We start from the raw sequence: 45,264 nt of genomic DNA on the forward strand, positions 1-45,264 counted from the left end.
TGAACGTCTCGGCTGCACCGGCGTCGACTGTGACGTCCTCGGTCGTGACCGTGGGGGCGGAGTGCAGCGAGTGGGTGGGTGCTTCGCCCGCGGCGACCCGGCGGACGTCATCGGCCATGGCGCGGGCGCTTGGGTAGCGTCCGGCGGGATCCTTGCTGAGGGCGCGGGCTACGACGGCGTCGACGGCCGATGGCAGCGACGGGTTGATCGAGGACGGCACCGGCGGCGGCTGCTGGACGTGCTGGTAGAGCACGCTCATCGTCGACTCGCCGTCGAACGGCGTTGTCCCGGTGGCCAGTTCGAAAAGCATGCAGCCGACCGAGTAGAGGTCGGAGCGGGCGTCGGCGGGCTTGCCCTGCGCCTGCTCGGGCGAGAGGTACTGGGGCGTGCCGAGCACGGTGCCGGTCCGGGTCATCGCGGTGGCGTCCGACTGCAGCGCACGGGCGATGCCGAAGTCCATCACCTTGACCGCGCCGTCGTCCGTCGTCATCACGTTGGCGGGCTTGATGTCCCGGTGGATCAGCCCCTGCCGGTGGCTGCACTCCAGGGCGTCCAGCACGGCCGAGGTCACAGCCAGCGCGCGGTCCAGCGGGACCGTGCCACCGGCAGGGTCCGCGGCCCGTTCCCGGATGAACTCGCGCACCGATCGGCCCTGTACGTACTCCATGACGATGTACAGCACGACGCCGTCGGGCCCGGTGTCCTCGCCGCTGTCGTGCACGGCCACGATATTGGTGTGGTTGAGCGCCGCGACCGCCTGGGCCTCACGGCGGAAGCGCTCGCGGAAGGAGGGGTCACGGGCCAGGTCCGCGTGCAGTGTCTTCACCGCGACGGTGCGTCCCAGCACCGTGTCGTGGGCGCGGTACACGGACGCCATGCCGCCCTCGCCGAGAGGTGCCTGCAGGATGTAACGGCCTTGCCCGACCGAGCGGATCGGCCCCACCGCGTGCAAGTTCTCGGTCTCCTCGACGTCCATCGTCCCCGCCTTTTCCCCCAGCTGCCGCCTCGGCGCAAGGCCCCCACCGTGTGAACGTCGACTTCGGTGGCGCCCCGCCGGCCGAGTGTGGCGATCGCAGCCCCTGGTGACGAGCCTTCACCGATCGTCACCCGTGCTGTCCCAGCCGCGCGGCGAGCATCGTGTGCATGACAGGTGACCGTACCGCGACGGTGTAGCCGAGTCGAATCCGTCTACCCTCTGCCGACGTTCGCGTGCGTGTCCCACGGCCGGTCGCCCGGTACGTCATCAGGTGAAGCCTGAAGCCTGAAGCCCATGCATGGCGACGTCGACGTTTCGGGCTCAGTGGTTCTCCCCTGCCGAGCCCGGAACACGGGCCGTCGCCACATTGCGGAGGCGTAAGGCTTCACGCTGGTGCGCCATGTGACGCCCGGTGGACTGCTGCGTCGCCTGGGTGGGCGGACGGAGGAGGCGCGCACCGGAATCAACGCGGTCTCCGAGGCCGCCTTCGACCTCCTGCGGCGCTCCGGCAGTCGGCGGCAGCTGGTCGCGATGACCTCCGTCGGCGCATGGACACTGATGGTCGAGCCCAACGGACACGGCGGGGTCACCGACGCCACGGCTCTCAAGGTGTCCGCGGGCACACGCAGTGGGTCTCCCACTACTCGGACGTCCAAGGCGGCGCCGGCCTCGTCTGGGCGGACGACGGCACCACGCGGCTCTGGTTCGACCCGGCTCTCCCCGAAGAGCGCTCCGGAACCCACCCGGACGAGCTGCTTCCGGTCATGCACGCCATCGGGTTCAGCCTCGGAACGGAGCCCACCGGCCTCGACCTCTCGATGGAGGCCGCCTTCGCCCTGGCCGAGTACCTGACCGGCGTACGGCTGCACCCGGACCTCCTCCGGAACACGACCTTCACCTGCGGCAGCATCGATATCCCCGTCGGCGGACTGTACGCATGGCCGGGCTGCGCCGCGTCCTTGCGCTCCGTCCGGTCAGAGCCCTTTTTCTCTTTGCCGGATGGGGAGGGTTTCGGGGTGCCGGCAACAAGTCCCCGTCCCGGGCGCCGCCGGGCAGGCTTCCATCAAGTGCGTGAACCGACCCACCCGCACGCCCCGCTGCAACCGCCCGCCCCCTGTGGTCGTCTTGTGCGCTGACTGTGTACGAAGTAGGGATGTGGGGGGACGTTGTGACGCGGAACGTGACAAAGGCCGGTCTCGTGGTGGTGGCCATGGCGACGGTGCTCGGGGCCTCGGCCTGCGGCGGGGAAGCCGGCGCGGCGGCCGCAGGGAGCGGCGGGAAGCTCCCCGCGCACGGGAAGGGGGTGTCCGTGGCGCCCTCCGGGGACGGGGCGTCGTCCGGCTCGGCGTCGACGTCTGGCGGCACTGTGGCGAATTTCTCCGGGACCGCACAGACCGCGGCGTCGTCCATCACCCGGCACGTGCCGTGGAACCTGGACATTCTTGACCAGCGGTCGCGGCCGCTGAATGGGACGTTCACCACCACCGCCACAGGCAAAGGCGTTCACGTCTACGTGATCGACACCGGGATGGACATCGCCCACAAGGAGTTCGGCGGACGCGCCCACCTCGGCGCCGACTTCGTGGGCCCGAAGGACTCCGGTGACTGCTTCAGCGAGGAGGGGCTCGGTCACGGCACGTTCGTCGCGGGCATCATCGGCGGGGCGAGGTACGGGGTGGCGCCCAAGGCGGAGCTCGTCAGGGTCCAAGGCATCCTGTGCGAGAGCGAGGGCGGTGGCTCCCCGGCGGCGGCCGAGGCGGCCTTGGTGAAGTCGGTCAAGTGGGTCACCGCGCACGCGCAGAAGCCTGCGGTGGTGAACATGTCGCTCAATTTCGACCACCGGTCGGCGGCCCTGGAGTCCGCCGTGAAGAAGATGGTCGACGCGGGGATTCCGACGGTGGTGTCGGCCGGCAACTTCCATGACGACGCCTGCAAGCATTCCCCGGCCGGCGTCCCCGGCACGATCGTCGTGGCGGCCTCCACCTCGAACGACCGGCCGTGGAGCGACGGCGGCTCCTACGGATCGGACTACGGACGGTGCGTGGACCTGTACGCCCCGGGCCAGAAGGTGACCGCCGCCCTCGCCGGCGGCGGTACGACCACGGAGGACGACGGCGCGACGTCCTGGGCTGCGCCGCATGCGACCGGCGTGATCGCGCTGTATCTGTCGGCACACCCCCACGCCACCGCCAACGAGGTCCACGTCTGGCTCGACCACACGGCCACCCCCGGTGTCGTGCACGGCGTCCGCTCCGACACTCCCAACCGGCTGCTCAACACCGGCGGTCTGTGACCTGCTCCCGCCGCCCCGGTCGCATGGTCACCCAAGCGCCGCACCTCACCGCAATGGCGGGCGCAAGTCGCGCGGCCACCGTGCCCACACCCTGCTGACCCGGTCGTCGCCGGGACGGCCGCCGCCCAGGCTCTGGACGCGTTCGCCGCCTCTGAACTGGGCGGGCCGCTACCGGCGATCGTGCGGACCTGGCAGGCAGCCTGGAGCGAGTTCTCCGCCCCGAACCCGGTGGCGGCCGCGTTCACGGAGCGGTTGCCCTCCGGGGCGACCGAGGATCGTATCGATGTGCTGTATGGAGCCGCGGTCGGCCCGCGAGGCGGCTTGGGCGGCAAGGTGGTGGCGACGCCGTACTTCACCGCCCTGCCGCTTACAGATGAGGCTGGCATGGACCGAACGCGGGAGTGAGTTCCGCTGCAACGTGTAGCGGGTGACGTGCCGCTCGCTCACGGCTTCGCGGCCCTGCGCGGAAACAAACCCGCACCTGCCCGACGTTGTCGATCTCCGAGCCGGAGACAGGACGGCAGGTGTCCTGGACGGGGCGGCGTGCGAGTGACCATGCGGCCTCGATGGGGGTGCGGTGGATGGCGGTGCGTTCGGCCGTAGCGAGTGTGCGCCGGCCATGCGGGAGACGTGGTCGCCGACCCGGAGGAAAAAGCCGCCGTGCTCTTGGGGCAGAGCCGTGTCCCACCTCTTCCGCCTCACGGACCACGTCCCGCATTCTTCCTGCGCGACGGGTGTATGTCAGGCGCGGCCAGGTGTCGAAGGCCCACCGGTATGCCTGTGTCAGGTCGTGCTGCCAACTGTCCGACGACGCGCTCGCCCGCGGGGCGAGTGCGCCGCGCTGGGCAAGGTGCAGGACACGTGACCAGGTGGCGGCATCCGTGGAGAGAAAGCCGAGCCACGCCTGGAGGGAGGGAGCCCACAGGGCGCCGACGTGTGGTGGAGGACTTCTCCAGGAACTGCCGGGGCCAGCCGTGAAGGGAGAGCCGGTCAGGAGAAGCGCGGAGGTGCCCGTGTCGGCGTTCTCCGCACGGCGGGTGGCATGCACTGCTGCGCTGTGCATCCGTCCGTTCGTCACGTCGTGGTGGGCCGCCAGCGGAGCAGAGCCTCCGAGGTGGAGGCGACGGGCATCGACGATCCGGGACCCGTTGGACGCGTCGTCATGTACGTGTGATGGTCGATCTGTTTCCTATGACCTCGCACGTGGAGTGCGTGGCCATCCAAGAGGCCGCGGGCCGCCGGACGGTCAACTCCTCGCGGACCGCCCGCTCGCGGCGCTCGTCGGGATATTCGCGTCGGGACGGCAAAGGTCGAGCAGCATCCCGTTTCGTAGCGTCCCTGAAGCCAAGACAGCGGCCGCTGTGCAAGAGTGTTGACACGCGGACCATCCGATGGCGGTTTGCCGCGACCGCATGGTTGGGCAGGGTGGCAAGTAGAGACTGATCCCGATGCTCTTGGCCAGGGTGATGGACAGGCCGGCGAGTTCGGGGCTGCACAGGCTGACGGCTCCCGCGCGGGCCAAGTCGGACACGACGGGGGCTCGTTGGTGGGGAGTTGGCGCAAGCAGAAGCCGAAGGTCACGTCGACCAGCGTCAGTGGCGTTGGATCGCTTGGCCGGAGCGGGCCTGGAAGTCGGCCCGGCCCAGTTCGCGCTTGACGTGTTTGCAATCTTGCTCGGTCCGGCCGCGCAGCCCGTACGGTGTGCGGACTTCCCCCCCCGTCTCGGTCGTGAGCGGGGAGTTCGGCTCGACCGCCACCACGCAGGGTGGGAGGCGGCTGGTGGGGCACGGTGTGCGGCGACGCCCCGCCGTCGTGGGGCGGGGTCGCCGGCGCGGGCATCGGCAGGTCGATCCGCCGGTCGTTGACCGGCTCGTGGTCCCACGGGGACCGGGACACAATGCATTGCTGCGCATGGCAGACAAGAAGATCACCGAAAGCAGGACGGCCAGTCTTCAAGAGGGCCTGGAGCAGAGAACAGGAAGCCGCTGATTCATGGTTGCCCACCGGTCGGCTGAAGGGCCGCACCCTCACCCTGTCTCAAGGAGCCAAGATTCGGAACACCATCTACCGATCAGGGCAAACGACCGCAGGTCGACCGGACGCGGTGGGCGTGTGACCGGCCGGCGGGCGCCCGCGGTGCTGCCCCCGTCGCTGCGCGTGCGGCTCGGGCTGATTGCGGCTCTCGCCGCGCTGGTGGTCGTCGTGCTCGGGGTTCTGTACGCCGGCCACGACAAGCCCGGCAGGGTGGACAGGTGGATCATCCCGCCGACGGCGGACAGTGTTCGGCCGCCGTGGCGGCACGTCGCTCTGGCCTTGGACTTCTTGGGGGAGCCCGCCGGATCGACGATGCTGGTGGTGGCCATCGTGACGGGCTGCCTGCTGCTTCGGCGTCCTCGCGCGGCGGCGCTCTTCGTCGCCGGCGTCGCCATGGCCGTGGGGACGGCGACACTGCTCAAGCATCTGGTGGGACGCACCATCCACGGCGCCGGCAACCTGTCCTATCCGAGCGGGCACACCGCCTTCTTCACCGCACTCGCCCTCATCGTGGCGCTGCTCGCGACCGGCCGGCTCGGCCTCGGCAGGACGGCCGGCACGTCACTCGTGCTCGCCGCGGCGCTCGTGGCCGGCGCCGCGATGGGATGGGCGCAGGTCGCCCTGGGCGCGCACTATCCGACCGACGTCCTCGGCGGCTGGTGCACCGCGCTGGCGGTGATACCGGCGACCGCGTGGCTGGTCGACCGGATGGCTGACCAGCTGGCCGATCGGACGGCCGACGCCGGTCGGCGGGAGCATCGCTGACGTCACGTCACGTCATGCCAAGCGGCGGAATACGGGCTTCACCGGTCGTCCGCCCAGCCAGGGCGTGGGGTCGGCGGCGTCCAGCGCCTTCCGGTACACCGCACATGCCTGGGCCACCACGTCGACGGTGTGATCGATGTCGGCGTCGCTGAGCGCGCTGCTCACCACGAACGACGGGGCCAGCACCCCGCCCGCGAGGAGCCGGCGCAGGAACAGGGTGCGGTACTGCTGTGACGGCTGCCCGTTCTCGTCGAGGGTGGCGAAGACCAGGTTGCTGGCCCGGCCCCGGACGACGATGTGCTCGGCGACGCCCATGCCGGCCGCGGCGTCGCGGACACCGGCGGCCAACCGCTCGCCGAGGGCGTGGAGCCGCGCGGTGACGCCCTCTTCGGCGTAGATGGTCTGCACGGCCATCGCGGCGGCCAGCGAGTGCGTTTCGGCACCGTGCGTGGTGGACAGCAGGAACACCCGCTCGCCGGAGTGACGCAGCCCGCCCTGCTCCATCAGCTCGCGGCGCCCGGCCAGCGCGGAGACGGCGAATCCGTTGCCCAGCGCCTTGCCGAACGTGGAGAGGTCGGGGACGACGCCGTACAGGCCCTGGGCGCCCGCCTCGGACCAGCGGAAGCCGGTGATCATCTCATCGAAGATCAGTACGCAGCCGTGCCGGTCGGCCAGCTCGCGCAGGCCGGCGAGGTATCCGGGCGGCGGCTCGGTGTGGGTGGCGGGTTCGAGGATCAGGCAGGCGACCTCGTCCTGGTACCGGGTGAGCAGCTCCTCCGTGGCACCCAGGTCCCCGTAAGGGAACGCCACGGTGAGCTCGTTGGTCGCCGCCGGAACACCGGCGGACATGGGCGTGGTGCCGATGAACCAGTCGTCGACGGAGAAGAACGGATGGTCGGCGCAGAGGGCCACCCGCGGGCGCCCGGTGGCGGCGCGGGCGAGGCGTACCGCGGCGGTGGTGGCGTCGGAGCCGTTCTTCGCGAACTTCACCATCTCGGCGGTCGGCACCGTGGCCAGGAAGCGTTCCGCGGCGTCGACCTCCACGACGGACGGCCGGACGAAGTTGCTGCCGCGGTCGATTTCCCGCCGCACCGCCTCGGTCACGCGTGGGTGGGCGTGGCCGAGACTGACCGACCGCAGGCCGGAGCCGTACTCGACGTAGCGGTTGCCGTCGACGTCCCACACGTGGGCGCCGCGGCCGTGGCTGATGACCGGGGCCAGGTTCTCGGGGTACTGGTCGTCGCCCTTGGCGTAGGTGTGCGCGCCACCGGGGATCATCGAGTGCAGCTGCTCGTTCGCCGCCTGCGACCTGGGCAGGAGGAACTCCGCGGTCTCTTCGGTGTGTTCGGTGTGTTCGGTGGTCAACCGACTTCACCCTTCCTTGTGCTTCAGGGCCTCGGCGAGGCTCGGCGCCTCACGGTCCCGCTGGGACATCGATGTGACCGGCAGCGGCCAGGGAATGGCCAGCTCCGGGTCGTCGAAGGCGATCGTCACGTCCTCGGCCGGATCGTGCGGGCGGTCGATCCGGTACGAGGTGTCGGCGGTTTCGGTCAGCGCCTGGAAGCCGTGCGCGCACCCCGCCGGGATGTACAGGGTCGTCTGCGTCTCGCCGGACAGCTCGAAGGAGGCCCGGTTGCGGTAGGTCGGCGAGTCCGGCCGCAGGTCCACGACGACGTCGAAGATCCTCCCGTACGAGCACCGCACCAGCTTGGCCTCGCCGGCGCCGGAGCGCAGGTGCAGGCCGCGCAGCACGCCCCGGACCGAGCGGGACACGCTGTCCTGGACGAAGGCGTGCGGGTCGAGGCCCACCGAGCGGACCACGTCGGCGTCGAAGGTGCGGCAGAAGAAGCCGCGTTCGTCGGCGTACGGTGTCGACTCGAACAGGTAGGCGCCGGCGATCTCCGGGACTTCGGTCGCTTTCATGGGGCCTTCCGCGGGGGGTGGGCGTGGTCGTTCGCCGGGAACAGGGTCGTGGTCAAGGCGGTGAACTGATGGGCGAGTTGCTGCGCGGCGAACCGGTTTCGCTCGGTGAGGGTCTGCCGTAGCTCCGGCGCGTGCTTCTCCAGGTCCTGGAACTGTTCGAGCAGCCGGTCGGCGTCGACCTCACGTGCCGAGTGGCAGTACGCGCCGAGGCCCATCCGGTCCATGAGTGCGTCGCTCTTCGCCGCGTAGCAGAGGGCGAGCACGGGCGTTCCGGTCTTCAGTGCGCAGATCAGGTTGTGGTAGCGGACGGCCACCACGGTGTCGGCGGCCGCCATCTCGTTCATCAGGTCGGCCAGTGAGGCCGGTTCGGCCGCGGTGACCAGCGGTGAGTCGACCGCGTCGAGGATCGCGGCGACCACCGACTCGTCGCACGTGTCGCCGGTGAGCAGCCGGACCGGCCTCCCCTCCTCGACCAGCGTACGGACGAACCGGATCGTCCCGTCGAGGTAGCGCCGGTGGATCTCCTCGGCCCGGGTGCGGTCGTCGTTGCCGCCGTGGAAGTCCATGACACCGAGGCAGACCAGGCCCGGCGAGCCCGAGGGCGCGCTCGCCCGCGGCGTCGGCAGGGCGAACGCGAGGTCCGGGTAGACCTCGTCGCGCGCGGTGTCCACGCCCATCGCCCGCATCGCGTCGCGGGACGGGGCGTCCCGGTACGACCGGTACGCGGCCAGCCGCGCCGACCAGCGCACCAGGGCCCGGGTCGGCCGGTTGCCGATCTCGGCGGCGCCGACGCTGACCAGCGCGACCCGGGTGCGCAGCAGCCGGCCACTCGCGCAGAGCAGGAACAGCGAGTAGGGGAAGCCCCACGGCCGCAGCGGCAGCGTGGCCTCCAGGACGCCCATGCCGGGCACGATCACCACGTCGTGGCGGCGCACCCAGGCAGCGGTTCGGTAGACGTCGACGAGTTTGCCCAGACCCTTGGCCGCGACCGCGCCCGCCCGCGACGCGGTCCGGTACTCCCCGCGGTACCAGTGCAGCCGCGTCGCGGGGATCCCGAACCGGGTCGTCACTGCCTCGGGTCCGCCGCACAGCGCGTCCACGACGGCCTCCGGGTGCTCGGAGCGGAGGTAGCCGAGGACGGCCTCAAGTGATCCGTCGTTGCCGAGGTTGCCGGAGCCGAGCAGGCCGAACACCCCTACGCGCACCGGAGTTTCGTCCGCTGACGTCATGTCTGCCTCCCTTCACGGCCGGCGACGAGGGCGTCGACGGAGACGGTCAGCTTGGCCGGGTCGACCGGGGCGCGGTCCTCGACCCGCTCACCGGCGCCCGGCCGTACCCGGCTGGTCATCCATGCGGCCAGGTGGCGGTAGCACGCGCGCCGGTCGGCCCCGGACAACGGGGCCCGCCGGATCGCCGAGGCGAAGCCCCAGACGTACTCGGTGAGCAGCCGGGGCGTCGGGTGCAGCAGGCCCGCCCGGCGCGGGTCCAGGTTGACGCAGCGGGAGCGCTTGCTCGGGTTCGCCCGCTCGGCGCGGGTGGGGTGGTCGCGGCGGAAGTACAGGAGTTCCGACACCTGGTGGAAGCGCCCGTGCAGGGCGATCTCGGCGACGAAGGTGCGGTCCGCGTGGTGGTAGCTGTCCATCGGCTTCACCCGGCGCAGCGCGTCGGCCCGGATCACCCCGTAGAAGTCGTCACCGCCGGGCTCGAACAGCATGCTGCGGAATCGCTCCGGCGCGTGCGGTGAGTCGGTCGCAAGGGTGTACTCGTAGGGGACCTTCACCTGGCCGTCGCCGTCGATGACCGCCTGGTCGGCGTGCGCGAGGATCACGTCCGGCCGCTCGTCCAGCGCCTGGACGCAGTGCCGCAGCAGATCGCGGGCGTAAAGGTCGTCGTGCGAGGCCCACTTGAACAGTTCGCCGCGGCACTGGGTGAACACGTAGTTGTGGTTCGGCGTGGCGCCGACGTTCCGGAGCAGCCGGACGTACCGGACCCGCGAGTCCTGCGCGGCGTACTTGCGGCAGATGTCCTCGGTCCCGTCGGTCGAGGCGTTGTCGGAGATGACCAGCTCGAAGTCCTCGTAGGTCTGGCCGAGCAGGGCGTCGAGCGACTCGGCCAGGTATTCCTCGCCGTTGTACACGGGCAGGCCGATGCTCAGCCTGGGTTGGGCGGTCATGAGGTCCTCACTTCGCGGATGGAGTCTTGGTGTTGCTCGCGCAGGGCGGACCGCAGCTGCAGCCACCACACGGCCGAGCCGCTGACGGTCGCGGTGGCGACGCCCCAGGCCGAGCCGACCGTGCCGGCGACGGCCGCCCCGCCGAGCCCGCCGCCGACGTAACAGGCGGAGGCGAACAACTGGCAACGCAGGCTGCGCCGGGCCGCACCGAGTGCGCGCAGCCCGGCCGCCGCGCCGGTGCCGAGACCTGCGCCCGCGACGCCGAGGGTGACCGGCACGATGAGCTGTGCGGCAGAGCGCCAGACACCGCCGAGCACGAACTCGCCGAGCCGGTCCGGCATCAGCAGCAGCGCCCCGCCCCAGAGCAGCGCGCCGACGGCCTGCCCGCCACCCAACAGGAGGCAGAACGTGCCGAGGCGGTGCGGGGCCTGCCGCAGCACCCGTGCCGCCTCCGGGACGGTGACCAGCGAAAGGCCCATCAGCACGGCGAGGAACGGGCCGAGCAGGAGCTCGGCGCCCCGCACCGCACCCACGGCGCCGAGCCCGACGATCGCGCCGAGCCCGTACGCGCGCAGCTGGCTCGCACCGCTGAGGCAGGTGTTCTCGACCAGGTACCGGTAGCCGAGATCGCGCTGTTCGCGAAGCCACCCGCGCGCCTTGGTCATCCGGGGCCGGATGCCGGACTGGATGTAGCCGTACCCTGCCGCCACCGTGGCGGACGCGCCCCAGGCGAGCACGAAAGCGGCCACGCTGCCCACGCGGGCCGCCACGATCATGGCCGGGACGAGTGCGACGCCCCACACGACGTCGTTGACGAACGCCTTCCGCCCGGTGCCGGCGGCGAAGAACGAGAACCGCCAGGCGTCCTGCAGCAGCAGCCCCGGCAGCATGACGCCGAGGCAGACGAACGCGGGCCCCACGCGGCCGCCGAGGGTCGGCCCGACCACCAGACACGCCGCGCCGATGGCCGTACCCACGCCGAGTGCGGTACCCGACGACCGGGCCACCGCCCCGCGCCAGGACGCGTCCGACACGCCGCTGAAGCGCACCACGAGCGGATCGGTGGCCAGCCCGCGGGAGACATTGAGCACCACGCCGTAGGTCACCCAGGCGAGGCTGAACACGCCGAACGCGGTCACCCCGAGCGAGCGGGCCACGTAGATGCCCACCGCGAAGTTGGACATGCTGGAGGCCGCCTGGTCGGCCAGTCCCCAGGACAGTCGGCCGACGAGGGCCCGCTTGGCGGATCCGGCCGGTGGCGCCACTGTCTGCGGATTCTCTCCCTCGACGGGCATCGACGTCATGTCTTGATCAGCCCGGCCTCGTGCAGGGCGCCGGCCGCGTCGGCGACGGTGTCGAACGGCAGCCCGGACCGCTCGGCAACGTCCAGCAGACTGTGCTCGCCGTCGGAGAGGTTGAGCACCCAGAGCATGGCCATCTGGGCCTGCTTGGTGTCGCTGCGCCCGCCGAGCGCGTCGTACAACCCGCGTCGGCCCAGCTGTGGTTCGCCGTACGGGCTGAGGTTGACGTACTGACGGTTGCGATCGAGGACGTCGAATGCCTCGCGGCAGACGGCAAGGGTGTCCGCCATCGCCTCCGGGGAGACGAAGTCCAGGTTGTCCGCCGAGGTGTGGTACTCGGGATAGCCCGCGTACGGGGTCCGGGTGAGCGAGCCTACCCCGAGATTGAACCCGGGCGAGCAGTACTGCCGCTCGTCGTAGCCGTACGGAGTGAACTCGTTGACCTGGTGCGGGCGTTCGGAGGCGGCCAGTACGTGCCGCATCACCCGGTCGATCTCCGCGTCGCCACGCCTGCTCTGCTTGTACGTCAACGAGCCCGGGTCGCCGGCGCAGGCCAGCACAAGCCCGTGCTTGACCCGTTCCACCCGCTCCGCGTTGCGGGCCAGCCAGGTGATCGCCCCGATGGTGCCGGGCGCGAAGATGAACCGGTAGGTGTAGTACGGCGTTTCCTCGGCCAGCGCCCGGGCCAGGTACGTCGCCACCGCGACGCCGGCCATGTTGTCGTTGGCCAGCGACGGGTGGCAGACGTGGCAGGAGACGATGACCTCGTCGGCGACCTGCCCGGGGACGACGTGCTCGGCGTAGGTGAGGTGGCCGTCGGCGAGTGTGGAGTCGATGCGTACCTCGTACTCGCCGTCCGGCATCGCGTCCAAGGTGTCCTGGGCCAGGCAGAAGCCCCATTCCGGCTTGTAGTAGCTGGTGCGGTACGGCACCCAGGACGGGTGGTCCGGCAGGGTGTGCAGGTGTTCACGCAGCTCGGACAGGGGCATGGTCGCCGACACCGGCACGCTGTAGCCGAGCACGTGCAGACTGGACGCGGCGAAGTCGACGACCCGGTTGCCGGCGCTGTCGGCGATGTACGCGTCCCGGATGTTCCACTCCTGCGGCACGGTCCAGTCGAGCACCTGCGTCCCGGTCGGCACCTCGTGCACCTGCAGCGGGATGTACTCGCCGACGATGTCCAAGGTGGCGCGCACACCGTCGCCGGTGATGCTCCGGCAGAGCGGATACAGCCGCTCCACCAGGGCGTACATCTCATCGCCGTGCGCGGTCACCGGCGCCACCGCAGGGTGTCGTCGACGGTGCCGGCCTCGGACGCCGCGCGCAGCACGGCGAGCCGGGTGAAGCGTCGGTCGAAGTCCTCCCGGGTCAGGTCGAACTTCCGGTAGGCGTCGGCGAGTTCGAGCGCACCCTGCTTCACCGTCCACTCGCAGTCGAAGTCAGGGATCGCGGCGCGCAGCCGGGAGAAGTCCACCCGGTACGACCGCGGGTCGGCACCGTTCTCCCCGGTGATCCTCACCTTCGCGCCGGACACCGCCTCGGCGACCTGCTCGGCGATCTCGGCGACGGTGACGTTGTTGATCTCACTGCCGATGTTGAACGCCTGGTCGTGCACCGCTTCCCGCGGCGCGCTCAGCGCGGCCGTGAAGGCCCGTGCGATGTCGACGGCGTGCACCAGCGGGCGCCAGGGGGTGCCGTCGGAGAGCACCAGCACTTCGCCGGACAGCAGCGCGTGGCCCACCAGGTTGTTCAGCACGATGTCGGCGCGCAGCCGGGGCGAGTAGCCGAAGGCGGTGGCGTTGCGCATGAACACGGGGGTGAAGTCGCCGTCGGCCAGCTCGTGCAGGTCGTCCTCGACGCGCACCTTGGACTCCGCGTACGGCGTCACCGGGCGCAGCGGGGCGTCCTCGGCCACCAGGTCGTCGCCGCCGGCGGCGCCGTAGACCGAGCAGGTGGACGCGTACAGGAAGCGCTGCACCCCGGCGTCGCGGGCCAGTTGGGCGAGCCGTACGGACGCGTGGTGGTTGATGTCGTACGTGAGCTCCGGCGCCAGCGATCCCAGCGGGTCGTTGGAGAGTGCGGCCAGGTGGATCACGGCGTCGACCCCGGCCACGTGTTCGGCCGTGACGTCGCGCAGGTCCACCCGGTGCCCCGGCGGGTCCGCGGGCGTCGGGCCCAGTACACAGTCGGCGAACAGGCCGGCGTCGAGGCCGACGACCTCGTGCCCGGCGGCGGCAAGGACCGGGGCCATGACGGTTCCCAGATAGCCCTGGTGTCCGGTCAGCAGTACGCGCATGGTTCAACCCCCCAGGTTGAGCGTGAGTTTGGTGACGGCGAACGCTTCGGCGTATCGCTCGTGGCATTCGATGCCGCGGATCCGAGCGAGGCCGAGGAAGGCCTCCCGGTCGTACCAGGGCCGGTGCCGCTGCGAGGGGTAGTGCTCCTGCAGCAGCCGCACCTTCTCTTCGGCGATCTCCGGCGACAGCGGCTGGTACGCCGCCATACGGCCGAGGTCGCCGTCCCACTTGACGATCTCGTAGCCGAGCACGAGGTGGTCGCGGAAGGCGGTGGGTATCAGCTGCGCCAGGCCGCGGTGGTCCTGGTGCGCGTCATCGGTGCGCGGCGCCAGCACGAGATCCGGGTCGGTCTGCGCGCGCAGTTCCTCGACGGCGGCCTTGGCCTCTTCCCAGTGCGCGGGCAGCCGGCCGTCGGGCAGCTTGTGCACGGTCAGCCGCAGGTCGGCGTCCGGGCAGAAGGCGGCGAGCGCGGCCTGCTCCTCCTGCTCCCGCTCGCTGCCGCCGCCGGAGAGCACCAGCGCGTCGACCCGGAGACCGGGCCGCGCGAGGCACATGGCGAGCAGCGTGCCGCCCGCGCCGATGGCGATGTCGTCGCAGTGCGCGCCCACCGCGACGATCCGGTCCGGGCGCCCGGCCCCGAGCCGGATCACGCGCTCACCCCTGCGTTGTCGTGTTCCCACACGGCCCACGGGCGCTCGCCCCGCGCGTAGGAGGCGTCGAGCGCGGCCCGCTCCTTCACGGTGTCGGTCGGCTTCCAGAAGCCGCGGTGCTGGTGCGCCACCAGCCGGCCGCGCTTGGCCAGTTGGGCGCATCCGTCGGCGACCAGGTCCCCGTTCTCCGGTATGTGGTCGAAGACCTCCTGGCGGAGCACGAAGTAGCCGCCGTTCTCCCACAGCGGCAGTTCGCTCACCGCGGTGATGCCGCCCACCAGGCCGTCCTCGCCCAACTCCACGCAGTGGAACGACGACTGCGGCGGCACCACCATCATCGACGCACCCGCGTCACGCGCGGCGAACCGGTCGATCATCTCCGGCAGCGGGGCGTCGGTGAGGACGTCGGCGTAGTTGGCGAGGAACATCTCGTCACCGTCCAGGTGGTGGCGCACGCGGCGCAGCCGCTCCCCGATCGGTGACTCGATGCCGGTCTGCGCGAACGTGATCGTCCAGTCCGAGATGTCGGTGGACAGCAGCTCGGTCCGCCCGCCGCGCAGCACGAAGTCGTTGGAGGTCGTCTCCTCGTAGTTGAGGAAGAAGTCCTTGATGTGGTGGGCCCCGTACCCGAGGCACAGGATGAACTCCGTGTGCCCGAAGTGCGCGTAGTAGCGCATGACGTGCCAGATCAGCGGCCTGGGGCCGACCATCGCCATCGGCTTGGGCACGTCGTCGGAGGTTCCGTTGCGCATCCGCATCCCGTAACCGCCGCAGAACAGAACGACCTTCATGACTTGACCTCGACAATGCTCAGTTCCGGGATGGGAAAGACCAGCCGGCCGCCCCAGTCGTGCACGAAGGACAGCTGCTCGACCAGCTCGGCCCGCAGGTTCCACGGGAGGACGAGCACGTAGCCCGGCTTGTCGGCGGCTATCTGCTCGGGCGGCAGGATCGGGATGCGGGTGCCCGGGGTGAACCTGCCGTGCTTGTAGGGGTTGCGGTCGACCGTGTACGGGAGCAGGTCGGGCCGGATGCCACAGTGGTTGAGCAGGGTGTTGCCCTTGCCCGGGGCGCCGTAGCCGACGACCGTCTCGCCGCGCTCGGCCGCCTCGATGAGGAACCGCAGCAGATCCCGGCGCACCTTGGCCACCCGGGCGGAGAACTCGGTGTACCCGGACAGCTCCTGCAGCCCGGCGGCCTTCTCCCGGGCCAGTACGTCGGCCACCCGTCGGGTCGGCTCGCCTGCCACCTCGGTCGGCCGGGCCCACAGCCGGATGGAGCCGCCGTGCGTGGGCAGCAACTCGACGTCCACGAGGGTGAGTCCGCCGCTCGCAAGGGCTCGGATCGCGGACGCGACCGTGTAGTACTGGAAGTGCTCGTGGTAGATCGTGTCGTACTGGTTCTCCTCGATCAGGGTCAGCAGGTGCTGCACCTCGATGGAGACCCAGCCGTCGTCGGCGACCAGGGCGCGCAGTCCCTGGGTGAACCCGACCACGTCGGGGATGTGCGCGTACACGTTGTTGGCCACGACCAGGTCCGCCGGGCCGTGCTCGGCGCGGACGGCCGCGCCGGTGTCCGGGCTCAGGAACTCCGTGAGCGTGGGCACACCCGCGTCCCGCGCCGCGGCGCCGACGTTCACCGACGGCTCGATGCCGAGGCAGCGGATCCCCCGGTCCACCACGTGCCGCAGCAGGTACCCGTCGTTGCTCGCGACCTCGACCACGAAGGCGTCGGTGCCGAGCCCCAGCCGCGCTGCGGCGTCGGCGACGAACGTGCGCGCGTGCTCCACCCAGGAGGTCGAGAACGAGGAGAAGTACGCGTACTCGCTGAACGTCTCCTCCGGCGTGATCAGCGGAGGGATCTGCGCGAGCCAGCAGTCGGTGCAGACCCGCAGGTGCAGCGGGTACGCGGGCTCCGGCTGGTCCAGTTGGTCCGCGGCGAGAAAGCTCTCACATGGTGGCGTCGCCCCGAGGTCGACGACGCTCGCCATCGCCTCCGAGCCGCAGAGTCGGCATCGTGTCATTTAGTGTCCCCATCCCCCCTGCTCGCGCGGGTGTCCCCGCCACGAGTCAGTGCTGACCGACCCGCGATCGCGGTGCGGTACTCATCCACCAGGCGCTCCAGCCCGACGGCCGGGCTGAAGCCCTGTTCGTAACGGAGCCGGGCCGCCTGGCCCATCTCCTGGTTGCGGGCCGGCTCGGCCGCGATCCGGCGTATGCCGGACGCGAGCGAGGCCGGCTCGCCCGGCCGGTGCAGCAGCCCGGTCACCCCGTCCTCGACGAGTTCGACGAAGGCACCGTGACCGGCGGCGACGACCGGGACCCCGGCCGCCATCGCCTCCACGACCACCAGGCCGAATGCCTCCAGCCACGTCGAGGGAGCCACCACGGCGACCGACCGCGCGATGGCCTTCTGGCACTCCGCCGTGTCGTACAGGCCCACGTATTGCACGTCGTCCCGGCCCGCCGCCCAGGCGGTGACCTCTGCCTCCAGTGGCCCCGCGCCGGCGATCACGAGCGGTACGCCCACACCGCCGCTCGCTGCGATCTCGTCCCACGCGGCCATGAGCAGCCGTACGCCCTTGGCCTCCGCGAGCCGGCCGAGATAGAGCAGATGTTCGCCGGCGCCTGATCGGCGGGCATCCGGGTCGGGCACGAAGTTGTGCTTCACCGCCAGCCGCTCGGCCGGCATGCCGGCCCGCACCAGGACGTCGCGCTGCGCCGCGGAGATGCAGAAGAACCGCTCCACGCCGGACCACCACCGCCGCCGGTTGACCGACAGGCTGACCGCGAGCGGCACCGTCGCAAGGCGGGAGTTCCGGTAGCAGCCGTGCCGGACGGCGGGCAGTGGCGTCGACCCGACGCACTCGGTGCACGGCCTGCCGTCCCGCTGCAGCGTGCCGGGAGGGCAGACCTGGGTGTAGTTGTGCAGCGTGGCGACGGCGGGCACGTCGGCGTCTGCGCAGGCGGCAAGCACCGCGGGCGACAGGAGCGGGAAGACGTTGTGCACGTGCACCACGTCCGGCCGCTCGGCGCGGAGCCGGGTGGCGAGTTCCGTGCGGACCGCCGGGTTCCACGGCACGAGCAGCGGCACCGCGACCTTGCCGGGCAGGGACCGGCCGGCGATGTCGTCGCTGCGCCGCTCGAACACCTCGACCCGGTGGCCGGCCGCGCGCAGCAGCCCTACCTCCTGGTCGACGACCGTGTTCTCCCCGCTCGGCTGTGCCGAGGCGTAGCGGTTGTGCACCACGAGGATGTGCATGCTCACCTCACCTCCGGTCTCTGGGCCCAGCGCGGGACATGTCGTCGGGGGACGTCGGGCGTCGCGAGGGGTGTGGCCTCGGCAGGTGCCGCCAACAGCGAGGCGGCCAGGGCCAGATGCAGCAGATACGGCGAGGCGTCGCCGAGACCGGCCTCGGTGTACGACGCGATCGCGCAGTAGCTGATCAGGAAGATCGCGCAGGCCCTCGGCAGCGACGGAGGCCGCAGCAACGCGACGCCGCCCAGCACGATGATGATCGCCGCGACCAGGGTGACGCCGATCAGACCCTGCTCGTTGTAGACGGCCAGCCAGCTGTTGTCGATCGGCAGCCCGCCGAACGACTTGTCGCCCAGGCCCACGCCGAACAACTTCTCCCCGGTCGTCCGGGGCGCAGCCAGCAGGGCGTCCCAGACCTTGGCCCGACCGGTGAGGCTGGAGAAGTTCGCCTTGCTCTGTCCGCGCAGGAACCACGCCTGGAGCACGGAGGCGAACCCCACCGCGGCCACCGTGGCGCACAGCACCGTCCAGGTGAAGAAGCGGCGGGCGGCGGCGCTGGTGAGGAGGAGCGAGCCGATCGCCAACACCAGCCCGAGGAGCAGGCCGAGCGTGGCCGTCCGGGTATGGGTCAGCGCGAGCAGGACGAGTGAGGGCACGATGACCACCACCGCGCTGGCCCTGTCGGTCCGGCGGCCGAGTACGAGCAGCACGGTGAGCCCGATGATCACCGCGGCGTACTGTCCGATCTGCGGCGGGGTGAGCGGCCACAACGCGCCGACCAGGCGTCCGCCGTAGAGGTCGGGCAGGGCCGCGCCCGGTGAGACGACCAAGCCGGCGGCCACCGACCCGAGCACCGCGAAGTACATCCGGATGTGGTGCCGGGCGAACGTCAGGCTGCCGTCCCACCAGCGGCTGAGCAGCCACAGCGTGGCCACGAAGAGAGTCAGCCGGAAGCAGCGGAACAGTGCGCCGAACCCGGACTCCAGGTGCGCGCTGGAGATCACGCTCGTCACCAGGAGCAAGGTGAGCAGGAACACGTACGCACTGGCTCGGATGCGCAGCCGGAGATTGACCGCGAGCGCCAGCGCGAACGCGGTGACCAGCGCGCCCATGGTGACCATCTGGATGAGGGAACGGGGCAGCGGGACGATGGTCTTCGCCCCGGCGGAGCCGAGCGTGTTGAGGACCAGCAGCCCCCAGACGATCCCGACGATCCTCGGTGTGCCGGCAGGGCGCGGGTCGGCACCGGGCTGCGTGCTCGCCGTACCCGGTCGGCCCGGTGTCCCACCGTGCGTCAGGTCCCCGCCCACCTCAACCACCGGCCCGTGGGTCGAGGTCGAGGGTGCTGCCCGCGTCCTGCTGGTACGGCGTGCTCTGCCACTGACCGATGTCGAGGATCCGGCTCGGGTCGTGGGCGACGAATTTCCACGGTCCGAGGTAGACGTTGTCGTGCCAGCGGTTGTGCTGCTTGCGGGTGATCGCCTCGGCCACCCCTTCGCCCTGGTACGGCGACCAGTCCGGATAGGTGCCGTAGTTGGCCAGCACCGCCATGCGGTCGCACTTCTCCGTGCACCTGACGACGGACTCGTCCAGCACGAAGCGGTTGTCGTGGATGTCCACCCGCTGGGTCTTCCACCGGCAGTCGGCGTAGAGCGGTGGCTTGGCGATCGCCGGTTTCGCGCAGCGGCCGGTGTCCCGGACCAGCAAGGTGCAGTCACCTGACGAGGTGTTGGCCGGGCTGTTGCAGAACCGGTCGGCGTTCTCCCACAGGGTGATCCCGGACCAGTTGTTCTCCAGCACGTTCCGGTAGATCTCGATCTTGCCGGTGCGGGCTTTGATCCGTGGTTCGCCGCCTGACTCGGACAGGTAGACGGTCGCGTACGGGAAGGTGTCGCCACGGTCGGCTGCCCTGCGGCCCTCGACCCAGTTGTTCCGCCGGATCGTGTTGTTCCGGATGACCGCGTTGTAGCTGGTCTCGTAGATCAGCGCGGCACCGTCGTTGGCCTCGATCACGTTGTTCTCGATGCGGAAGTCGTTGTTGTTGGTGTCCGCCCACAACCCTGTTCCGCGGTTGTCGTGCACCCAGTTGCCGCGTACGTCGGCGCCGTTGACGGCCCAGAACTTCACGCCTCCGCTGCAGCCGCAGCCCTTCCGCCGCCGCTCCCAGTCGCCGGTGTTGTTCCCCACGATCTCGTTGCCCTCGACCACCAGGCCGCTGATACGGCCTTTGGTCTTGTACGCGTTCATGCCGTACTGTCCGTTGCCGCGCAGGCAGCTGGCGCGGACCCGCTGGCGGGCACCGGCCATCAGCCCGGCGCCGGAGTTGTTCTGGATCGTCGCGTGCTCGATCACCCACCCGTCGGCCGAGTCATGGTTGACCACGCCCTCGTTCTGCGGCGCGACGAAACCCTGCACGGTCAGGTAGCGGATGGTGACATTGCCGGCGGTACCGCCGAACGCGTACTGGTTGATCTTCTGGCCGTCGAGCACCGCGCCCGGCGCGCCGAGGTAGCGGTCCCCCTTCTTGGGGATGACCTGGGAGTAGCGGTCCCGCTCGAGCCTGTGCCTGCCCGGTCGAAGCCAGAACGTGGTGTTCGCAGGGCTGCTCTTGGTCTTCGCTGCCAAGTCACCGACGACCGCGGGGTCGACCGTCACCGCACCCGCCGGCGCATTCGCCGGCCCGGCCGCGGGCTTGGCGCACACGCGGGCCACGGACGTGGAGGACGCCCCGGACATGGATGGCGCAGCGGTCGACCCCGCCCGGGCGCCCGGCGTGCTCTCACAGCTGGACACCGTCAGCAGGGCCAGCGCCAGCGGTGCCGCCGCCAACGCCCAGTGCCGCCTCTTGTTCCCCACGCGCCCCCCTAGCCGCGGAACCTGAGCACGGTGGTGAACCCCGCCGCGCCGTCGGCGAAGCCGGTGCCGACCAGCGTGATGGTGGGTTCCTTGCGTCCGAAGCCGACGGAGTACCAGCCCAGCGGCGGGCCGGTCTCGCCGCGATGCGCCCGCCATGACAGCTCCCCGGGCAGGTCGAGCACCGCGGAGCGCCCCTCGCCGTCCCGGATCCAGGTGAGCACTGCCCGGTTCCCCACCAGGTCCGCGGCGATCGCCGGGCCGAGGTGGAACGCCAGCTGCACGGACCGGCGCGGGCCGCGTACCTCGTCAACCACCCTCAGTTCCCGGCTCGCGGCCGTCAGCTCCACCAGGCGGCGGTGCACGGAGCGCTGGTAACCGTCGTGCTCGGCACACCAGCGGGCCACACCCTCGTCGGTTGTGTCCGCGGCCAGGACGCGACTGTGGGCATGCCGGGTCCAGAGGAACGGGCCACCGGAGACGGACTGGTCACCGCCGTCCACCTGCAGGGTGTTGTGGCCGAGGGTCGACCGGAAGTACTGCCGCCACTCGGGTTGGCCGTGGTAACAGAACGTCCCCGGGTCGGCGAGCACGTCGACCCCGTCGTGCCGGACCTCCACGGACAGCGCGTCCGCGTGGGCATGCGCGGCGATGGACAGGAATCCGTGCGGACCACCGTCGCAGCGGCACCAGATCTCCTCCGGACCGCGCAGGATGGTCATGCCCGCGTCGGCGAAGTGCCCTGGTCGGCTTGCCGGGCGGGTCACGGCCGGTGCGGTTCCCTTGTCCGCGTACGGCCGGATGAGCGCGGCCAGCAGCGGGGTGCGTACATCGGTGCCGGCCACCTCCGGCCACCAGGCGAGCCGGCCGAACACGGCGTCCCCGGTGGCCAGCAGCGAGGCCCAGCGGTCGGTGCCCGCGCCGTCCACGACCAGACCGTGCCCGTCGTCCGCGTCCCCCTGGCGCGGCGGACGTAACCGGCTGTCCACGATGGCCGCGAGCGCGTCGGTCATCCGCAGCAGCACCAGCCGGACGGACGCCGGGACCGGCACGCCGGCGGCATCCGCCTCGGCCACCGCGGCCAGGCCGAGCTCCAGCACCAGTCCGTGATACTCGGTGGCCAGCTCGCGGTTGAGGCCGGAGCCGAAGGTGTTGCTTCGCAGATGCCGCTCCAGCGACCGCAGCGCGCCGGCTCGCCAACGCGCCGAGGAGGGGAACCACCCGAACGCGCAGGCTGCGGCGAACTGCCCGGCGGCCTCGGCGATGACGTGGTTGTTCGCCGAAGACCCGCGGCTGGGGAAGGCGGCCAGCCAGCGCTGGTGGTGCCAGATCTGGCTCAGTGCCACCGGGTTGTCCTCGAACAACCCGGCCGCGCCCGGCCAGCCGTCGAGCAGCCGACGGATCCACACCCAGGACAGCAGCCGGATCCCCAGCTCGATGCCGCTGATCCAGTGCACGCCGCGCAGCGGTGGGTTGGCCGCCCACCACAACCGCAGGTGCTCGGCCACTCGCTCGGCGTACCGCTCGTTCCCGGTGATCGCGTAGGCGGCGGCGAGCACGGTGAGGTACTGATGCCGGGACAGCTCCCAGATCTGCTTGATGTCCCCGACCGCGTCCTCGTTCCGGTACGGCACGTCGAAGGCGTAACCCCACGGGGCCCGGCGCCCGGTCTTCGGGTCGCACCACCAGTCCGGGTCGGCCATGTCGTCGCGGACCACCCCGAAAAACTCGGCGTGCCCGTACATCAGCCGGTCCGCCTCGGCGATGAGACGCTTCGCGGCGTCCGGGGGTACGGCGGCGATCGTCCCGTCGGGCAGTACCGCGGTGAACCGGGCGCCGGTCACCCTCGGGCAGTCCGGCCGCGCCGACCGCCACCGCCGCCTGCGCACCGCGTCGCCCACCCGGCCGCCGACCTCCCGCGGTCCCATCCGGGACAGGCGCCGCAGGTACCAGCCCGCACTCCCCGAGATCACAGTCATCGCGCCCTCGCCAACGTCACCTGCGCACCGCTGGCCAGGCTTGCCTGCACGGCGAGGGTGGCCGCCGTGGTGGCGACCAGCGACTCCAGCGGCACCGGCATCGGCCCGCCGGTCCGCACGGCCTTGACGAACGCGGCCAGCTCGGCGTTCTGGCCCTTGTCCCGGGCCTTGGGCAGCCGGGAACTGACCCACCGTTTGCGGCCGTACACCGAGGCACGGACGAAGTCATCGAGCCGCAGCGCACGGCCGTCCGCGACCAGGTCCAGCGTCTCCTTGGGGAAGCCGGCCGGGCCGGTGGTGACGTAGCTGATGGTGGCGGTGGACCCGTCCGGGTAGCGCAGCACGACCTGCAGGTCCTCGTTGCCGGACGTGGCGGTCGCGTACACCGAGACCGGGTCGGCCTCGAGCAGCCAGCTCGCCGTGTCGATGAAGTGTCCGCCCTCGCCGGCGAACCGCGAGCCCTCGGTGCCTTGTCGGAGGTACCAGCTGCCGTGCTGCAGCCGGCCCGCGTTGACCAGGTAGCGGAGGTGCGCCGGACCGCTCCGGGCGCCGAACCGCTTGCTGGCCTCCTGCAGCAGCGGCGCGAACCGGCGGTTGAAGCCCACCTGCAGCCGGTCGTTGCCGGACTCCTCCACCGCCGCGAGCACGCCGGCCAGCTCGTCCTCGGTGAGCGCCAACGGCTTCTCCACGAACACGGTCTTGCCGGCCAGCAGTGCCTGCCGGGTCAGTTCGGCGTGCGAGCTGTGCCGGGTGACGACGAACACCGCGTCGATGGACTTGTCGCCGAGCACGGCGTCGAGATCGGTGGTCGCCTCGTCGAAACCGAACTTCCGCTGCGCGTTGGCCGCGGACAACGCCGTCGTGGTGACGACCGTCGACAACTTCACGCCTTCGCGCTGTGCCAGGTGCGGCAGCAGCATCGACGTCGCGTAGTTCCCCGCGCCGACGAATGCGAGACGCACCGGCGAACTGGCGGCCCGGGCGGGACTCCGCTTCACGTCCACCGCGGGCACGGCCACCGCCGTGGTCTCCAACTCGGCCTTTTCGGCCTCCTGTTCGGGGTACCGGAACAGCACGGCCACGGCCTTCAGGTCGCCGTCCTTCAGACGTTGGTACGTCTCGACGGCGTCATCGAAGTCGGCGACGTGGGAGACCAGGGGTTCCACGTCGACGCTGCCGCGGGCGAGCAGATCGAGGAAGCACGCCAGGTTGCGGCGCTCGGTCCAGCGCACGTAGCCGATCGGGTAGTCGCGCCCCTCGAGCTCGTACTCCGGGTCGTAGCGCCCGGGGCCGTAACTGCGGGAGAACCGGACGTCGAGTTCCTTCTCGTAGTACGCGTTCCACGGCAGGTCCAGGCGGCACTTGCCGATGTCCACGACCCGGCCGCGGTCCCGGCAGAGCCGGGCGGCCAGCTCGACGGGCTGGTTGCTGCCGCCGCCGGCGGCCAGGTACACCTGGTCCACGCCGTGACCGCCGGTGAGTTCGGCGACGGAAGCCTCCACTGTCGCGGACGCGGGATCGCCGCAGGCCGCGGCGCCCAGGCGCTCGGCGAGCTCGCAGCGCACCGGGTCGGGGTCGACCCCGACGACGCGGACTCCCGAGACGGTGAGGAGCTGCACCACCAGCTGCCCGATCAGCCCGAGGCCGATGACCAGCGCCACTTCGCCGAGCTGCGGCTCGCCCTGGCGGACGCCCTGCAGCGCGATCGACCCGACGGTGCCGAAGGCCGCGTGCCGCGGCGCGAGGCCGTCCGGCACCGGGGTGTAGAGGTTCTTCGGCACCCAGTTCAGTTCGGCGTGCAAGGCGTGCTCGTTGCCGGCGCAGGCCACGAGGTCGCCGACCTTCACATCGTCGATCCCGGCGCCGACCTGCTCGACCACCCCGCACAGCGAGTAGCCCAGCGGTGTGTAGGAGTCCAGCTTGCCCATCACCTTGCGGTAGGTGGCGGGCACCCCGTTGGTGGCCACGCTCTGCATGACCTTGGCCACCTGGTCGGGCCGGGAGCGGGCCTTGCCCAGCATCGACATGCCGGCCTCGGACACCTTCATGAGCTCGGTCCCGGTGGAGATCAGCGAGTAGGCGGTGCGGACCAGCACCCCGCCCGGCTTGCACCCCGGCACCGGCACGTCGAGCACCGCCAGCTCGCCGCTCTTGTAGTTCTGTACAACCTGCTTCACCCGAACTCCTCTGATTCCTAAGCCGTTAACCGAGTGCTCTGGCCGGACCCAGAGGTCGCGTCGCGATACCAGTACTCGAGGGTCAGCACATGCCACAGATGCTTGGAGAAGTCCCGCTGCCCGGCGGCGTCCTCGGCGACCATCCGCGCCAGCGCGTCGCGGCGCAGGAACCCGGAGCGGACGAGCTCGCCGTCGTTGACCACCTCGCGCACCAGCGGTGCCAGGTCCCGGCTCATCCAGGCGCGCAGCGGGGCGCTGAACAGGCCCTTGGGCCGGTACACGATCTCCCGGGGCAGGATCGAGGTGGCCGCCTCCTTGAGGACGGCCTTGCCCTGCCGTCCGACGATCTTGCGATCGCCGGGCACGGCGAACGCCGCCTTGACCACCTCGACGTCCACGTACGGCACCCGCACCTCGGTCGACGCGGCCATGCTCGACCGGTCCGTGTACGTGAGGTTCAGGCCCGGCAGGAACATCCGGGCGTCGCCCAGGCACATGCGGTTGACGAAGTCGTCGAGGTCGTTGTCCTGGTAGATGTCCGCGTGTTCCGTCAGCACGTCCTCGACGGTCCCGGCCAGGTCCGGATCGACCAGGGCGAGCAGCTCGTCCTGGTCGTACATGGTGTAGCTGCGCCGGAACGCGGTCTCCTCCGGCAGATCGGCGAAGGAGAGGAACCGCTTCGCGAAGCGCACCGACCGGTACCCCCGGCGGGACGTGGCGACCGGCAGCCGGTCCACGGCCGCGGACACCCCGCGCCGCAGGGGCCGCGGGACGCGCTGGTAGCGCAGCGCAAGCAGGTTGGCCAGGTGCTTGCGGTACCCGGCGAACAGCTCGTCGGCGCCCATCCCCGAGAGCATCACCTTGACCCCGGCCTCCCGGGCGGCCGAGCAGATCAGGAAGGTGTTGATCGCGGCGGGGTCGCCGATCGGCTCGTCCAGGTGGTACGTCATCTGCGGCAGCAGGTCGAGGACATCCGGAGCGATCTCGATCTCGTGCAGGTCGACGCCGAACCGCTCGGCCACCTGCCGGGCGTAGCGCAGGTCGTCCGGCATCGCCTCGAACTTGGCGTCCTCGGCGCGGAATCCGATCGTGTAGGCGGAGATCCCGGGTTGGCCGCGGGCCGCCAGCGCGGTCAGGTAGCTGGAGTCGAGGCCGCCGGAGAGGAAGGTCGCCACGGGTACGTCGGAGAGCAGATGCTGCCGGGTCGACTCCTCGATGACGGCAGCAAGGTCCGGCTGCTCGCCGGCCCGCGCTCGCTCCCGGCCCTCGGCGGCGACGTCCTTCAGGTTCCAGAACCGGCCGCGCTCCACCCGGCCGTCGGGCCGGCACCGCAGCCAGGTCCCCGGCGGCAACTTCTCCGCTTCGCGGAACGCGCACCGCGAGTCCGGCACCCAGTAATACAGCAGCGAGGCCACCAGCGCCGCATGGTCCACCTCCAGCTTGCCGCCGGTCGCGAGGGCGAGGGCCTTCAGCTCGGAGGCGAACACCAGGCCCGCGCCGCGCCGGAGCAGGAACAGCGGCTTGATGCCCAACTGGTCGCGAGCCAGCACCAGTTCACCGGTGCGCTCGTCGAAGATCCCGAACGCGAACATGCCGCGCAGCCGGGGCAGGCAGTCCGTGCCCCAGCGCCGCCAGGCCTCCAGGAGCACCTCCGTGTCGGAGGTCCCGCGGAAGCGCACCCCGGCTGCCTCCAACTCGGCTCGCAGTTCGGGCGCGTTGTACAGCTCGCCGTTGTACGTCAGGGCGAGGCCGCCCGAGACCATCGGCTGGGCGCCGGTCTCGGACAGGTCGATGATGGCCAGCCGGCGGTGCCCGAGGTGCACTTCGCCGTCACCGGCGGGGTGGCTGTACCGGCCCGCCCCGTCCGGGCCGCGGTGGGCGAGGGTATCGGTGAGCCGGTCGGTCACGACCTTCCCGTCCGGCCATCGGTACGTGCCTGCGATGCCACACATGTCCTACCGCGCCTCCTGGTCGTTGTCCGGGACCCGTGTGGCCCACATGGGCAGCCGCTCCGTCCGCCGCCGGCCCGTCCCCTTCTGCCGGGCCGACCGCTCGCTGTGGCCCCGCAGCGCGATGTGCAGCCCGTCCCACAGCGTGCCGTCGGTCCGGTCGCGCGGATCGGGGTCGATCAGCACCACACCGATCACCGGAATGCGCTGGTCCGCGAGCTGCCGCGCCACGGTGTGCAGCCATGCGGCGCTGCCGTGCCCGGCACGCACGACGAGCACGGTCTGGGTGCCGAGGTACTGGAGGTCGGTCCACGCCGTGCCGGGCGCGACCGAGCCGACGCCGAGCCGGCGCCCCTGATCCGGCACGGCCGCGGCACGCTCGCCGCTGACCACGGTCGGGTCTCCTGGTTTCGGACGGCGGCCTGCGAGCTGCGGGCCGGGCAGACCGTCGATGACGACCACGGGCTCCTCCACCGCCAGCGCCCTGGCGACGTTCAGGGCGATCTCGCTCGTGCTGCGCGCACAGCCCAGTTCCAGCAGCGACACCGGTTCCGCGGAGTCGCGCACGGTGCGGGCCAGGGACGCGGTGAGCCGTTCGCGTGCCACCCGGGTCCGTCGGCGCTGCCACAGCCTGCCCGACCGGCGGGGCAGCTCCGCGATGACCGAGGCGCCCAGGTTCGCCGCGATGTCCCGGCGCAACACGGGGCGGTCCGCCACCACCGTGCCGACCGCGGCCAGCGCGAGCCCGATGACGAGCCCGAGGACGAGCCCGATCGCGGCGTTGGTGACCGCGGCCATGGGCAGGGACTGCCGCACCGCGCGCGGGGCGTCCACGATCTGCGTGCCGGAGATGACCCTGGGCGTGCCGGTGCGCGCCTCCGCGGCGCGCTGGTCGAAATCGGCGATCCGCGAGACGAGCTCGGCCCGGCGGGCGAAGAGCGACTCGGTGCTCGCCGACGCCTTCGGGTCGGTCCCCGGCGATCGGTCTCCGATCGCCTTGTTGACCTGGGCGAGCTCGTCCCGCATGCGGTCACGCTGGTCGAGCAGGGCCTTGGCCTCGGCCGTCGCGGCGTCCCGCATCCGCCTCACATGGTCCGCGACGAACGCGTCGGCCAGCGCCTTGGCCCGGGCCACCGCTTCCGCGTCGCTGCCACCTGTCACAGTGATCTGCAGCAGGTTGTTGGTCAAGCCGGTACCCCGGTAGTCCGGCATGAAGTCTTCCGGTTTTTCCGGGGACTTGAGGGATTGCAGGGCCTTTTCGGCGATCCGCGTGGTCCCCAGCAGCTCGACGTCGGTGCGGATCAGCGTTCCGGTGTCGTTCGGCTGGTCCTCCTGATGCGCGACCAGCACCTTGGTCACCGCGGTCGGCGGCGGCGGCATCAGGACCGCCACCGCCGCGCCGGCCAGCAGTCCCAGCAGCGCCATCGCACACCAGAGGCGGCGGCGCCTGCGCACCGCCACCACCAGCGCCTGCAGGTCAAGGAGGGGAGTGGCGGCCGACGACTCCGCAGTCTTGCCCGTCGTCACACCGAACCTCCCGTCGCAGGGCCGCGCACCGCGAGAGCCAGAGTGGCCTCGTCCGGAGGACGTTCGGCCGTTCGCGTCGGACGGGCCCGGACCGTGCCGGCGACGACGATGCCGACGACCTCATGCCTGCCGTCCGCACACGCCTCGGCGATGCCGGCGAGCTCCTCCGCGGTCCAGCTGCCCGCGCTGAGGACGACCAGGGCACCGGACTCGGTGTCGCGGTCCGGCACCATCGGCCGGTCCGCCGAAACCTCCACCACCCGCAGCAGTGGATCGCCCTTGGCCTCGGTGACGAGCTGCCCGGCGGCCCGGCGGGCGATCTCGTCGCCGTCCGGTACGACAACCAGCAGCCGCCGTGGGGCCGGCAGCTGGTCCCGGAGGCGAGCGCACACCCGCCGGTAGCGGATCCGTCTGCCGGCCTCGTCGCCGGACCTCTGCGGGGTCGGTACGTCCCACCGGGTGTCGACGCCGAGGAGCCGGCGGATCCAGGCCCGTGGGCCACTGCCTTCCGGCCGGTGTGCGCGCCCTTCATCAGGCACGTCGACGGTGCCAAGGAGCACCGAGTCCAGCGCCGCGGCGATCTCCGGTTCGGTGCGCAGTCGGCGATTCATCCGTGCGGCGACGAGATGGCCGATGACCGCGAGCAGGAAGAACAGCAGCGCCCCGGCGAGGATGAGCTGCATCCTCGTCGGCGGCGCCGCGCCGGTCGGCCGGGCTGCCGGCCCCATGACGACCATGCCGGCCTTGTTGGTCGCCGGGTCGGCCTCGTCCAGCTTCTTCATGGCCTCCTGCAGCGACGTACGCAGCTTCTCGAGCTCGGTGCGGGCCTGCACGCCCTCCACGGTCTGCCCCGGATCGGCCGCATGGGCCAGGTCGGTGATACGGCGGTTGGTCTCCGCCACCTTCTGCCGCAGCGCCTCGGACCCCGTAGCCGCTCCGTCGTCGGTGCCGCTGCCCGTGATCTGCGCGGCGAATTGCACGAATTGCTGGGCCACCCGGTCGGAGAGCTGCTGCGCGCGCTCCGGGGTGTCGGCCGTACCCGAAATCGTGATGATGTTCCCGTCGGCGGCCTTGGCGCTCACGTGGTCCCGCAGCTCGGTGCCGCTGACGCCGGACCAGTGGAGAGCGGCTGCCGCACGGTCGACCACCGCCGAACTGGTCGCGATGTCGACCTGGGTCAGCAGCTCGCGCTCCTCCCACTGCCCCGGCAGCAGGACCGATGCAGACGCCGTGTACCGCGGCGGAATCAGCACCGAGGTGCCGTAGCCGACGAGCGCGCCCAGCACGGCGACGATGGCGAGAAGCCGCCACCGCCGACGGAGAATCCGTCCGATCGTGACCAGGCGGATCGTGTCATCGCTCAACGGTGCGGCCTCTTCCCTGTGCGGACGGGGTCGCCCGCCGACACCGGAGTGTGGTCACGGCACGCAGCGGCGTAGGCGGCGAGCAGCGACGCTTGCGAGTTCCGCCAGGAAAGGTGCCCGCTGATCCGCTCCTGACCGATCTTGCCCATCCGGGCCCGTTTCTCCGGATCGTCCAGCAACACCGCGATGAGCTTGGCGAATTGGGCCTCGTCGTTGGCGGGCGCGTAGACGGCGGCGTCACCGGCGGAGACGCGCGCCTCCTTCAGGTCGAACGAGACGATCGGCCGGCCCATCGCCATGTACTCCAGGACCTTGTTCATGGTCGACACGTCGTTGAGCGGATTGCGAGGGTCGGGCGAGAGGCACACGTCCGCGGTGGACAGGTAGCGCACCAGGTCGGCGTCCGGAATGCGCCCGGTGAACTGCACCTGCTCCGTGAGCCCGAGCCGCCGGGACAGCTCCACCATCGCGTCGAAGGCGTCGCCGGAGCCGACGAACACCGCATGCCAGTCGGTCCGCCCGAGCTCCTCGCGCAGCTTCGCAAGGGCGCGCAGGGCGTAGTCGACCCCGTCCTGCGGGCCCATGACGCCCAGATAGCACAGCAGATGAGGCTTGCCGCGCTTCAACTCCGGCTCGGGCGGCACCGGTTGGAACCGGTCGATCTGGGGTGCACTGCGCACCACGAAAACGTCCTCAGGGCGCCGACCGCCACGGCGCATCGCGACGTCCCGGTAGCTCTCGTTCGTGGCGAGCACGATGTCCGCGGCCCGGTAGGTCCGCCGTTCCAGCGCGCACACGGCGCGGTAGAGCAGATCCTTGCCGCGGTCGAACCGGGAGAGGTACAGCTCGGGCACCAGGTCGTGCTGGTCGAAGACGAACCGCGCGCCGCGCCGCTTCAGCCACAGCGCGGGCAGGAACAGCAGGTCCGGCGGGTTGCACGCGTGGACCACGTCGACCGGGCCGACCTTCCGGGCCAGCCGGACCGTATGCCACAACGCCGATCCGTACTCCCGCAGATAGCCGGCCGGTCCTCCGGTGGCCGCGCGCAACGGGTAGCGGTGGATCCGCACCCCGTCGATCAACGCCTCCGGCTCCGTGTCCCGCTTGCTCCCCCGGGGACAGATGACATGCACCGTCCAGCCCGCGTCGCGCAGCGTCGTGCACTCCTGCCATACCCGCCGGTCGAACGGCACCGACAGGTTCTCCACCAGGATCAGCGCGCGCCGGCCCGACCCGTCACCGCTGATTGCATTACCAGGCAAGGCCTATGTACCCCGGTTCGGCCCGGCGCGCCTCGGCGTCGGGAAGGCGGATGAGGTCGACGATCACCGGCCCGCCGGCGCCGCCATGGGGCAGCGCCGACAGCACTGCCGGATCCCTGGTGCCGACCAGGCACACCTCGGCGTGCTCGAGCACCTCGTCGACGGAGTCGGCAAGCAGCTGCGCGAGGTGCGGCAGCCGGGTCTCGATGTACTCGCGGTTCGCGCCGATCAGCCGGGAGAGGCTCACGTTGGCGTCGTAGATCCGCAGGTCGTAACCCTTGCCGAAGAGCCGCTCCGCCAGCTCGACGAGCGGGCTCTCGCGGAGGTCGTCGGTGCCGGGTTTGAAGGACAGCCCGAACAGGCCCACCCGGCGCTTGCCGGTGCGCTCGACCAGCTCCACCGCGCGCTGCAGATGGTCGGAGTTGGAGGGCAGCACGTGGGCGAGGATGGGCACCGAGATGTCGGCCCGCTGCGCCGCGTGGACCAGGCTGCGCAGGTCCTTGGGCAGGCAGGAGCCACCGAAGGCGAAGCCGGGCCGCAGGTAGGCGGGGCTGATGTTCAGCTTGCGGTCGGCCAGGAACACGTCCATCACCTGGTGCGAGTCCACCCCGAGCGCCTGGCACACCGCGCCCAGCTCGTTCGCGAAGCCGATCTTGAGGCCGTGGAACGCGTTGTCCGCATATTTGATCGCCTCGGCCGTCGGGACCGGCACCCGGAACACCTCGCCGGGCAAGCCGTCGTACAGCGCCATCACTGCATCGCCGCTTGCCGGGTCGAGCTCGCCGATGACGGTCTTGGGCGGGTCGAAGAAGTCCCGCACGCTCGTGCCCTCGCGCAGGAACTCCGGGTTGACCGCGACCCCGATGTCCACCCCGGCCGTGCCGCCGACGTACTTCTCCAGGATCGGTACGAGCAGGTTCAGGCAGGTGCCCGGGAGCATGGTGCTGCGGAACACGACGGTGTGCCGCCCACCCCGCTCGGCCAGCGCCGCGCCGATCTGTTCGGTGACCCGCTCCAAGTACGTGGTGCACAGGCTGCCGTTGGGCTCCGACGGCGTGCCCACGCAGACCAGCGACACCTCGCTGCCCATGATCGCCTCGCGGACGTCGCCGGTGGCGCGTAACGCCCCGGTCCGTACGACCTCGGCGATGAGCTCGCCGATCCGCTCCTCGACCACCGGGGCCTTGCCGTCGTTGACCAGGTCGACCTTCACCTGGTTCACGTCCACGCCGATGACCTCGTGACCCATGCTGGCCAGGCACGCGGCCGACACACAGCCCACGTAGCCGAGCCCGAAAACGCTGACTCTCATGCCCCGTCTCTCCCCCCAGGCAGGCCCTTGCGGCCTGCGGTCCACGCGCCGGTCGGACGACCCCCGCGCATCAGTACGCCCCCTGCCCGTGGAGCACTGCACGCAGCGTCTTCCACAAGATCACTGTGTCCAGGGCGAGCGACCAGTCCTCCACGTACCGCAGGTCGAGGCGGACCGCCTCCTCCCACGGCAGGTCGCTGCGTCCGCTGATCTGCCACAGGCCGGTGAGTCCGGGCTTGACCAGCAGCCGCCGCCGGATGTCCGGGCCGTACGCAGCGCACTCCTCCGGCAACGGAGGCCGCGGACCGACGAGCGACATCGATCCGGTGAGCACGTTGAAAAGCTGCGGGAGCTCGTCGATGGAGTACCGGCGCAGCACCGCTCCCACCCGGGTCACCCGCGGATCCCGGCGGAGCTTGAACAGCAGGCCGGCGCCCTCGTTGCGGTCGGCCAGCTCGGCACGTGCCCGGTCAGCCCCGGCGACCATGGTGCGGAACTTGAGAATGGTGAACTCGCGCCCGTCCTTGCCGACCCTGCGCTGGCGGTAGAACGCCCCACCCCGACTGTCCACCAGCACGAGCAGCCCGACGAACACCATCAGCGGCGCGAACAGCATCAGCAGGATCGCTGCGCCCATCCGGTCGACGACCCCTTTGACCGCCCGGCGGCCCCCGGTGAAGGTCGGCATGCTGACCCGCAGCAGCGGGATCCCGAGCACCGCGTCGACGTGCAGCCGCGGGCCGGCCACCTCCATCAGCACGGGGGCCACGACCATCTCGGCGTCGCTGCCTTCGAGGTTCCAGGCCAGCCGCTGCAGCCGGTCCGGTGACCAGTGCGGGTCCGGTGTGACCGCGACGACACGGTAGCCGTCGCGGCGGACGTGGCCCGCGACGTCCGCCAGTCGGCCGACGACCGGCACTCCGTCCAGTTGGTCACCGTCGAGCCCGAGACCGTCCGTCGTGCACACCGCATCCACCCGCCAGCCGAGGTGCGGGAACTTGCGGGTCCGGGTGATCAGGTCGCGCACGGTGGCCAGGCTCCCGGCAGCGAGCACCGGTCTCAGGCACCGTCCTTCCTTCCGCTGTTTGTGCAGCCAGAGGCGCAGCAGATATCGCGCGGTCATGGTGATGAGCGCGATCGCGGGGATCGCGACGAAGATCCAGAGCTTGATGTTGCGCGAGGTGAGGGCGATCCCGCCGAGCGCCAGTACGACGGTCGCCGTGAACAGTGAGCGTCCGAGCCGGCGGAATTCCTCGGCGCCCTGGCCGAGGACGGCCGGAGCCCACGACCGGCTCACCGCAAGCGCCCCCAGCACCAGCAGCTCGGTGCCGAATGCGAGAATCCCCCACTTCTCGTGCCAGTTGGCCGCGTCCCGGGCCCCGAAGAAGTTGCCGATCGCCGCCACCACGAAGGCGGTGGCCACGGTATCGCTGGTGATCACGGTACGGCGGTACCGCTGCTCCCAGTCGATCGCGGGCTGTCTGATGGAGCCGTTCGCCAGACGCCCGCCCGCTGACGGTAACGGGCTGACTAATCCCCCTCGCCGCACAGAACCCCCCAGGTCCCCAGTGGCTCGACGTGTTCGCCCAACACTGTTCCTCCCCCCGGGAGGCCCCCGCCCCCCGCACTGTTCCTCCCCTCGGGAGGCCCCCGCCCCCGCGCCGCGCTGTTCCTCCCCTCGGGAGGCCTGTCCCGCGCATGACATCCCGGCTACTGCAGAGCTGCTTGAACAACCCACCCTGGCGGCAGACTTGCATGTCCTGCCGGCCTCTCGAGGCGCGCCGGAACCCGTCGAAACCTCGGGTGCTCTCCGTACCCGAGGCCCCCTCTCGGGCTCCAGGAATTGATCACTCCCGCGTCTGGCGCCGGGGGCGCGACTGCGGGCTTTCCGTAGTGCCGGACCTACAGATCATGATTGGTCGCCTCGTGTCCGAACGGCTGAAGCACGGTCAATCTAGACCATCGGGGCCAGTATGAAGAGGGGGATGTATGTAATTTGTGCTCAAGTTGTGAGGCTGGATCCATCGATCGGCGACCGCCTACGGGTGCCTTGACGCCACCGCGCGCTCCAGCACCTCGCGGGCGTGCCGCTGTGGGTGCCCGAGGCGCACGGCCTGATCGTGTCGGTGTCCGGCGGCATGTCCAAGGGCGAGCGCAACCGCCTCAGGGTCCCGGTGCGTGGCGCGATGTCGGCCCAGGTGAGTGCGTGGCGGTCCTGGAGCGTGCCGGTAAAAGCTCCTGACCTGCTGTTTCAGGTGGTGTGCGTGATGTACGGTGTGGGCGTCACGGGCGATTTCTTGACGCACGAGGCGCACTCGTGACGCACGTTCTGACTGATTGTCAGGGAACTTGATGCGGTGCCGTCCGGCGACGAGCCCGGCGCTGGCGGAAAAGCGCGTGGGATCACCGGTCCGAGCTCGTCGGCGCAGACGGCTGCCGCACCGTCGGGCGGGCAGGTGCAGAGCTCGTTGATTCTGGTCCTTTTCCCTCGACCAGACCGACGATCTGGGAGCGTTCCGTCTCGGTGATCCGCCGCTTGCGGCCCTGACCGCCCATATCCTCCAGGCCGTGAAGGCCCGAGCGGTTGAAGCGGTGCAGCCGGCGGGGGACCGTCCTGGGGCTGAACTTCAACTCAACCGCGATGGCAGGCACTCGCTGTCCGGACCAGCTCAACTCAGCCATCCGAGCCCGCATCACCAGATCGCCCGGCGCCTTGCGTGGTCGCGCCAGGCGATGCACGACCCGTTGTCGTCCTCGTCACGGCTCGGCCGCGCTTGTGACACCACCGAAAGGAGGAATTCAGCACCAGGCCCTTCACCCGGCCCGGCCGCTGTCTCACCATGACCACCTGCATGCCGGAGTTCAGCGCAAGCGGCCTTCGGCAAGCTCGTCGAGGAACGGCCGGGGAGCCGGGGTCAGCCTGCGGCGCTCAGCGGCTGACGGCCGGTCCGGTCGTGGTTCCGGCCCTGGAAGGTACGCCGGTACACGGCGGGTGAGACGCCGATTGCGGCGGCCAGGTGCTGGCGCAGCGAGGAGGCGCTGCCGAACCCGGCGTGTTCGGCGACCCGGTCTACCGGCAGATCGCTGGACTCCAGGAGCCTGCGGGCGAGTTCGAGCCGCTGGGCGGTGAGCCACTGGCCGGGGGTCTGGCCGGTCTCGGCGAGGAAACGACGGCTGAAGGTGCGCACGCTCATGCCCGCCTGGGTGGCCAACTGGGCGAGCTTGATGGGCTGGTGGAGCTGCCGGAGGGCCCACTCGCGGGCCCCGGCGGTGTCGCTGCCGGTCGCATCGGGGACGGGTCGGGCAATGTACTGGGCCTGTCCGCCGTCGCGCCACGGCGGAACGACGCATAGGCGGGCCACCTGATTGGCGATCTCGCTGCCGTGGTCGTGGCGGATCAGGTGCAGGCAGAGGTCCATCCCGGCGGCGGCGCCGGCCGAGGTGAGTACGTCGCCGTCGTCCACGTAGAGCACGTCGGGATCGAGCGGGGTCCGCGGGTGCAGCTCGCGGAAGCGCTCGGCGTGAAACCAGTGCGTGGTGGCGGGCCGGCCGTCGAGCAGCCCGGCGGCGGCGAGGACGAAGGAGGCCGTGCAGATCGACACCATGCGTGTACCGGGCCGGAGTTGGGCCAGCGCGGCAGCGACCGGCTCGGGCAGCGGGTCGCTGGCGCCGATCGGATCGTCGATGGCCGCCACGATCAGGGTGTCGGCGGTGGCGATCACGCTCGCGTCGTGCTCGACGGCGATCGAGAAGTCCTCGCTGGTGCGCACCGGCTGACCGTCCGGGGTGCAGGTGATCACCTCGTAGAGCCGGTTGCGGTCCGGGCCGAAGGCGAGGCCGAACGCCTTGGCGGGGATGCCGAGTTCGAAGGGGACGACGCCTGGGAGGGCGAGGACGACGACGCGGTGCATGGCTTGCTGCATGGCCAGATTCTCTCACTCGTTGGCGATCTGGCCACTCGTTTCGGGTGCTCGGCGGCGCCACGCTGTTGATCAACCGCGAACGAGATGGGGAGTGAATCCGGATGGCGGAGAAGATGCTGGCCGTGGCCTTCGAAGAGCCGGGCGGGCCGGAGGTCCTGAAGGTCGTGGAACGGGAGCGGCCGGTACCCGGTCGGACGGAGATCCTGGTCCGGGTGCACGCGGCCGGCGTCAACCCGGTGGACTGGAAGACCCGGGCGGTCGGTGCCCTGTACGTCCCTGGTGACGGCATCGTGGGGTGGGACGTCTCGGGTGTGGTGGAGGCCGTCAGCGTCGGCGTGACGCTCTTCCGGCCAGGTGACGAGGTGTATGGCATGCCGGCCTTCCCGCGGATGGTCGGCGGCTATGCGCAGTACGTGGCCGCTCCGGCACGCCACTTCGCCCCCAAGCCGGCCGGACTCGACCACGTGCAGGCGGCTGCCCTGCCGCTGGCCGCGCTGACGGCCTGGCAGGCCCTGGTGGACATGGCCGCCCTGCACGAGGGGCAGCGGGTCCTGGTGCACGCCGCGGCAGGTGGCGTGGGGCACCTGGCGGTGCAGATCGCCAAGGCGTACGGCGCGTACGTCATCGGCACGGCCAGCGCGGGCAAGCACGAGTTCGTGCGGGGGCTGGGTGCGGACGAGGTGATCGACTACACGGCGGTCGACTTCGCCTCGGTGGTCTCCGATGTGGATGTGGTGATCGATCCGATCGCCGGGGACTACCAGGAGCGCTCGCTGTCGGTGCTGCGCGACGGTGGCACGTTGATCACCCTCCCGGCCCGCGAGACCGAAGCGCTCGCCTCGGCTGCGGCCGCGCGCTCCATCCGCTCGGGCTTCATGCTGGTCGAGCCCGACCGGCGAGCGCTGTTGGCCATCACGGAGTTGGTCGAGACCGGCAAGCTGAAGGTCCACGTCGACGCCGTCTTCCCGCTGGCGGACGCCGCCAAGGCTCACGAGCTCGGTGAAATGGGGAGGACCACGGGCAAGTTGGTGCTCACCGTCGACTGATACCCCGGGCCTGAGCACCGCCCAACGAAACGCGCCGGCCCAACTTCCCGGGTCCATGCATTGCAGGACCCCGACGAACAAAGAGGTCTCTTGTCGTGGCAAGTAGTCAGCAATCAACTAGTCCGCCGGTAGCGGCCCCGAAAGCTGACGCCATTCCGTGGTTGACGATAGCGGTTGTCGTGGCCGCCCTGTTCATGGCGGTCCTTGACTCGTTCATCGTCGTGGTCGCCGACCCCGCGATCGAAGCGGACCTGCATGCCTCCGCCAGCGATGTCCAGTGGATTCTGGCGGGTTATCAGCTGAGCTACGCGGTCTTCATCATTACCGCTACTCGCCTGGCTGACCTGTACGGCCGCAAGCGGATTTTCCTTCTCGGGGTGGCCCTGTTCACTCTGGCATCAGTCGCTTGCGCCCTGTCACCGAATGCAGGCAGCCTCATCGCCGCGCGTGTCATCCAGGGCCTGGGAGCCGCCCTGATGGTTCCCCAGGTGTTCGCGTACGTCACGGTGCTGGTGCCGGCGGCGAGGCGACACAGCGTCTACGGCGTGCTCGGCATCGTCATGGGCATGGCCACCATCGGCGGACAGCTCATCGGCGGACTGCTGATCGGCGCCGACCTGTTCCACTCCGGCTGGCGTCTGGTGTTCTGGGTGAACGTGCCGATCGGAATCGTCCTGTTCCTGCTCACCGTGCGATATGTGCCGGAGACAGGCTCAGCCGCCACCCGCAAGCTGGACATGCCCGGCGTCCTGGTACTCAGCGTGGCCCTCTTCCTCCTGGTGCTCCCGCTGATCCAGGGGCAGCAGGCAGGCTGGCCAGGGTGGGTCTGGGCTTGCTTCGCGGGCAGCGCGGTCGCGTTCGGCTCGTTCGTCGCGGTCGAGCGGGGCCTGGAACGGCGGGGCGGGGATCCGCTGGTACCGCTGACGCTTTTCCGGCAGCGCTCGTTCTCGCTCGGGATCATTCTCGTCCTCGCCCTGTACGCGCTGATCTACTCGTACTATCTGGCTTTGTCGGTGACGATGCAGCAAGGCCTCAACATGTCGGCGCTCGGCGCGGGCCTGGTCTATGCGCCGGCAGCCACCGCATTCTTCGTTTTCAGCATGGTGGCGAGCCGGACCATCCCGAAATATGGACGACGTGTCCTCGAGATCGGGGCGGTCATCTTGGCAAGCGGTTACCTGGCGACCGGCCTTTTGCTGGTGTCCGGCCCGCGGATCACTCCGCTGCTCGTGATCCCCACGCTCATTGTGCAGAGCGTCGGTGGCGGACTGGTCATCACGCCGGCGCTCAACACGGTGCTCAGCCGCGTCAAGCCGGAGTCGGCCGGTGTCGCGTCAGGGGTATTGTCCACGGCCCAGCAGTGTGGCGGAGCGCTAGGCGTTGCCGTTATCGGAGCGGTCTTCTTCAGCTCGTTCCATCCCTCGACAGTCGGCAGGGTTGCCGCCGCCGGCCACGCCTTCGCCGTCGCGTCCTTCGGGGTGTTCGTCATCGCTGTCATCGCGGGCATGGTCGTCTTCCTTCTGCCGAAGGCGCCGGCGGCCCAGGCCTGAGAGCTCCCCACCTCGGCATTTCATGACGGCTCGTCAGTCCAGCTGGCGGGCCGTTCCGGCTTGTCGGGTGTGATCGGGCAGCGCGGATGCCCGGCTGTCGCGTCGGGTGGGCGCCGGGTTCCAAGGATCCGGACGTGGTGGTGTTGCTCGTAGGGGCGGAATGCTGCTGGTCAGCCAGGGTTCGGCAGAGCCTCGAGCCGGTCGAGGGTGTCTGTGATCACGCCGGTCCAGGGCCAGTGCTTCGCGAGGCGAAGGATGCGGCGGCGGCCGGTGGTGACGCTGGGCGGCAGCCGCAGCCGCAGGCGGCGGGGCTCCCGCAGTCGGGCGCCGCCGGTGAGAGCGAGCATCGGCATCCAGGCCGGCAGGTCCAGGGCGATCTGGACGATCTCCAGCCGGACCTGGTTCTGCGCGGCGTCGTGCAGGGGCAGGTTGCGCAGGCCGGTGGCGCGGGCGGCGCGGATGCGGTCCTCGGCACGGGCCCGCTGGCGGTGGCGTGGCTCCGGATCGGCGATCGGAATGTTCTCGGTGTTGGTGACGAAGCACGTCAGCTGCATCCCGCCGGCGTCGGTGAAGCGCAGTGGGGCGCCGGGGCGTGAGCGTTCCTTGCGGACGATCAGCCGCATCCCTCGGGCCGGCTCTTGAGGCAATCGCCGGTAAGTTCGGTGACCCAGGCGCCGTCGCGGATCTCGCCGTCCGGTTCGACGGCTGGTGTCCAGGCGGTAGCGGGGGTGTGCAGGGCCGCATGGTGGATGGCGTCGGGATTGGTCATGCCGACCGAGTACGACAGCCACCGGCCACGGGCGGACAGCCAGGTGACGAACTCGTGGGTGCCGCCGCCGGAATCGCAGCGGATCAGTGTCTGCCGTCCGCGCCGGTAGCTCTTGGGCAGCTGGGCCAGGGCGAGCCGGGCGGCTTCGATGTGGTCGGCGGCGGTGTTGGAGCCCGCATTGCCGGGCCGCAGCAGCTCCACCACCGGTTCCCCGGACCCACCGTGCCCGTGGTCGACGAAGCCCGTCAGCGGGTGGTGGCCGAAGGTCTTCTTCCAGGTCGTGGCGGCGTCCTGCTTGTCGGAGTGCGCGATGACGAGTACGCCGTCCAGGTCCACGACCCACCGACCCGAACACGGCCGGCTCGGCCCGCAGCATGCCCACATCGGCCAGGCAGTCCCCGCCGAGTGCGATCGTGAGCGCGATATCCGGCAGGACCTTGCTGCAGCGCACGGTCGACTGGCTCGTGGCCGACCTTTCAGTCGGACCGCTGACCACGTCGGCTGGGGGCGCCCTGACCGCGCATCAGGTCGTCGTGCTCAGCTGGCGCAGAAGACGAAGCGCACCTGCTCAAGGTGCGCGAGTCTCTCGGGGAGCCCAGCCGTTTCTGTAACTGCGCCGTCCGGTCGTCAGGCCGCCGCTCGACCGGCCAGATCCGACCTGCTCACTCCACTACGCGACCACGTGAGACGCCGGAGTCCCACGACCACCCTGCCGGCAAACCGCAGGCGCATGCGGGGGGTTAACCCCATGTCGGGGCTCATCGAAGGTCTTGTAACGTCATCGCAACGGCGGATTCGATCACAGGTCCGACCTGCGCATTGACGACACTGCCGACGTGCTCGGCGACTTGTGCACTACGGGGGAGATTCTCTTGCACCAGCGGCTCCGCTTTCTCGCGGCTGCGTCCGTGACCGTGATCGTGGCAGGAGAGCTCGGCGCGTGCGGTGCGCTTGACGACAAGACCTTCGAGGATGACCACACCGTCTCGGAGAAGATCACTTCGGTACGACTCGACAACAAGGACGGCGGGGTCGAGGTACGCGGCACCAAGGGCGCCACGAACGTGTTGGTCCATCGCAAGGTCGACTACCAAAACGACAAGCCGGAATCACCGACCTACCGCGTCGAGAACGGCGTCCTGGTGCTCGCCGGCTGCGGCCACGACTGCTCGGTGAACTACACGGTCGACGTGCCGGCGAGCCTGCCGGTGACCGGCTCGACGACGAACGGAGAGGTGGACCTGTCCGCCGTGGGCGAGGTGAAGGTGTCCACCAGCAACGGGGACGTGACCGTGGACGGCGCGACTGGGCCGGTCAACCTGCGCACCTCGAACGGCCAGGTCGAAGCGAAGGGTCTGAAGGGCGGCGGGGTGAGGGCCGAGACGTCCAACGGGTCGGTCTCCGTCAGCCCGGCGGTGGCCCAGAACGTGTGGGTGAAGACCTCCAGCGGCAATGTCACCGTCACGGCGCCCACCGGTCCCTATCGGGTGTCCACCGACATCAGGAGCGGCAGCCGTCACATCTCCGTTCCCACCGACCCGTCCGCCAAGTACGCCTTGGACCTGAGTACATCCAGTGGAGACATCACGGTGAAGGCCGCATGATGGCCTTCCGTCAGGCTTGTTCCGGCCTCGAACGGCGGTGCCCCGCGCTTGTCCGCCACCGCTGCCCGGCCACCGACAGGCCGAGCCTGCGGTTCGAACCAGGCTGCCCACCTGGGCATTCACCGGACGCTGAGGCGGCCTCCGTCTGATCATGTGCTTCGACCAAGGTGCACGTGACCACGACGAAGGCCGCCAGAGTGCTGCTGCCTGAAGCTGTTCCAGGGGAAGCGTTCGCGCAAGCGTCAGGCTTTCGCGACGAGTTTTACGCGTGTCTGCCCACGAGAGACGATGGGCTGTCAGACGGCCTCGACCAGAGCCTTTCTTGTGGATCACGTGACAGGCTGTCCTGTGGCGGCGTCCGGGGCACTGGTCAGCGGCCTGGCGGCCTCCATCAGCACTTGCCAAAACGAATCTTGGTCGTGAATGATCACGCCCGGCGGGCGTGGTGAGCTGACGGTGGTGTGTGGCCCGTCTCACTGCCACACACCCGCCTCATGTTGAGGCCACTTTCATCAGCGGGAATTTCAGGGGGAACCATGCCTACTCAGGATGCCATGGGCACGTCAAGCGGGTCGGATGTGCGGGCGACGCAGGTGGAGGAACGCCCGCTGCCGCCTGCCCGGTCCCGGGGCAGCGCCGTAGGTGGCTGGGTCCTCACCATCGTGCTGAACGTGGCGGCGCCGATCTTCACCTACAACGCCCTGCGTGATCAGGGGTGGAGTGAGTTTGCCGCGCTGCTGGCAAGCGGTGCCTGGCCGGTGCTCGACAGTGCCGTGCACCTTGCGTGGCGGCGCCGCCTCGATGAGTTCGCCATCGTGACCCTGGTGTTCCTGGTCATCACGGCTGTCGTCTCACTCGTCGGCCCCCACTCGGCCCGGGCCCTTCTGGTCAAGGACTCGGCCGTCACCGGTCTTTTCGGCCTGCTGTGTCTGGCGTCGCTGCTGGCGCCGCGACCGCTCATGTTCTACTTCGGCCGCAAGTTCGCCACCGACGGCACCACGGCAAGCACCTCTTGGTGGAACGGTCTCTGGCAGTTCGAAGGGTTTCGCACGACCACGCGGACGATGACAACGGTCTGGGGCGTGGCCTACTGCATCGAGGCGGTGGTCCGCGTTGCGTTGGCCTCCGCGCTGAGCATCGACACCATGGTGACCCTCAGCCCGATCCTGATCTACGGCGTCCTCGGCAGCCTCATCCTGTGGACGACCATGTACGGCAAGCGGGCACGGCGCAGAGGCGAGGAGCGTGCCGCCGCGGCCACTGCCCAGGGCTAGGCGGTTTCGTTCGGATCGGTCGGTCGTTGGTCGGGTGTTGCCGTTAACAGATGACAGTGGGGGAGGGCCGAGCCGTTACCTCCAGACCGGAACGCACTGCGTGTATCTGCCGGAGAGGTACGGCAACGGGCGGGGCGCCTGGAACCGGCTGCACATGTGGGCCGTCGACGGCACCTGGGAGCGGGTGTTCACCGCGAAGATGGCCGTGGGCCGCGTCGGTGAACTCCGCGACTCGCGCGGGCTCACCAGCACGCGGCCGGCGCCCGTAAAGAGGGGTCCGGTCGGCGAACGGGACCTGCTGCACCATCCCGGACAAGGCCGATCAAGCCTCAAAAGGCACCGCGCCGTGGCCACGAGATACGACTGTGAGGATGTCGGAGTGCCGCCTTGGGCGGTGGGTCTGGCCCGCGATACGACTGCCCTGGTGCCTTGCGTTCGATCTGCCGACTGCTGTCCGAGGCGGTACATGCTGCCACCGTGCACAGGCCCGCAGGCGGCATCCCGCCATACGCTCCGGCAGCGTCGCTGGGCTTGTGCGTGCCAGTTGCCGACTTCGTGTCGATGCCGGTAGTGGGCCTGTGCTCCGGGCGATGAACGCAGGGAGGAGAAGGCCGAGGATAGCCGGCGTGGTGGAGCCGGTTGTTCTTGACCATGCGGCGTCCGACGTAGTGTTTCTTGTCGGAGGCGCGGGTGATCGGTGCGGATCCGGCGTACGCCTTCAGGCCGCGGCGCCGGTGAAGCGGTTGACCGACGGACCGGTGGAGACGATGCGTCTGCATCCCCCGCCGGACTGAGCAGTACAGGGCCGCAGGCGGCATCCCGCCATACGCTCCGGCTCCTGGCCAAGCGGATCCTGCATCTCACCGACGGTTAGCAGTCCGATGGGTGATCCACATCACACCAACTCGGATGGGGTCCGCGCGGGGGCGGAGCTCTGCTCGACGGCAGACCGTGCCGTCGGCGGCCCGCTCGGCAGCCCGATGTCCTGCGGAGATCGGTACGTCCGTTCCCTGGCGTCGCGCGAAGCATCGCGGTTTCTGTTGCGCGTATCCGAGCCGACGGGACAGCCGACCGGTCCGCACCCCGGCCCGCCGGATGAGGTGACGGGCCGGGGTGCGGACCGTCAAAGGCCGAGGCAACGACTCCATCATGATAGCTACGACCGGGGCGCCTGTCCGTTCTCTCCTCGACCGCGCCCAAGTTCCGCGCGGACCGTCAGGCGGGGTCTCAGGACTCTCGTCCGCAGGCCGGGACACAGCACGAGGACCATGGCAAGCGAGACGAGGAAGCCCAACTGGGTCACGTTGGTCTCCTGCAGCGCTCTGCCCGTGCCTGCGGCCGCGAGGACCGAGACGACGCCCCGCCCAGTTGACTGCCTCCAGCTGGTCGGCTCGGCCTTACGGCTCCGCCGTTCGTGGCTCAGGAGGAGGCGTGACGCCGGCAATTTCCTCAGCACCCGATCGGGGCGATCGCCGCCGTGCGAGATCTCGGTGTGGAACTGCGGCCTGTGGCGGGCGGTGAGCCGATTCGCCCCTGGATGATCTACCTCGCTGAGGGGCGGGCCAGCTTTCGGTACTGACCCGTGTTCGTCATCTCCTGTGTGTGCGTGCACTCGGGATGCCCAGGTCGACGGGCGGTCGCGTGGCTCGGCGTTGGGTCTCGTCGCGCTTGGCGCGGAGGAAGGTGAGGGTGAGGTCGATGCCTTCCTGGGCCCGCCGTCGCATCTTCATCCATCCCCCTCGGCGACTGAGCCCGGATCCGACGCACCGACCCCAGCCGCGCATCCCCACTCGGCTCCCTGAGGCGGCCTCTGCTGAACCGGCCGCTCACGAACCCGACCCTGCCGAGTGGCTGATCCTCGTACGCACGGGCCACCAGGCCCTGACTGTGGCTCAGATACTCACACTCACCCTGACCGACGCTGACCTGCCCATCTGCGACTTCGGCCTCGGCGGAGCACACCGCCCCCTCGGCGACCTCACCCACGCTGCCATCGCCCGCTACCTGGACTATCGGCATCGCAGATGGCCACGAACGGCCGATCCGCACCTGCTGATCACCCAGCAGACCTCGCTCAGCGCTACGTCGACGCCTTCTACGGCTGTGCTGAATCCTCGGCCCCCGAGTAGTGGCCGCACCGGGGTGAGAAGCTGTGTCACAACCTCTTTGCCCAGATCGCGGCGCTGTGAAGGCGGCAATTCCACAGCAGCGGAGGGATCTTCAGGCGGCTGCTGCGAGGGGAGCCGGCTGCTGCTGCAGATGGCGGTGCGGTCGGGCCAGGCGGCGCGCCATGAGAGTGATGAACGCCCACTGGATGTGTGCTGCGGCCTGGGACATCTCGCGCTCGCAGTTCCTGGCATGGTGCTGGGCCCGCGTCGTCCGCAACCCAAGGACAGTCCTCGACGTCGACGCAGACTCATCCGTTCGGACTTTTCGGACTGGCTGGCTCTGCACAACCTTTGTTAGCTGGTGCGGAGAAATGTCAGCGATGCATTCAAGGAGCGGATGATGCGTCTGATCAGTTTCCTGACCGCCATGGTCGGCGCGGTTGCCCTCCTCCTGGGGAGTGCGCCAGCAGCCTCGGCTGATGCCGACAACTGCGTCCTGACCATCGCGATCCCCCTCTGCCTGGGTGGTGGAGGCGTTTGACCTGGGTCTTGCCCCGCCAAGGGAGAGGGAGCCCTGCCTGACGGAACGGAACCCGCAGGGTAGGGCTCATCCGGCCGGTGCCGGTTTCCGGCCCCAGCCGGTAATGCTGAACTCGTGGCCCCCAGAGAGGCATGGAGGCGAAACGGTACTCAGGGTCGAGCGCGTCCTTCCGCACGCTCGACGCCATCGGCCGGTCCGGCTCGCGAAGATCACCTCCGCGCGGGCGAAGGTCCGCGCCCGCGTCCACGACCTGCTCGACCTGCGCCCGGGCGGTTTCCCCTGGGTACACATGGACAGCCGCCCACTGATCGAGGCCAGGCCCAACCCCACCCGAAGGAGCCGACCCACAGCTAGAA

Annotated in this window: 33 protein-coding genes and 3 pseudogenes (1 of these 36 cut by a window edge); 10 read left to right on the forward strand and 26 right to left on the reverse strand. The window is 70.3% G+C overall.

Annotated features, from left to right (window positions below):
• On the reverse strand, nucleotides 1-976 hold the 5' portion of the coding sequence (pknB, locus tag AQI88_RS35575; protein ID WP_067007712.1) for a Stk1 family PASTA domain-containing Ser/Thr kinase. It extends 968 nt beyond the left edge of the window; 976 of the gene's 1,944 nt are visible here — the first part of the coding sequence; its start codon is at nucleotides 974-976; its stop codon lies off the left edge, out of view.
• Between the two features lie 393 nt (nucleotides 977-1,369).
• Here pknB and AQI88_RS48655 point away from each other — a divergent pair.
• The 4 genes and pseudogenes from AQI88_RS48655 to AQI88_RS35590 all read left to right on the forward strand — a co-directional run.
• Nucleotides 1,370-1,564: pseudogene (locus tag AQI88_RS48655) on the forward strand (DUF6461 domain-containing protein); the annotation flags it as partial.
• The gene (locus AQI88_RS48660) at nucleotides 1,525-2,112 is read left to right on the forward strand and encodes a DUF6461 domain-containing protein (protein ID WP_067007716.1); all 588 of its coding nucleotides are present in this window, start codon (nucleotides 1,525-1,527) and stop codon (nucleotides 2,110-2,112) included. The pseudogene AQI88_RS48655 and the gene AQI88_RS48660, both read left to right, overlap by 40 nt.
• Nucleotides 2,113-2,156: 44 nt before the next feature.
• Nucleotides 2,157-3,269: a S8 family peptidase gene (locus AQI88_RS35585; RefSeq protein WP_244184473.1), complete on the forward strand. Its 1,113-nt coding sequence runs from the start codon at nucleotides 2,157-2,159 to the stop codon at nucleotides 3,267-3,269.
• A gap of 2,112 nt (nucleotides 3,270-5,381) precedes the next feature.
• Complete coding sequence (locus tag AQI88_RS35590; RefSeq protein WP_067007722.1) at nucleotides 5,382-6,068, forward strand: phosphatase PAP2 family protein; 687 nt, start codon at nucleotides 5,382-5,384, stop codon at nucleotides 6,066-6,068.
• A gap of 12 nt (nucleotides 6,069-6,080) precedes the next feature.
• On the opposite strand, the gene AQI88_RS35595 is transcribed toward AQI88_RS35590, so the two are convergent.
• The 21 genes from AQI88_RS35595 to AQI88_RS35695 form a co-directional block, all read right to left on the reverse strand.
• Nucleotides 6,081-7,433: a glutamate-1-semialdehyde 2,1-aminomutase gene (locus AQI88_RS35595; RefSeq protein ID WP_079058013.1), complete on the reverse strand. Its 1,353-nt coding sequence runs from the start codon at nucleotides 7,431-7,433 to the stop codon at nucleotides 6,081-6,083.
• Nucleotides 7,434-7,439: 6 nt separating this feature from the next.
• Entirely contained in the window at nucleotides 7,440-7,991 is a 552-nt protein-coding gene (gene rfbC, locus AQI88_RS35600; RefSeq protein ID WP_067007725.1) for a dTDP-4-dehydrorhamnose 3,5-epimerase, read from the reverse strand.
• Entirely contained in the window at nucleotides 7,988-9,220 is a 1,233-nt protein-coding gene (locus AQI88_RS35605) for a polysaccharide pyruvyl transferase family protein (protein WP_067007730.1), read from the reverse strand. The genes rfbC and AQI88_RS35605 overlap by 4 nt, the downstream gene beginning before the upstream one ends.
• Nucleotides 9,217-10,164 (reverse strand): glycosyltransferase family 2 protein, encoded by a 948-nt coding sequence (locus AQI88_RS35610; RefSeq protein WP_067007733.1) that lies wholly within the window; start codon nucleotides 10,162-10,164, stop codon nucleotides 9,217-9,219. The genes AQI88_RS35605 and AQI88_RS35610 overlap by 4 nt, the downstream gene beginning before the upstream one ends.
• Nucleotides 10,161-11,468 carry an MATE family efflux transporter gene (locus tag AQI88_RS35615; protein ID WP_107118761.1) on the reverse strand — a complete coding sequence of 436 codons (1,308 nt, stop codon included), beginning with the start codon at nucleotides 11,466-11,468 and terminating at the stop codon, nucleotides 10,161-10,163. The genes AQI88_RS35610 and AQI88_RS35615 overlap by 4 nt, the downstream gene beginning before the upstream one ends.
• On the reverse strand, nucleotides 11,465-12,748 hold the full coding sequence (locus AQI88_RS35620; protein WP_067007736.1) for a DUF4910 domain-containing protein: 1,284 nt from the start codon (nucleotides 12,746-12,748) through the stop codon (nucleotides 11,465-11,467). Before AQI88_RS35620 ends, AQI88_RS35615 begins: the two co-directional genes overlap by 4 nt.
• The gene (locus AQI88_RS35625) at nucleotides 12,736-13,761 is read right to left on the reverse strand and encodes an NAD-dependent epimerase/dehydratase family protein (protein WP_067007739.1); all 1,026 of its coding nucleotides are present in this window, start codon (nucleotides 13,759-13,761) and stop codon (nucleotides 12,736-12,738) included. Before AQI88_RS35625 ends, AQI88_RS35620 begins: the two co-directional genes overlap by 13 nt.
• 3 nt (nucleotides 13,762-13,764) lie before the next feature.
• Nucleotides 13,765-14,412, reverse strand: coding sequence for a PIG-L deacetylase family protein (locus tag AQI88_RS35630; protein WP_067007742.1), 648 nt, complete (start codon nucleotides 14,410-14,412; stop codon nucleotides 13,765-13,767).
• Nucleotides 14,409-15,203, reverse strand: coding sequence for a sugar phosphate nucleotidyltransferase (locus AQI88_RS35635; protein ID WP_067007745.1), 795 nt, complete (start codon nucleotides 15,201-15,203; stop codon nucleotides 14,409-14,411). Before AQI88_RS35635 ends, AQI88_RS35630 begins: the two co-directional genes overlap by 4 nt.
• On the reverse strand, nucleotides 15,200-16,435 hold the full coding sequence (locus AQI88_RS35640; protein ID WP_067007747.1) for a class I SAM-dependent methyltransferase: 1,236 nt from the start codon (nucleotides 16,433-16,435) through the stop codon (nucleotides 15,200-15,202). Before AQI88_RS35640 ends, AQI88_RS35635 begins: the two co-directional genes overlap by 4 nt.
• On the reverse strand, nucleotides 16,432-17,673 hold the full coding sequence (locus AQI88_RS35645) for a glycosyltransferase (protein WP_067007750.1): 1,242 nt from the start codon (nucleotides 17,671-17,673) through the stop codon (nucleotides 16,432-16,434). Before AQI88_RS35645 ends, AQI88_RS35640 begins: the two co-directional genes overlap by 4 nt.
• 2 nt (nucleotides 17,674-17,675) lie before the next feature.
• Complete coding sequence (locus AQI88_RS35650) at nucleotides 17,676-18,989, reverse strand: O-antigen ligase domain-containing protein (RefSeq protein WP_398697560.1); 1,314 nt, start codon at nucleotides 18,987-18,989, stop codon at nucleotides 17,676-17,678.
• On the reverse strand, nucleotides 18,982-20,526 hold the full coding sequence (locus AQI88_RS35655; RefSeq protein WP_067007756.1) for a right-handed parallel beta-helix repeat-containing protein: 1,545 nt from the start codon (nucleotides 20,524-20,526) through the stop codon (nucleotides 18,982-18,984). Before AQI88_RS35655 ends, AQI88_RS35650 begins: the two co-directional genes overlap by 8 nt.
• An 8-nt stretch (nucleotides 20,527-20,534) precedes the next feature.
• On the reverse strand, nucleotides 20,535-22,502 hold the full coding sequence (locus tag AQI88_RS35660; protein ID WP_067007759.1) for an alginate lyase family protein: 1,968 nt from the start codon (nucleotides 22,500-22,502) through the stop codon (nucleotides 20,535-20,537).
• Entirely contained in the window at nucleotides 22,499-24,679 is a 2,181-nt protein-coding gene (locus AQI88_RS35665; RefSeq protein WP_067007762.1) for a bi-domain-containing oxidoreductase, read from the reverse strand. The genes AQI88_RS35660 and AQI88_RS35665 overlap by 4 nt, the downstream gene beginning before the upstream one ends.
• Nucleotides 24,680-24,696: 17 nt before the next feature.
• Complete coding sequence (gene asnB, locus AQI88_RS35670) at nucleotides 24,697-26,631, reverse strand: asparagine synthase (glutamine-hydrolyzing) (RefSeq protein ID WP_067007764.1); 1,935 nt, start codon at nucleotides 26,629-26,631, stop codon at nucleotides 24,697-24,699.
• Nucleotides 26,632-26,634: 3 nt separating this feature from the next.
• The gene (locus AQI88_RS35675) at nucleotides 26,635-28,155 is read right to left on the reverse strand and encodes a Wzz/FepE/Etk N-terminal domain-containing protein (protein WP_067007767.1); all 1,521 of its coding nucleotides are present in this window, start codon (nucleotides 28,153-28,155) and stop codon (nucleotides 26,635-26,637) included.
• A complete protein-coding gene (locus AQI88_RS35680; RefSeq protein ID WP_067007770.1) occupies nucleotides 28,152-29,519 on the reverse strand; it encodes a Wzz/FepE/Etk N-terminal domain-containing protein in 1,368 nt (455 codons plus the stop codon). Before AQI88_RS35680 ends, AQI88_RS35675 begins: the two co-directional genes overlap by 4 nt.
• Complete coding sequence (locus tag AQI88_RS35685; protein ID WP_067007773.1) at nucleotides 29,516-30,781, reverse strand: glycosyltransferase family 4 protein; 1,266 nt, start codon at nucleotides 30,779-30,781, stop codon at nucleotides 29,516-29,518. Before AQI88_RS35685 ends, AQI88_RS35680 begins: the two co-directional genes overlap by 4 nt.
• A complete protein-coding gene (locus tag AQI88_RS35690) occupies nucleotides 30,771-32,093 on the reverse strand; it encodes a nucleotide sugar dehydrogenase (RefSeq protein WP_067007775.1) in 1,323 nt (440 codons plus the stop codon). Before AQI88_RS35690 ends, AQI88_RS35685 begins: the two co-directional genes overlap by 11 nt.
• A 70-nt stretch (nucleotides 32,094-32,163) precedes the next feature.
• Complete coding sequence (locus AQI88_RS35695) at nucleotides 32,164-33,642, reverse strand: sugar transferase (RefSeq protein ID WP_067007778.1); 1,479 nt, start codon at nucleotides 33,640-33,642, stop codon at nucleotides 32,164-32,166.
• Between the two features lie 535 nt (nucleotides 33,643-34,177).
• Between AQI88_RS35695 and AQI88_RS47170 the strand changes: the two genes are divergently transcribed.
• Entirely contained in the window at nucleotides 34,178-34,414 is a 237-nt protein-coding gene (locus tag AQI88_RS47170; protein WP_067007781.1) for a hypothetical protein, read from the forward strand.
• Nucleotides 34,415-34,496: 82 nt separating this feature from the next.
• Here the strand turns inward: AQI88_RS47170 and AQI88_RS44035 are convergent, their stop codons facing one another.
• Nucleotides 34,497-34,787, reverse strand: a complete 291-nt coding sequence (locus tag AQI88_RS44035) for a helix-turn-helix domain-containing protein (protein WP_317933067.1) — start codon at nucleotides 34,785-34,787, stop codon at nucleotides 34,497-34,499.
• A gap of 221 nt (nucleotides 34,788-35,008) precedes the next feature.
• Nucleotides 35,009-36,016 carry a GlxA family transcriptional regulator gene (locus tag AQI88_RS35705; protein WP_079058015.1) on the reverse strand — a complete coding sequence of 336 codons (1,008 nt, stop codon included), beginning with the start codon at nucleotides 36,014-36,016 and terminating at the stop codon, nucleotides 35,009-35,011.
• A gap of 101 nt (nucleotides 36,017-36,117) precedes the next feature.
• Between AQI88_RS35705 and AQI88_RS35710 the strand changes: the two genes are divergently transcribed.
• Both AQI88_RS35710 and AQI88_RS35715 read left to right on the forward strand, forming a co-directional pair.
• Nucleotides 36,118-37,062, forward strand: coding sequence for an NADP-dependent oxidoreductase (locus AQI88_RS35710; RefSeq protein ID WP_067007785.1), 945 nt, complete (start codon nucleotides 36,118-36,120; stop codon nucleotides 37,060-37,062).
• A gap of 179 nt (nucleotides 37,063-37,241) precedes the next feature.
• Entirely contained in the window at nucleotides 37,242-38,612 is a 1,371-nt protein-coding gene (locus AQI88_RS35715; RefSeq protein WP_244184474.1) for an MFS transporter, read from the forward strand.
• A gap of 170 nt (nucleotides 38,613-38,782) precedes the next feature.
• On the opposite strand, the pseudogene AQI88_RS35720 reads toward AQI88_RS35715, so the two are convergent.
• Nucleotides 38,783-39,820: pseudogene (locus tag AQI88_RS35720) on the reverse strand (IS1380 family transposase); the annotation flags it as partial.
• Nucleotides 39,821-40,253: 433 nt separating this feature from the next.
• On the opposite strand from AQI88_RS35720, the gene AQI88_RS35725 reads away from it, so the two are divergent.
• Together AQI88_RS35725 and AQI88_RS35730 are read left to right on the forward strand one after the other, a co-directional pair.
• Nucleotides 40,254-40,985: a DUF4097 family beta strand repeat-containing protein gene (locus AQI88_RS35725; RefSeq protein WP_079058016.1), complete on the forward strand. Its 732-nt coding sequence runs from the start codon at nucleotides 40,254-40,256 to the stop codon at nucleotides 40,983-40,985.
• 536 nt (nucleotides 40,986-41,521) lie between these two features.
• Nucleotides 41,522-42,259, forward strand: a complete 738-nt coding sequence (locus AQI88_RS35730) for a VC0807 family protein (RefSeq protein WP_244184475.1) — start codon at nucleotides 41,522-41,524, stop codon at nucleotides 42,257-42,259.
• 522 nt (nucleotides 42,260-42,781) lie between these two features.
• On the opposite strand, the pseudogene AQI88_RS48065 reads toward AQI88_RS35730, so the two are convergent.
• Nucleotides 42,782-43,040 (reverse strand): annotated as a pseudogene (locus AQI88_RS48065) (transposase); the annotation flags it as partial.
• 1,724 nt (nucleotides 43,041-44,764) lie between these two features.
• On the opposite strand from AQI88_RS48065, the gene AQI88_RS46235 reads away from it, so the two are divergent.
• Entirely contained in the window at nucleotides 44,765-44,908 is a 144-nt protein-coding gene (locus tag AQI88_RS46235) for a hypothetical protein (protein ID WP_159050473.1), read from the forward strand.
• The last annotated feature ends 356 nt before the right edge of the window (nucleotides 44,909-45,264 follow it).

This window comes from Streptomyces cellostaticus (genome assembly GCF_001513965.1).
In the GTDB taxonomy this organism is placed as follows: domain Bacteria; phylum Actinomycetota; class Actinomycetes; order Streptomycetales; family Streptomycetaceae; genus Streptomyces; species Streptomyces cellostaticus.

Excerpts from the sequence above, each read along its gene's own strand:
- AQI88_RS35710 (WP_067007785.1), top strand. The coding sequence starts at position 36,118 with ATGGCGGAGAAGATGCTGGCCGTGGCCTTCGAAGAGCCGGGCGGGCCG.
- AQI88_RS35645 (WP_067007750.1), bottom strand. The coding sequence starts at position 17,673 with ATGCACATCCTCGTGGTGCACAACCGCTACGCCTCGGCACAGCCGAGC.
- AQI88_RS35660 (WP_067007759.1), bottom strand. The coding sequence starts at position 22,502 with ATGACTGTGATCTCGGGGAGTGCGGGCTGGTACCTGCGGCGCCTGTCC.
- AQI88_RS35610 (WP_067007733.1), bottom strand. The coding sequence starts at position 10,164 with ATGACCGCCCAACCCAGGCTGAGCATCGGCCTGCCCGTGTACAACGGC.
- AQI88_RS46235 (WP_159050473.1), top strand. The coding sequence starts at position 44,765 with ATGATGCGTCTGATCAGTTTCCTGACCGCCATGGTCGGCGCGGTTGCC.
- AQI88_RS35635 (WP_067007745.1), bottom strand. The coding sequence starts at position 15,203 with ATGAAGGTCGTTCTGTTCTGCGGCGGTTACGGGATGCGGATGCGCAAC.
- rfbC (WP_067007725.1), bottom strand. The coding sequence starts at position 7,991 with ATGAAAGCGACCGAAGTCCCGGAGATCGCCGGCGCCTACCTGTTCGAG.
- asnB (WP_067007764.1), bottom strand. The coding sequence starts at position 26,631 with ATGTGTGGCATCGCAGGCACGTACCGATGGCCGGACGGGAAGGTCGTG.
- AQI88_RS48660 (WP_067007716.1), top strand. The coding sequence starts at position 1,525 with ATGGACACTGATGGTCGAGCCCAACGGACACGGCGGGGTCACCGACGC.
- AQI88_RS35625 (WP_067007739.1), bottom strand. The coding sequence starts at position 13,761 with ATGCGCGTACTGCTGACCGGACACCAGGGCTATCTGGGAACCGTCATG.
- AQI88_RS35615 (WP_107118761.1), bottom strand. The coding sequence starts at position 11,468 with ATGACGTCGATGCCCGTCGAGGGAGAGAATCCGCAGACAGTGGCGCCA.
- AQI88_RS35605 (WP_067007730.1), bottom strand. The coding sequence starts at position 9,220 with ATGACGTCAGCGGACGAAACTCCGGTGCGCGTAGGGGTGTTCGGCCTG.
- AQI88_RS35730 (WP_244184475.1), top strand. The coding sequence starts at position 41,522 with ATGCCTACTCAGGATGCCATGGGCACGTCAAGCGGGTCGGATGTGCGG.
- AQI88_RS44035 (WP_317933067.1), bottom strand. The coding sequence starts at position 34,787 with ATGCGGGCTCGGATGGCTGAGTTGAGCTGGTCCGGACAGCGAGTGCCT.
- AQI88_RS35640 (WP_067007747.1), bottom strand. The coding sequence starts at position 16,435 with ATGACACGATGCCGACTCTGCGGCTCGGAGGCGATGGCGAGCGTCGTC.
- AQI88_RS35705 (WP_079058015.1), bottom strand. The coding sequence starts at position 36,016 with ATGCAGCAAGCCATGCACCGCGTCGTCGTCCTCGCCCTCCCAGGCGTC.
- AQI88_RS35690 (WP_067007775.1), bottom strand. The coding sequence starts at position 32,093 with ATGAGAGTCAGCGTTTTCGGGCTCGGCTACGTGGGCTGTGTGTCGGCC.